The sequence below is a fragment of the Streptomyces sp. NPDC094143 genome (assembly GCF_040303825.1).
In the GTDB taxonomy this organism is placed as follows: Bacteria; Actinomycetota; Actinomycetes; order Streptomycetales; family Streptomycetaceae; genus Streptomyces.
The window spans coordinates 1-50,324 of sequence record NZ_JBEOTZ010000041.1 but is presented as its reverse complement, the minus strand read 5'-3'; the positions used below and the strand labels follow the sequence as shown (position 1 = coordinate 50,324).

41 protein-coding genes and 1 pseudogene are annotated in these 50,324 nt (G+C 71.3%); 13 read left to right on the top strand and 29 right to left on the bottom strand.

Annotated elements, in window-relative coordinates:
• Nucleotides 1-408: 408 nt before the first annotated feature.
• The 11 genes from ABTZ58_RS34400 to ABTZ58_RS34350 all read right to left on the bottom strand — a co-directional run bounded on the left by ABTZ58_RS34400 (nt 409) and on the right by ABTZ58_RS34350 (nt 9,948).
• Nucleotides 409-1,299, bottom strand: a complete 891-nt coding sequence (locus ABTZ58_RS34400) for a diacylglycerol kinase (RefSeq protein ID WP_351365581.1) — start codon at nt 1,297-1,299, stop codon at nt 409-411.
• Between the two features lie 31 nt (nt 1,300-1,330).
• A complete protein-coding gene (gene tatC, locus ABTZ58_RS34395; protein WP_351365578.1) occupies nt 1,331-2,293 on the bottom strand; it encodes a twin-arginine translocase subunit TatC in 963 nt (320 codons plus the stop codon).
• A gap of 47 nt (nt 2,294-2,340) precedes the next feature.
• Entirely contained in the window at nt 2,341-2,622 is a 282-nt protein-coding gene (gene tatA, locus ABTZ58_RS34390; RefSeq protein ID WP_351365575.1) for a Sec-independent protein translocase subunit TatA, read from the bottom strand.
• Between the two features lie 259 nt (nt 2,623-2,881).
• Nucleotides 2,882-3,076, bottom strand: a complete 195-nt coding sequence (locus tag ABTZ58_RS34385; RefSeq protein WP_351365572.1) for a hypothetical protein — start codon at nt 3,074-3,076, stop codon at nt 2,882-2,884.
• 45 nt (nt 3,077-3,121) lie between these two features.
• On the bottom strand, nt 3,122-3,415 hold the full coding sequence (locus ABTZ58_RS34380) for a CpXC domain-containing protein (protein WP_351365569.1): 294 nt from the start codon (nt 3,413-3,415) through the stop codon (nt 3,122-3,124).
• Nucleotides 3,416-3,502: 87 nt separating this feature from the next.
• Nucleotides 3,503-4,627: a helix-turn-helix transcriptional regulator gene (locus tag ABTZ58_RS34375; RefSeq protein WP_351365566.1), complete on the bottom strand. Its 1,125-nt coding sequence runs from the start codon at nt 4,625-4,627 to the stop codon at nt 3,503-3,505.
• Nucleotides 4,628-4,644: 17 nt separating this feature from the next.
• Nucleotides 4,645-5,622, bottom strand: coding sequence for a helix-turn-helix transcriptional regulator (locus tag ABTZ58_RS34370; protein WP_351365563.1), 978 nt, complete (start codon nt 5,620-5,622; stop codon nt 4,645-4,647).
• A gap of 128 nt (nt 5,623-5,750) precedes the next feature.
• A complete protein-coding gene (locus ABTZ58_RS34365) occupies nt 5,751-6,122 on the bottom strand; it encodes an FKBP-type peptidyl-prolyl cis-trans isomerase (RefSeq protein ID WP_019754140.1) in 372 nt (123 codons plus the stop codon).
• A 61-nt stretch (nt 6,123-6,183) separates the two neighbouring features.
• Nucleotides 6,184-7,185 (bottom strand): FKBP-type peptidyl-prolyl cis-trans isomerase, encoded by a 1,002-nt coding sequence (locus ABTZ58_RS34360; protein ID WP_351365560.1) that lies wholly within the window; start codon nt 7,183-7,185, stop codon nt 6,184-6,186.
• 132 nt (nt 7,186-7,317) lie between these two features.
• Nucleotides 7,318-8,679 carry a Pup--protein ligase gene (gene pafA, locus ABTZ58_RS34355; protein ID WP_351365557.1) on the bottom strand — a complete coding sequence of 454 codons (1,362 nt, stop codon included), beginning with the start codon at nt 8,677-8,679 and terminating at the stop codon, nt 7,318-7,320.
• Nucleotides 8,680-8,688: 9 nt separating this feature from the next.
• Nucleotides 8,689-9,948: an MFS transporter gene (locus tag ABTZ58_RS34350; RefSeq protein ID WP_351365555.1), complete on the bottom strand. Its 1,260-nt coding sequence runs from the start codon at nt 9,946-9,948 to the stop codon at nt 8,689-8,691.
• Between the two features lie 88 nt (nt 9,949-10,036).
• Between ABTZ58_RS34350 and ABTZ58_RS34345 the strand changes: the two genes are divergently transcribed.
• Entirely contained in the window at nt 10,037-11,047 is a 1,011-nt protein-coding gene (locus ABTZ58_RS34345; protein WP_351365552.1) for a LacI family DNA-binding transcriptional regulator, read from the top strand.
• Nucleotides 11,048-11,430: 383 nt separating this feature from the next.
• On the opposite strand, the gene prcA is transcribed toward ABTZ58_RS34345, so the two are convergent.
• The 5 genes from prcA to arc all read right to left on the bottom strand — a co-directional run bounded on the left by prcA (nt 11,431) and on the right by arc (nt 17,334).
• Nucleotides 11,431-12,174 (bottom strand): proteasome subunit alpha, encoded by a 744-nt coding sequence (gene prcA, locus ABTZ58_RS34340; RefSeq protein WP_351365549.1) that lies wholly within the window; start codon nt 12,172-12,174, stop codon nt 11,431-11,433.
• A 68-nt stretch (nt 12,175-12,242) separates the two neighbouring features.
• The gene (gene prcB / locus ABTZ58_RS34335; RefSeq protein WP_351365546.1) at nt 12,243-13,088 is read right to left on the bottom strand and encodes a proteasome subunit beta; all 846 of its coding nucleotides are present in this window, start codon (nt 13,086-13,088) and stop codon (nt 12,243-12,245) included.
• Nucleotides 13,089-13,424: 336 nt separating this feature from the next.
• Entirely contained in the window at nt 13,425-13,643 is a 219-nt protein-coding gene (locus tag ABTZ58_RS34330; protein ID WP_030244016.1) for a ubiquitin-like protein Pup, read from the bottom strand.
• A 178-nt stretch (nt 13,644-13,821) separates the two neighbouring features.
• The gene (dop, locus tag ABTZ58_RS34325) at nt 13,822-15,333 is read right to left on the bottom strand and encodes a depupylase/deamidase Dop (RefSeq protein ID WP_351365542.1); all 1,512 of its coding nucleotides are present in this window, start codon (nt 15,331-15,333) and stop codon (nt 13,822-13,824) included.
• A 234-nt stretch (nt 15,334-15,567) separates the two neighbouring features.
• Complete coding sequence (arc, locus tag ABTZ58_RS34320) at nt 15,568-17,334, bottom strand: proteasome ATPase (RefSeq protein WP_094055291.1); 1,767 nt, start codon at nt 17,332-17,334, stop codon at nt 15,568-15,570.
• 246 nt (nt 17,335-17,580) lie between these two features.
• Here arc and ABTZ58_RS34315 point away from each other — a divergent pair, with 246 nt between their 5' ends.
• Complete coding sequence (locus ABTZ58_RS34315; protein ID WP_351365538.1) at nt 17,581-17,886, top strand: ferredoxin; 306 nt, start codon at nt 17,581-17,583, stop codon at nt 17,884-17,886.
• 60 nt (nt 17,887-17,946) lie between these two features.
• Here the strand turns inward: ABTZ58_RS34315 and ABTZ58_RS34310 are convergent, their stop codons facing one another.
• The 3 genes from ABTZ58_RS34310 to ABTZ58_RS34300 all read right to left on the bottom strand — a co-directional run bounded on the left by ABTZ58_RS34310 (nt 17,947) and on the right by ABTZ58_RS34300 (nt 21,485).
• The gene (locus ABTZ58_RS34310) at nt 17,947-18,525 is read right to left on the bottom strand and encodes a hypothetical protein (protein WP_351365535.1); all 579 of its coding nucleotides are present in this window, start codon (nt 18,523-18,525) and stop codon (nt 17,947-17,949) included.
• Between the two features lie 319 nt (nt 18,526-18,844).
• Nucleotides 18,845-19,747, bottom strand: coding sequence for a tRNA (adenine-N1)-methyltransferase (locus tag ABTZ58_RS34305; RefSeq protein ID WP_031114607.1), 903 nt, complete (start codon nt 19,745-19,747; stop codon nt 18,845-18,847).
• 121 nt (nt 19,748-19,868) lie between these two features.
• On the bottom strand, nt 19,869-21,485 hold the full coding sequence (locus tag ABTZ58_RS34300) for a site-2 protease family protein (RefSeq protein WP_351365531.1): 1,617 nt from the start codon (nt 21,483-21,485) through the stop codon (nt 19,869-19,871).
• Between the two features lie 962 nt (nt 21,486-22,447).
• Here ABTZ58_RS34300 and ABTZ58_RS34295 point away from each other — a divergent pair.
• Complete coding sequence (locus ABTZ58_RS34295; RefSeq protein ID WP_351365528.1) at nt 22,448-23,437, top strand: RecB family exonuclease; 990 nt, start codon at nt 22,448-22,450, stop codon at nt 23,435-23,437.
• A 53-nt stretch (nt 23,438-23,490) separates the two neighbouring features.
• Nucleotides 23,491-24,162 carry a response regulator gene (locus tag ABTZ58_RS34290; RefSeq protein ID WP_030606450.1) on the top strand — a complete coding sequence of 224 codons (672 nt, stop codon included), beginning with the start codon at nt 23,491-23,493 and terminating at the stop codon, nt 24,160-24,162.
• Between the two features lie 62 nt (nt 24,163-24,224).
• Here the strand turns inward: ABTZ58_RS34290 and ABTZ58_RS34285 are convergent, their stop codons facing one another.
• The 4 genes from ABTZ58_RS34285 to metH form a co-directional block, all read right to left on the bottom strand.
• A complete protein-coding gene (locus tag ABTZ58_RS34285; protein WP_351365524.1) occupies nt 24,225-25,808 on the bottom strand; it encodes an ABC transporter substrate-binding protein in 1,584 nt (527 codons plus the stop codon).
• Nucleotides 25,809-25,918: 110 nt separating this feature from the next.
• Nucleotides 25,919-27,523: an ABC transporter substrate-binding protein gene (locus ABTZ58_RS34280; protein WP_351365522.1), complete on the bottom strand. Its 1,605-nt coding sequence runs from the start codon at nt 27,521-27,523 to the stop codon at nt 25,919-25,921.
• A 409-nt stretch (nt 27,524-27,932) separates the two neighbouring features.
• Nucleotides 27,933-28,634: an HAD family hydrolase gene (locus ABTZ58_RS34275; RefSeq protein ID WP_351365519.1), complete on the bottom strand. Its 702-nt coding sequence runs from the start codon at nt 28,632-28,634 to the stop codon at nt 27,933-27,935.
• Nucleotides 28,635-28,745: 111 nt separating this feature from the next.
• Nucleotides 28,746-32,261: a methionine synthase gene (gene metH, locus ABTZ58_RS34270; protein WP_351365516.1), complete on the bottom strand. Its 3,516-nt coding sequence runs from the start codon at nt 32,259-32,261 to the stop codon at nt 28,746-28,748.
• 316 nt (nt 32,262-32,577) lie between these two features.
• Here metH and ABTZ58_RS34265 point away from each other — a divergent pair, with 316 nt between their 5' ends.
• The 5 genes from ABTZ58_RS34265 to ABTZ58_RS34245 all read left to right on the top strand — a co-directional run bounded on the left by ABTZ58_RS34265 (nt 32,578) and on the right by ABTZ58_RS34245 (nt 38,908).
• Nucleotides 32,578-33,351, top strand: a complete 774-nt coding sequence (locus ABTZ58_RS34265) for an IclR family transcriptional regulator (RefSeq protein ID WP_351365513.1) — start codon at nt 32,578-32,580, stop codon at nt 33,349-33,351.
• Between the two features lie 271 nt (nt 33,352-33,622).
• The gene (locus tag ABTZ58_RS34260) at nt 33,623-34,417 is read left to right on the top strand and encodes an MIP/aquaporin family protein (protein WP_309095682.1); all 795 of its coding nucleotides are present in this window, start codon (nt 33,623-33,625) and stop codon (nt 34,415-34,417) included.
• An 84-nt stretch (nt 34,418-34,501) separates the two neighbouring features.
• Entirely contained in the window at nt 34,502-36,040 is a 1,539-nt protein-coding gene (gene glpK / locus ABTZ58_RS34255; protein WP_351365510.1) for a glycerol kinase GlpK, read from the top strand.
• Nucleotides 36,041-36,048: 8 nt separating this feature from the next.
• Entirely contained in the window at nt 36,049-37,665 is a 1,617-nt protein-coding gene (locus ABTZ58_RS34250; RefSeq protein ID WP_351365507.1) for a glycerol-3-phosphate dehydrogenase/oxidase, read from the top strand.
• 259 nt (nt 37,666-37,924) lie between these two features.
• On the top strand, nt 37,925-38,908 hold the full coding sequence (locus ABTZ58_RS34245; RefSeq protein ID WP_309095679.1) for a PAC2 family protein: 984 nt from the start codon (nt 37,925-37,927) through the stop codon (nt 38,906-38,908).
• 65 nt (nt 38,909-38,973) lie between these two features.
• Here the strand turns inward: ABTZ58_RS34245 and mshC are convergent, their stop codons facing one another.
• The 4 genes from mshC to ABTZ58_RS34225 form a co-directional block, all read right to left on the bottom strand.
• Complete coding sequence (mshC, locus tag ABTZ58_RS34240) at nt 38,974-40,203, bottom strand: cysteine--1-D-myo-inosityl 2-amino-2-deoxy-alpha-D-glucopyranoside ligase (RefSeq protein ID WP_351365503.1); 1,230 nt, start codon at nt 40,201-40,203, stop codon at nt 38,974-38,976.
• A gap of 95 nt (nt 40,204-40,298) precedes the next feature.
• A complete protein-coding gene (locus ABTZ58_RS34235) occupies nt 40,299-41,129 on the bottom strand; it encodes an SCO1664 family protein (protein ID WP_351365500.1) in 831 nt (276 codons plus the stop codon).
• Nucleotides 41,093-41,683, bottom strand: coding sequence for a DUF3090 domain-containing protein (locus ABTZ58_RS34230; RefSeq protein WP_309095676.1), 591 nt, complete (start codon nt 41,681-41,683; stop codon nt 41,093-41,095). Before ABTZ58_RS34230 ends, ABTZ58_RS34235 begins: the two co-directional genes overlap by 37 nt.
• Nucleotides 41,684-41,761: 78 nt before the next feature.
• Nucleotides 41,762-42,448 carry a histidine phosphatase family protein gene (locus tag ABTZ58_RS34225; protein WP_351365497.1) on the bottom strand — a complete coding sequence of 229 codons (687 nt, stop codon included), beginning with the start codon at nt 42,446-42,448 and terminating at the stop codon, nt 41,762-41,764.
• Between the two features lie 61 nt (nt 42,449-42,509).
• On the opposite strand from ABTZ58_RS34225, the gene corA reads away from it, so the two are divergent.
• Nucleotides 42,510-43,505: a magnesium/cobalt transporter CorA gene (corA, locus tag ABTZ58_RS34220; RefSeq protein ID WP_351365494.1), complete on the top strand. Its 996-nt coding sequence runs from the start codon at nt 42,510-42,512 to the stop codon at nt 43,503-43,505.
• Between the two features lie 15 nt (nt 43,506-43,520).
• On the opposite strand, the gene ABTZ58_RS34215 is transcribed toward corA, so the two are convergent.
• Together ABTZ58_RS34215 and ABTZ58_RS34210 are read right to left on the bottom strand one after the other, a co-directional pair.
• Complete coding sequence (locus ABTZ58_RS34215) at nt 43,521-44,309, bottom strand: ferritin-like domain-containing protein (RefSeq protein WP_351365491.1); 789 nt, start codon at nt 44,307-44,309, stop codon at nt 43,521-43,523.
• A 256-nt stretch (nt 44,310-44,565) separates the two neighbouring features.
• On the bottom strand, nt 44,566-45,621 hold the full coding sequence (locus tag ABTZ58_RS34210) for an LLM class F420-dependent oxidoreductase (protein ID WP_351365488.1): 1,056 nt from the start codon (nt 45,619-45,621) through the stop codon (nt 44,566-44,568).
• A gap of 209 nt (nt 45,622-45,830) precedes the next feature.
• On the opposite strand from ABTZ58_RS34210, the pseudogene ABTZ58_RS34205 reads away from it, so the two are divergent.
• The 3 genes and pseudogenes from ABTZ58_RS34205 to ABTZ58_RS34195 form a co-directional block, all read left to right on the top strand.
• Nucleotides 45,831-46,931: pseudogene (locus ABTZ58_RS34205) on the top strand (pectate lyase family protein); the annotation flags it as partial.
• Between the two features lie 112 nt (nt 46,932-47,043).
• Nucleotides 47,044-48,030 (top strand): aldo/keto reductase, encoded by a 987-nt coding sequence (locus ABTZ58_RS34200; protein ID WP_351365485.1) that lies wholly within the window; start codon nt 47,044-47,046, stop codon nt 48,028-48,030.
• Entirely contained in the window at nt 48,027-50,246 is a 2,220-nt protein-coding gene (locus tag ABTZ58_RS34195) for a helix-hairpin-helix domain-containing protein (protein ID WP_351365482.1), read from the top strand. Before ABTZ58_RS34200 ends, ABTZ58_RS34195 begins: the two co-directional genes overlap by 4 nt.
• Nucleotides 50,247-50,324: the final 78 nt, after the last annotated feature.

Sequence of the window (50,324 nt, the reverse complement as noted above, 5' to 3'; positions counted from 1 at the left end):
GTCCGGTGCCTCCGGCGTAGTCGAGGATGCGGTCGCCGCTGAGGGCGGTGATCTGTGCCGGGGGCCCGGGGGCCCGGGGGCCCGGGGGCCGGAGGGCCCGGGAGCCGGAGGGCCCGGGAGCCGGAGGGCCCGGGAGCCGGAGGGCCCGGGAGCCGGAGGGCCCGGGAGCCGGAGGGCCACAAATCCCAGAGACGCGCGGCTATGGGTCCAGGGGCCCGGGGGCGACAGGTCCCAGGGGACGCGCGGCGACGGGTTCAGGGGCCCGGGGCAACGAGTCCCAGGGACGGCGGGGCGACGGTCCAGGGGCCGCGAGGCGAAAGCCCCAGGGACCACGAGGCGACGGGCCCGGGGACCACGAGGCGACGGGCCCGAGGGCGACAGGTCCCAGGGACCGCGCGTCGGCGGGTCTCAGGGACCGACGACCCGCACGCCCCCGTGCACGCAGCGCGCGGTCAGCGGCAGCGGACCGAGGGGCTCCCCGTCGGCGTAGCCGGTGACGTCCTCGGCGGCGATCTCGACCCGGGCCGCCCGCAGCACCGTCACCGCGGGGTGGTCGACGTGCGTCCCCCGGTACACCCTCGGGAACACCCGCAGCAGCGTCGTGCGGCTGCAGTCCCCGACCACCGTGATGTCGAACAGCCCGTCGGTCAGGTCGGCGCCGGGACAGATCCGCATGCCTCCGCCGTAGGAGGAGCCGTTGCCGACGGCCACGAGGGTGGCCTCGACCTCGCGCACGTCGCCGTCGTCGAGCCGGATCCGGTACGGGACGGGCCGGAACGCGGCCAGTTCGGCGATCATCGCCAGGTCGTACTTGAGGCGCCCGGCGGGCCGGCGCATGCGGTTGCCGCGGTCGTTGACGCGGGAGTCGAAGCCGGAGGCGAGGACCGTGCCGAACCAGCGGTCGCCCACCCGGCCGAGGTCGACGTCCCGGATCCGGTCGCACTTGAGGGCGTCGGCGATCATGCGGCCCGCGGCGTCCGGCCGGCGCACGGGCAGCCCGAGGGCGCGGGCGAAGTCGTTGCCGGTGCCGACGGCGACCAGGCCGAGCGGGGTGCGCGTACCCGCGACCGCCCGCAGCGCGAGGTTGGCCATGCCGTCGCCGCCGACGGCGATCAGCGCCCCGGTGCCGCCCTCGACGGCGGCACGCGCGCGGACGAGGGCGTCGTCGGCGTCCTCACCGAGCACGGTGCGGACGGAGAACCCGGCCGCCCGCAACGCGGAAGCGGCCGGCTGCGCCGCGCGGGCGCCCCGGCCGCGTCCCGCGGTGGGGTTGACGAAGAGGGTGATCTCGCTGGTCACGACAGTGACCTTATGAGCTGCCCGCCGGTCCTCAGGTCACGTCGTCATAACCGTTGACGCGTTCCGTCCGGTCCGCGCTCGCCTGCTCGGGCAGGGCGGCCCTGCTGGTCGTCACGGGCTCGATCTCGCCGATGTCCTCGGGGGTGAGATCCAGCTCGGAGGCCTCGTCGTCGGCGGGACCGAGGGCCTCGCGGCGGCTGCGGCGACGGTCGTTGACCAGGGAGAAGGCGACGGCCGCGAAGTAGAGGATCCAGATCGGCGCCGCGAGCGCCAGCATGGTCAGCGGGTCCGTGCTGGGGGTGGCGACGGCTGCGAAGACCGTGATGCCCATGATCATGCCGCGCCACCAGCCGAGCATGCGCTTACCGCTGATCACCCCGGTGAGGTTGAGCATGACCAGCAGCAGCGGCAGCTCGAACGAGAGGCCGAAGACGAGCACCATCCGCATGACCAGGTCGAGCAGGTCGTCCAGCGGGAGGAGGTTGGACGTGCTGACCGGGGTGAATTCCAGCAGCACCTTCGCGGTGGTGGGAAGGACCGTGTACGCGAAGTAGGCGCCGATGACGAACAGCGGGGCGCCCGTGGCCACGAAGGCGTAGGCGTACTTCTTCTCGTGCCGGTGCAGTCCGGGCGCGACGAAGGCCCACAGCTGGTAGAGCCAGACCGGGGAGGCCAGGACGACGCCGGCCATGAGGGACACCTTCAGCGCCAGCGTGAAGGGAGTGAGCAGGCCGTTGATGGTGATCTGGGCACACGGCTCGGTGCCCACCTGCGACTTGGCCAGTTCCGCGAAGGTCTTGTCACAGCCGACCGAGTCGAGGATCGGCTCGGTGATCAAGTTGATGATGTCGTTGTAGAAGAAGGCGGCGAAGACCGTGACGACGACGATCGCCAAAATCGCCTTGGCGAGCCGGTTGCGAAGCTCGCGAAGGTGCTCCGCGAGGGGCATCCGCCCCTCGGGGTCCTTCTCCTTCTTGCGGGCAGACTTCAGCAACCCACGTTCCCATCTCGTGCGGCGGGCCGGAGGTCACCGGCCCTGCGTCAGCGCTTGGTCGTGTCCGTCGGCTCGTTGACCGGGCGCGAGCTGGTCACGTCGCCGGGGGCGGCCTGGATGGTGCGCTGCGCGGGCTCGTCGGTGTTGGGCGGACCGGCCGGGGTCGTGGACGACTTGTTCTCGTCCTTCATGGCCTTGGCCTCGCTCTTGAGGATCCGCGCGGACTTGCCGAGCGACCGAGCCATGTCCGGAAGCTTCTTCGCGCCGAACAGCAGGATGATGACGACGAGGATGAGAATGATCTCGGGGGCTCCGAGCCTTCCGAACATAAGTCTTTACCTTCTCACCGAGGCGGCTGTGGTGGGGTGCTGTCCGATCAGTCGGACACATGTCCGAACGATCGTCACGACAGCGATCGTAACGCCCGGGGGTGAACGTGAGGCAATCCCTCTGCAATCCCTGTGCGTACTCCCGTCCGCGACCAGTGCCTCGTTAACCGGGCCGCGACCAGCAGAGTACCTGCCCGAACCGGCAAGGTGACAGGGCGAAGTGGCCCAAAGCGTGACTCACAGCCGCCTGCCCGACGGCTCACAGGGCGTCCGCGGACCGGGCGGCGCTCTCCGCGGCCCGCTCCAGATCCTCGGCGGCGCGGCTGATCCGGCGCGCCGAGTCCGTGACCTGCCTGCCCAGGCGCTGTGCCTCCACGAACACCTGCACGGCGAGCACCCCCAGCACGGCGAGACCCACGAAACCCACAGCGATCGCGAACATCGGCCAGAACATGACGCCGAGCCTAGACCGTCCCGCGGGTCCGGACGCCGCGACCCTCTACACGGTGGAGTGCAGCCGCAGCGTCCGCACACCACCACCGGTGAGCAGCTCCACGATCCGCTCCCCCGCGGGCTTGCGGACGGACGCGCCGCACTCCGGGCAGGTGAAGGAGTAGAAGGTCGTACGGCTCGTGGCGCCGATGGCGAGGCGCAGGGCGCTCGCGGTGAGCTCGAAGCGCTCCCGGCAGTCCGGGCAGCCCGCCCGGAACATCACCGGAGGCACGCTTCTCATCCCGGCGAACGCGGACTCCACCGTCATCCCCCGCGCACCGGACGTCGCCGACTCGGTCACAGCCCTCGCTCCTCTTTCTGGGGTCGTTCGCCTCCGGGGCCGCACGCGGCGGCCTCCGCGGACCGCCCGTGCGGTGAGCGCCCGGACTCACCCGCGCCCGCCACCCGGCCCGTCCGGAACCGCCTGCGCCGCCGCGACCGCCTGTGCCCCGGGCCCCTCGGGCACCTCGGGCGCGACGGGCACCTCGGGCGCGACGGGCGCCCCGGGGGCGGAAGCCGCGCCCGCGGCCTCGACACCGTCGTACGCCGCCAGTGCCTCACGCGCCGCCTGCCGGGCGCTGTCGGCCAGCTCCGGCGGGGAGACGATCCGGCCGTCCCGTCCGAGCCGCAGCGCCAGGCGGCGCAGCGACGCCGGTTCGGGCGTCCGCAGAGTGATACGCAGCCCGCCGTCCGGCAGCTCATCCGCACTGTCGTGCGGGTAGTACTCGGCGACCCACCGGCCGCCGGGCCCGACCTCGATCACGACCTCCGGGTCCTCGGCCGCGGGCTGCACCAGTGCCTCGGACAGGTCGCGCAGCTCGATCTCGGGCGGGGCCGAGGGCTCGTCCAGGATCCTGATCTCGGCGACCCGGTCGAGCCGGAAGGTGCGGCGCGCCTCGGAGCGGCGACACCAGGCCTCGACGTAGGTGTGCCCGACGCTGACCAGGCGGATGGGGTCGATCTCCCGCTCGGTGACCTCGTCGCGGGCGGGCGAGTAGTAGCGGATCCACAGCCGGCGGCGCTCGGCGATCGCCCGGTCGACGTCCGCGAAGACGCCGCCCTCGGACTCGAAGGTCACCGACAGCCGTGAGCTGGCACCCGCGGCCTCGCCGGCCGCGGTCTCCACCTTGGCCGTCGCCCGCAACAGCGCCTGCCGGTCGCTCTCGCGCAGTCCCGGCAGGGTGGCCACGGCCCGGGCGGCGACGAGCAGCGCGGTGGCCTCGTCGGCGGCGAGTCTGAGCGGCTCGGCGGCCTCGGCGGCCAGGGCGGCCGGGTTGTGCCACCAGATGCGCTCGCCGTCGGTGTCGATGTCGAGGAGGTCGCCGCCGCGGAAGCTCGTGCCGCACATGGGCAGCACGTCGAGGTCGGAGACCAGCTCGTCCTCGGTGATGCCGAAGGCGCGCGCGACGTCCTCGACCCGGGCCCCGGGGCGCTCCCTGAGGTACGTCACCAGGGAGAGCATCCGCCGGGTCTGATCGATGGCGTTGACCGCCCTGACCGGTTTGCCTGCCACTGTCGCTCCGCTCCCCCTCAGCCCTTGGCCACGGCACGCAGCCGGTCCACCACGTCGGCCCGCAGCTCGGCGGGCTCCAGGACGACCACGTCGGGCCCGAACTCCACCAGCCAGGCGTCGAGACCGTGGCCGTACGGAATCTCCAACTCGTCCCAGCCATCGCCGAGTTCCCGGACCGAGGTGGCCTTCGCCCGAAGGGGGTACCCGGCGTCCGAGCGCAGCCGGATCCGGGCCGAGCGGTCGGCGATCTCCCCGGCCCAGCCCGCGACGGTCTCCCGGACCGTGACGACGTCCGGCACATCGGCGGTGTACCGGCCGCCGCGGGAGCGGACCTTGCCGGTGATCCGGGACAGCCGGAACACCCGCTCGGCGCCCCGGTCGCGGTCCCAGCCCGCCAGGTACCAGTGGCCCCGCCAGCACTCCAGTGCCCACGGCTCGACGTGCCGCTGCTCGGGGTGGGCGGCCGTGGCCTTGCGGTAGTCGAAGACGACGGGCCGCCGGTCCCGGCAGGCCAGCATCAGCGGCTCGAACGCCGCCTCGTGCACAGGGATCCGCGGCTCCAGCGCGCCGTGCGAGCCATACGGGTCGACGTCCTCGGGCAGCCCCGCCGCGCGCAGCTTCTGCAGGGCGCCGCTGGCCGCGCCGGCGAGCCGGGCCTGCTGCCACACCTTGGCGGCGAGCCCCAGCGCGGCGGCCTCCTCGGCGTCCAGGGTGATGGGCGGCAGGCGGTTGCTGTCACGGCGGGCCATGTAGCCGACCTCACCGTCGAGGCTCTCGACGGTCTCGATGACCAGCCCGAGTTCGCGCAGGTCGTCCTTGTCGCGCTCGAACATGCGGTTGAAGGAGTCGTCGCTGCCGCTCGGGCCGTTGCCCGGCCCGAAGGCCTCGACGTAGGCCTCGATGGAGTCACGCAGCTCGCGCTTGCTGAGCGGCCGGCGTGTCCCGAGCAGACACAGTGCCAGGTTCATCAGCCGCTCGGCCTTGGCAATGGCCATCGACGCGCTTCGCCTCCCTATGGTGCTTACGAGCGATGACCGTACCGCCACAGGGTGGTACGGCAAAAGCCGAGGGCCCATGCCCGAGCAGGCATGGGCCCCACATGATCGAGTCTGTCGGTCCTTGCTCAGACCCCGAGCAGGTCGACCACGAAGATCAGCGTCTCGCCGGGCTTGATCGCCGGGGTCGGGCTCTGGTTGCCGTAGGCGAGGTGGGCGGGGATGGTCAGCTGGCGGCGGCCGCCGACCTTCATGCCCTGCACGCCCTGGTCCCAGCCCTTGATGACCCGGCCGCCACCCAGGGGGAAGCGGAACGGAGTGCCGCGGTTCCAGCTGGCGTCGAACTCCTCACCCGTGCTGAAGGCGACACCCACGTAGTGCACGGTGACGGTCTGGCCGGCCTGCGCGACCGGGCCGTCGCCTTCCCAGATGTCCTTGATCTCGAGGTCCGCCGGGGGCTCGCCGCCCGGGAAGTCGATCTCGGGCTTGTCGATGCTCACGTCTGCTGCTCCTGCTTGTCTGCGGAAAGGCGAACACGCACAGTCTTACATCCCGCACGCCTCACAGCTTCGCGAGGATGTCCACCGAGAAGACCAGCGTGGAGTCCTTCTTGATGCCGCTGCCCTGCGGCGGGTTGTCGCCGTAGCCCAGCTCCGGCGGGATGACGATCAGGACCCGGCTGCCGACCTTCTTGCCGGTCAGGCCCTGCGCCCAGCCCTTGACGACCTGCTGCAGCGAGAACGACACGAGCTGCTTGTTGGCGTACGAGGAGTCGAACTCCTTGCCGTCGTCCCACAGCACGCCCTTGTACTGCACGAGGACGCTGTTCTCGGCGGCGACCTCCTCGCCGTCGCCCTCCAGGACGTACTCCGCGACGAGCTTCTTCGGCGCGGCCTTCTTGGGCACCTCGATGGAGGGGGCCTTGCCGTCGGTGTTGGTGCCGACCTTGGGCAGGTCCGCGTTCTGCTGCGGGACCTCCTTGCCCTTGGCGGAGCTGGTGGCGTTGAACGCGTCCTGGATGTCGACGACGAAGACCAGCGTGTCGGTGCCCTTGATGCCCGCCTGGGCGTTGCCCTGCTTGCCGTAGCCCCAGGTGGGCGGGACGGCCATCTCGACGCGGCTGCCGGCCTTCTTGCCCGCCAGCGCGTACCGCCAGCCGTCGATGATCTGGCCCTGGGTGAGCTGGATGGCCAGGCGGGCCTTGCGGTCGTAGGAGTTGTCGAAGACCTTGGCGGTGTTCCACACCTGGCCCAGGTAGTTCGCGACGACGAAGTCGTTCTCCGCGACGGTCTTGCCGCCGCCCGCGATGAGGGTCTTCACCGCGAGGTCCTTCGACGGCTCGCCACTGCCCTTCGCGACCGTGGGCTTCTCGTCGAACTTGGTGCCGGCCGTGACCGCGGGCAGCGGGCCTTCGACGATCTTCGGCGACGGAGCGGCGGACGGACCGGACGCCGAGGGCGACGGGCTGTCGCTGGCCTTGCTCGAGTCGGACTTGTCGTCGCCGCACGCGGCGAGCGTGGCCAGACCTGCGGGCACGGTGAGAAGAAGTGAGCGTCGGCGCACTGTGGGGGCCTCGTAATCGGTTGATCTCTTGGATGGAGTGCGCGCAACTCTACGGCGTGAGCAGGGCGCCGTACTGGGAACGTACGGCGCCCGTGTGGCGTTCCGGCGATTCTCCCGCGCCGGTGCGCCGGCTCACATTCCGGCGATCAGCTTCTCCACGCGGTCGTCCACCGACCGGAACGGGTCCTTGCACAACACGGTGCGCTGCGCCTGGTCGTTGAGCTTGAGGTGCACCCAGTCGACCGTGAAGTCGCGGCGCTGCTCCTGGGCCCGCCGGATGAAGTCGCCGCGCAGCCGGGCCCGAGTGGTCTGCGGCGGGACGGACTTGCCCTCGAAGATCTTCAGGTCGTTGCAGACGCGGGTCGCCTGCCCCTTCTTCTCGAGCAGGTAGTACAGGCCACGACGGCGGTGGATGTCGTGGTAGGCGAGGTCTATCTGGGCGACCCGCGGGTGCGACATCGTCATGTTGTGCTTGGCCCGGTAGCGCTCGATGAGCTTGTACTTCATGACCCAGTCGATCTCGGTGCCGATGCGGTCGAGGTCCTCGGACTCGATCGCGTCGAGCGTGCGGCCCCACAGCTCCAGGACCCGCTCCACGGTGCCGGTGCGGATGCCGCGGCGCTCGCAGAAGTCCAGGGCCTTCTCGTAGTACTCGCGCTGCACCTCCAGGGCGGAGGCCTCGCGGCCGCTGGCCAGGCGGACCTTGCGGCGGCCGGTGATGTCGTGGCTGACCTCCCGGATGGCCCGGATGGGGTTCTCCAGGGTCAGGTCCCGCATCACCGTGCCCGCCTCGATCATGCGCAGCACCAGGTCGGTGGCGCCGACCTTGAGCAGGTTGGTGGTCTCGGACATGTTCGAGTCGCCCACGATGACGTGCAGGCGGCGGTAGCGCTCGGCGTCCGCGTGCGGCTCGTCGCGCGTGTTGATGATCGGGCGGGAGCGGGTGGTCGCCGAGGAGACGCCCTCCCAGATGTGCTCGGCCCGCTGGCTGACGCAGTACACGGCACCGCGCGGTGTCTGCAGCACCTTGCCGGCGCCGCACAGCAACTGCCGTGTGACCAGGAACGGGATCAGAATGTCCGCGAGACGCGAGAACTCCCCGTGCCGCGCCACGAGATAGTTCTCATGGCATCCGTAGGAGTTGCCCGCCGAGTCGGTGTTGTTCTTGAAGAGGTAGACGTCGCCCGCGATTCCCTCCTCGTGCAGGCGTCGTTCGGCGTCCACCAGGAGTCCTTCGAGAATGCGCTCGCCGGCTTTGTCGTGGGTGACCAGTTCGATCACGTTGTCACATTCGGGTGTGGCGTATTCCGGATGCGATCCCACGTCGAGATAGAGGCGGGCGCCGTTTCGCAGAAAGACATTGCTGCTACGGCCCCATGACACGACACGGCGGAAGAGGTACCGCGCCACCTCGTCAGGAGACAGGCGGCGCTGTCCCCTGAACGTGCACGTGACGCCGTACTCGTTCTCCAGCCCGAAAATGCGGCGGTCCATGAGGGAACATTACGCCCGATCCCCTGAACTGAAACGGGGTTCGACGGCACGGTTCGGATCATTTTCCGAACCGGCCGCGACGACTGCTCCCCGGCCGGGAGCTGCGACTACCCGTCCTGTGGCGGCCAAAACCAGCAGGGACACGCCACCCGCGACGGCCGGCACGGCGAAGCCCCACTGCGCCCCGCCCGCCTCCACGACGGGCCCCGCGACGCCCGTTCCGACCGAGTGGCCCACGGTGAAGGTGGTCACCAGCCAGGAGAACGCCTCGGTGACCGTGCCGCGCGGGGCGTGCCGGTCGACCAGGACGAACGCGCAGGCGATGGCGGGCGCGAGGAAGACGCCGGCGAGCGCGGTCAGCGCCACCATGGGCACCGCGTCCGGCATGAGCATCAGCGGCAGGTGACACACCACCAGGAGGGCCACCAGCACCCGCAGTCGCCGCGCGGGCTCACCGGCCCACTGCCGGGCGCCGTAGACGGCACCGCCCACCAGCGCGCCGAAGCCCAGCGCCGCCATCAGCCACCCGTACACGGCGTCACCGCCGTGGTCGTCCGCGTAGGGCACGGAGGCGACCGTGATGGACCCCAGGGCCATCCCGATGAACAGGAACGCCGCGAGCAGGGCCAGCAGCCCCGAAGAGCGCAGCGCACCGAGCCAGTGGGCCTCGCGCGGCGCCGACCGCCAGGCCCGCGAGGGCGCCGACACGACCACGGACAGCGCCCCCAGCACTCCTATGACGTTCAGCACGAGCAGCGCGGCCTGCGCGGACCACAGGGACACGCACAGCGTCACCAGCAGCGGCCCGACGGTGAACATCACCTCCTGGGCCACGGCGTCCATGGCGTACGCCGTGTGCACCTGGTCCTCCCGGCGCAGCACGGAGGGCCACAGCGCCCGCAGCCCGCCCTCCAGGGGCGGCGTGAAGAGACCGGCGGCCGCGACGGCGAGGTACGCGAGCGGGAGCGGGCCGATGCCGAGGAAGGCGAATGCGGCCATCGCCAGTGCCGACAGCGCGGCGGCGGGCAGCTGCACCCGCGGCTGTCCGCGCAGATCCACGAGGCGTCCCAGCACCGGCTGGCCGACGGCGTTGGCGACGCCGTACACCGCCGCCAGCGCACCGGCCAGGCTGTACGTGCCGCCCTCCGCGCGCACGAAGAGCACGATCGCGATGGCGGCCGTGGCGTTGGGCAGCCGGCCGACCAGTGTGCCGACGAGCAGCCGGGCGGCGTGTCGCGCCCGAAGGATCTCCAGGTATCCCGTGGCCATGTCCCCGCCCTAGGTTTTACGTATAACGTCGAGTTCCATACGTACCATGTCGGCTGTTCACGCGTCCATACGAAAGAGCAGGCCCACGGTGGCACGAGGCAGCACCCGCCCCACGAGCCGGGACGTCGCCCAGGCCGCCGGCGTCTCCCAGGCGGCCGTGTCGCTGGTCCTGGGTGACAAGTGGCGCGGCCGCGTCTCGGAGGCGACCGCCGCACGGGTCCGCGAGGCCGCCCGCGACCTGGGCTACCGCCCGAACCTGGCCGCCCGCCACCTGCGTCTGGGCCGTACGCGCACGGTCCTGCTGGTGGTCCCGGCCCTCACCACGGAGTTCTTCGCGGGCGTCTACACGGGCGCGGCCCGGGTCGCCGCGGAGCACGGCTTCGGCGTGGTCCTCTACCCCTCCCCCGAGGGCATCGGCCCCGCCCGCGACCCGTTCGCCTCGGCGCAGGCGGCCCTGGACGGTGTCATCGCCTCGTCCATGGCGGCGGACGCGCTGACCGCGATCCGCGGCGAGGCGCTCCCCCTGGTCATGCTGGACAGCGACCCGGCGGGCAGCCTCGGCGCGGCGACGGTCAACCTGGACATCGCCGACGGTGTCCGCCAGGTCGCCGAGCACCTGCTGTCCCTGGGCCACCGCCGCTTCCTCCACCTCGCGGCGGACGTGCCGTCCTGGACCTTCGAGGTACGGTCCCGGGAACTGGCCTCCCGCCTCGCCGCCGTACCCGGCACCTCGGTCTCCACGGCCCGCTCCCCGATCTCCATCGAGGAGGCGGTACCGGCGGCGGAGGCCGCCCTGTCGGCCCCCGGACCCTGCCCCACGGCCGTGGTCTGCGACGACGACCTCCTGGCCGCGGGCGTGTACAAGGCCGCCCGCCGCCTGGGCCTGCGCATCCCGGACGACCTGTCGGTCACCGGCCTGGACGACCTGGCCCTGGCCACGGCCATCGACCCGGAGCTGACGACGGTCCGCCTGGACGCGGAACTGTTCGGCGAACGGGGCATGCGGGCCCTACTGGCCGTCCTGGAGGACCGCGAGCCCGAGAGCGGGGACATCCCGGTCCGGCTGGTGGAACGGGGCTCCACGGCACCACCGCGTTGACCGAGGCCGGGTGGGACCGCACCTCGGGAACGAGGTGCCTCTCCCAAGCTCTCGGCTTCGCTCGAGCAGGGGCGGTCCCCACGCCCGTCCGTGCCGCCCCAGCACGACTGCCCGCCAGCTAGGGCGGACGGCGGTAGCCGAGACGTGCCCGCACCCACGGGACGGCGCGAGGGGCCGTGCCGGGGGGTGTCCGCCCCCGCAGCGGTTGGCGCGTCAACGGACAGCCGGCCGGCGTCCGACCCCGTCGCGCCGTTCCGAGGACGGACACCCCCCGCGCGGCCCGACCCACCACCCGGCGTCAGGCGAAGACGCGCACCCCCACACGACCGCGCCCCGGCCGCCACAACCGCGACCGGGGCACGCCCCCAAAAAACTCGGTACGACTATTCGGTGTCCTTCGGCGCCGTCTGCGAATCGCCCGCCCCGGCCGCCTCCTCCAGCAACCGGGACAGCTGGCGCCCGCTGATCCGCCTGAACTTCCGCTTCTGCGGGCGCGTCCGGTCCAGCACCGCCACCTCCAGCCGCTCCGCTGGAATCTCCCGCTCGCTGCCGTTGGTGTCGCGCGACAGCGACTGCACCGCCAGCTTCAGCGCCTCCGCCAGCGTCATACCGTCCCGGTGGCGTTGGTCCAGGTAGCTGCTGATCTGCTCCGCGTTGCCGCCCACCGCGACCGAGCCGTGCTCGTCCACGATGGACCCGTCGTGCGGCAGCCGGTAGATCTGGTCGCCGTCGGGCGTCTCCCCGACCTCGGCCACCACCAGCTCCACCTCGTACGGCTTCTCGGCCGCGCTGGAGAAGATCGTGCCCAGCGTCTGCGCGTACACGTTCGCCAGGCCCCGGGCCGTCACATCGCCCCGGTCGTAGGTGTAACCCCGCAGGTCGGCGTAGCGCACGCCGCCGATCCGCAGGTTCTCGTACTCGTTGTACTTGCCGGCGGCCGCGAAGCCGATCCGGTCGTAGATCTCGCTGAACTTGTGCAGCGCACGGGACGGGTTCTCGCCGACGAACACGATGCCGTCGGCGTACTGCAGCACGACCAGGCTGCGACCACGGGCGATGCCCTTCCGGGCGTACTCCGCCCGGTCGGCCATGGCCTGCTGGGGTGAGACATAGAACGGCGTCGACACCGGTTATCCGTCCCTCTCTTCAGGATTCCGTCGATTCACTGGATCACCTCGTCAAGACAGCCCGCCGCTCACAGCAGCGCGGCCCGCGGACCGTCCGGCTGCTCCAGTCGCCGCTCCAGGATCGAGCGCGCGATCTGCGACGCCTCGTCCTCGGAGAGCCGGCGGAAGCCGTCCTCGGTGATCACGGTGACGATGGGATAGATCCGGCGGGCGACGTCGGGACCACCGGTCGCCGAGTCGTCGTCTGCCGCGTCGTAGAGCGCCTGGACCACGAGCGTCGTGGCCTCGGCCTCGGTCAGGTCCTCCCGGAAGAGCTTCTTCATCGCGCCCCGCGCGAAGATCGAGCCGGAACCGGTGGCCGCGTACCCCTGCTCCTCGGAACGCCCGCCCGTGACGTCGTAGGAGAAGATGCGGCCCTTCTCCCGGTCCACGTCGTACCCGGCGAACAGCGGGACGACGGCCAGTCCCTGCATGGCCATGCCCAGGTTCGAGCGGATCATCGTCGACAGCCGGTTCGCCTTGCCCTCCAGGGACAGCTGGGCGCCCTCGACCTTCTCGAAGTGCTCCAGCTCCAGCTGGAAGAGCTTCACCATCTCCACGGCCAGACCCGCCGTGCCGGCGATGCCCACCGCCGAGTACTCGTCGGCGGGGAAGACCTTCTCGATGTCCCGCTGCGCGATGACGTTGCCCATGGTGGCCCGGCGGTCACCGGCGAGGACGACGCCGCCGGGGAACGTCACGGCGACGATCGTGGTGCCGTGCGGTGCCTCGATCACGCCCTGGGTGGGGGGCAGTTGCCGGTTGCCCGGCAGCATCTCCGGCTGGTGCTCGGACAGGAAGTCCATGAAGGAGGAAGAGCCTGGCGTCAGGAAGGCAGCTGGTAGACGCCCGGTGCTACGAGTGTTGGCTTCCACGCGATTCCTTCCACGTATGCGACAGCCCGCCCTGTGACGTCGGGCCGATGCTTGGAACAACCCCGGTCCGGTTGCGACCGGGGGCACGGTATGCCACGGACCCTACCCGTCCTGCGGCGGTGATCCACATGCCCGGCGACCCCAACTCCGCCGGAGCGATGCCGCACTTGCCCGCCGCGCTCGGCCGGCGGGCCGCCGGGCTCCGGCGCCGTCGGACGCCCGGAGCGCCGCACACGAGGACAGCGCGTCACGCCCTGTCCCGCGCGCAGCGCTCCGCGCTCCGCTTGTCCGTCACCCGCGCACCCCATTCACCTTCGAAATGAAGGCACAGGCGCCTTACTGGCCACCCTTTTGCACGAAGGACCGCACGAAGTCCTCGGCGTTCTCCTCGAGGACGTCGTCGATCTCGTCGAGAACCGAGTCCACGTCGTCGCTCAGCTTCTCCTGACGCTCCTTGAGGTCCTCGGAAGCCTGCGCCTCTGCCGCCTGCTCCTCGACCTCCTCGGTGGACCGGGTGGCCTTCTGCTGTCCGCCGCCGGTGTCCTTGGTCGCCATATCCCTCACCCCGCTCGGTTCGCCCGACACAGTTGCTCGGTCAAGATCAGACCCTACTCGCCGGGTCTGACAACGGCCCCGCAGTTGCTCCAACGTACGGGGACCACCTCGATGATTCCCGGACCAGGGATTTTCCACCCTGCCCGGCGGGCCCGACCCGAGTACCCGCTGATCGCGTTCATCCTCCCGAAAGCACCCTGACCAGGTCTTCCGCGGTACGGCAGCGGTCCAGGAGCTCCTTGACGTGATTACGCGTTCCGCGAAGCGGTTCCAGGGTTGGGACGCGCTGCAGCGAGTCCCGGCCCGGCAGATCGAAGATCACCGAGTCCCAGGAGGCGGCCGCGACGTCGTCCGCGTACTGCTCCAGGCAGCGCCCGCGGAAGTACGCCCGGGTGTCCTCCGGCGGCGCCGTACGGGCCCGCTCGACGTCCTCGTCGGTCAGCAGCCGCTTCATGCGCCCCCGGGCCACCAGACGGTTGTACAGGCCCTTGTCGGGCCGCACGTCGGCGTACTGGAGGTCGACCAGGTGCAGCCGGGCCGCGTCCCAGTCGAGGTCGTCCCGGCGGCGGTAGCCCTCCATCAGCTCCCGCTTGGCGACCCAGTCCAGCTCCCCGGCCAGACTCATCGGGTCGTGCTCCAGACGGGTGAGGGTGTCCTCCCAGCGGGACAGGACGTCCTTGGTCTGCTCGTCGGCATCGGCGCCGAACCGCTCCTCGACGTACTTGCGCGCGAGCTCGTAGTACTCCATCTGCAGCTGGACCGCCGTGAGCGTACGGCCGCTGCGCAGCGTGACCAGGCGCTTCAGGGACGGGTCGTGCGAGACCTGGTGGAGGGTGCGGACGGGCTGGTCGACGGCCAGGTCGACGGCGATGAAGCCGTCCTCGATCATCGACAGGACCAGCGCGGTCGTGCCCAGCTTCAGATAGGTCGAGATCTCCGACAGGTTCGCGTCACCGATGATCACGTGCAGGCGCCGGTACTTCTCGGCGTCCGCGTGCGGCTCGTCACGGGTGTTGATGATGGGGCGCTTGAGCGTCGTCTCCAGGCCGACCTCGACCTCGAAGTAGTCGGCCCGCTGGCTGAGCTGGAAGCCGTGCTCGTGCCCGTCCTGGCCGATGCCGACGCGGCCCGCTCCGGCGAAGACCTGACGGGAGACGAAGAAGGGCGTCAGATGGCGCACGATGTCCGAGAAGGGTGTCTCCCGCTTCATCAGGTAGTTCTCGTGCGTGCCGTAGGACGCGCCCTTGTTGTCGGTGTTGTTCTTGTACAGGTGAATCGGCTGGGCACCGGGCAGCTGGGCGGCCCGGTCCGCGGCCTCCGCCATGATCCGCTCGCCGGCCTTGTCCCACAGGACCGCGTCCCGCGGATTGGTCACCTCGGGAGAGCTGTACTCGGGGTGGGCGTGGTCGACGTAGAGCCGCGCACCGTTGGTGAGGATCACGTTGGCCAGGCCGATGTCCTCGTCGGTGAGCTGGCTGGAGTCGGCGGCCTCACGGGCGAGGTCGAAGCCTCGCGCGTCCCGCAGCGGATTCTCCTCCTCGAAGTCCCAGCGGGCCCGGCGGGCCCGGTGCATCGCCGCCGCGTAGGCGTTCACGATCTGGGACGAGGTGAGCATGGCATTGGCGTTGGGGTGGCCGGGGACGGAGATCCCGTACTCCGTCTCGATGCCCATTACTCGCCGTACGGTCATGCGGCCCTCCTTGCCCGGCGGCACCCTCGGTCGTGGGCGCCACTCAGATACCGCTGGCGCTCGGTTGCGTGTGCGGTGCCCGTCCCCGCACTGCGCGACTCGGCGGTACGCAAGAGCCTAGAACGCCTTTGCGCTGGTGGGGAGATCATTTGCGTCATTGCGTTGCTCCAGCCGTGGCCTGAAAAACAGTCGGCTGCGGGTACCCGCGACGGGCACCCGCAGCCGCCCTGCCTTTTACAGGTACTGACCGGTGTTCGCCACCGTGTCGATGGAGCGTCCGGTGTCCGCGCCCTGCTTTCCGGTGATGAGCGTACGGATGTACACGATCCGCTCGCCCTTCTTTCCGGAGATGCGGGCCCAGTCGTCGGGGTTGGTGGTGTTGGGCAGGTCCTCGTTCTCCTTGAACTCGTCCACGCAGGCCTGGAGGAGGTGGGAGACGCGGAGGCCCTTCTGGTTCTTCTCGAGGAAGTCCTTGATCGCCATCTTCTTGGCACGGCCCACGATGTTCTCGATCATGGCGCCGGAATTGAAGTCCTTGAAATACAGGACTTCCTTGTCACCATTGGCGTAGGTGACCTCCAGGAAGCGGTTCTCCTCGGATTCGGCGTACATGTGCTCGACGGCGGTCTGGATCATGTTCTGGACCGTGGCACCCTTGTCGCCGCCGTGCTCGCCGAGGTCGTCGGAGTGCAGCGGGAGGCGCTCGGTGAGGTACTTGCCGAAGATGTCCTTGGCCGCCTCGGCGTCCGGACGCTCGATCTTGATCTTCACGTCCAGCCGGCCGGGACGCAGGATGGCCGGGTCGATCATGTCCTCGCGGTTGGAGGCGCCGATCACGACCACGTTCTGCAGACCCTCCACACCGTCGATCTCGGCGAGGAGCTGCGGGACGATGGTGTTCTCCACGTCCGAGCTGACACCGGAGCCGCGGGTGCGGAAGAGGGACTCCATCTCGTCGAAGAAGACGATGACGGGCGTGCCCTCGCTGGCCTTCTCACGGGCCCGCTGGAAGACGAGGCGGATCTGCCGCTCCGTCTCACCGACGTACTTGTTGAGCAGCTCGGGGCCCTTGATGTTCAGGAAGAAGCTCTTGCCGGCGGCCTGGCCGGTCACCTCGGCGACCTTCTTGGCCAGCGAGTTGGCCACGGCCTTGGCGATCAGTGTCTTACCGCATCCAGGGGGGCCGTACAGCAGCACGCCCTTGGGCGGCCGCAGTTCGTGCTCCTTGAACAGGTCCGGGTAGAGGTAGGGGAGCTCGACGGCGTCCCGGATGGCCTCGATCTGGCCGCCGAGACCACCGATCTGCTCGTAGCCGATGTCGGGGACCTCTTCGAGGACGAGCTCCTCGACCTCGCTCTTGGGGACGACCTCGTAGACGTATCCGGAGCGGGGCTCCAGGAGCAGGGCGTCGCCGGGGCGGATGGTGACGTCCAGCAGCGGCTCGGCGAGCCGCACCACCCGCTCCTCGTCGGTGTGCCCGAGCACGAGGGCCCGCTCGCCGTCCTCGAGGATCTCCTTGAGGGTGACGATGTCACCGACGCGCTCGAACTCCATGGCCTCGACCACGTTGAGCGCTTCGTTGAGCATGACTTCCTGGCCGCGCCGGAGCTCCTCGAGCTCGACGCTGGGGCTGACGTTCACCCTGAGCTTGCGGCCGCCGGTGAAGATGTCGGCGGTGCCGTCCTCGTTCGCCGTCAGGAAGACTCCGAAGCCGGCCGGCGGCTGCGCGAGCCGGTCGACTTCCTCCTTGAGGGCGACGATCTGGTCCCGTGCCTCACGGAGCGTGTTCGCGAGTCGCTCGTTCTGCGCGGACACGCCGGCCAGATTGGTCTGCAGCTCGACGATCCGCTCTTCGAGAATCCTCGTGTGTCGCGGAGAGTCGGCGAGCTTGCGTCGCAGGACGGCGATCTCCTGCTCAAGATAGGCGATCTGCCCGGCCGGGTCGTCGGACCCGCGTCCCGGGCGGATGCCGCGGTTCATGTCGTCGTCGTGGGCTGCCACGGTCCTCACCTCCTCCAAGGGGAGCTGGACGCTTCCAGACCCTACCTGGGCGGGTGTCGATTGAAACCCCTAGATCACAAAGACGGTCGGGGTGTGTCCGATCTTCACCCTTGCGCTCTCCCTCACGCCAGGGGAATACCCAGCGAACATGATTGGAACCCAGCCTCAGGTACGGTCGAAGCGTTCAACACCCGTCAGAGCTGGCCGGATTCCCGGTGCGGCTCGACGCATGAAACGGCAGGAGACATGAGCGTGCAGCAGGAGGCCGGGGTCGAGGGCGAGGCGCTGGAGGTCTGGATCGACCAGGACCTGTGTACCGGCGACGGCATCTGCGCCCAGTACGCGCCCGAGGTGTTCGAGCTGGACATCGACGGTCTGGCCTATGTGAAGAGCGCGGACGACGAGTTGCTCCAGGACAAGGGTGCGACAACGCCCGTTCCGCTGCCGCTGCTCACGGATGTGATCGACTCGGCGAAGGAGTGTCCGGGCGAGTGCATCCACGTACGGCGAGTTTCGGACAGGGCCGAAGTCTACGGTCCGGACGCGCAGTGACCGGTTCTCCACGTTCCGTGACTACTGTCTGATATCTCACACACCGCTGCCACAGGGGCTTCACACGCTGCGGGCGCCGGCCTGCGCGGAGCGGACGAACGCGCCGTCCTGCCAACGCCATTTCACGTCGCTCTTCTCGTCGGGGCAGCAACGCGGCACGTCCGGCGACGAGTAGCCGAGGAGCGTGGCCGTGACCGCGCCCGCGCGCACGGCGAAGTCGCCGACGGTGGTGCCGTCCTTGGGGTCGAGCAGGGTGGCCACCACGCGCGGCTTGCCGTCCACACCGCCGCGGGTGAGGACGTACACGCCGTCCGGCGGGGTGCCCATCGGGGAGTCGCAGTGGACCACGGCCACCGTCTCGGGGTTGCCGTCGCCGTCGAGGTCCCCGGACGCCTTCTTCTGCACGACGGCCTTCACGGGGCCGCACTCCAGGGGGAACTCCACCGCGGCCGGGTCGGGCGCGGCCAGGGGCGCCGGGGCGCTTTTGGTCTCGGGGGCGCCCGGCTGGGCGGCCGTCGCGGCACCGGGCTGCAGGACCGAGGAGAGGGCCACCACGCCGGCGAGCGCCGTGGCGGTGGCGAGCCAGTGGATGGGCCGGGTGTGGGTGTGGGCGAGCTCCGGGACGGCGGAAGGCTGCACTAGGAGTGTCTCCTGAGGGCTGTACCGGTGGGGTGGCCAAGATGGTGCCACACGTCACACCGCGAGGAAACGGCGGGGTGTGCGCCGGCCGCGCCGGGGAAGTCAGAAGGGTTCACGGTTCCTGCCGTCGTGTCAGCGAGCCGGTGCCCGCGCGGGCCGCTCCCGGCGCCCGGGACGGCTGCCGGCTTCCGCGGGGCAGGTCAACGGCGTCGCGCGGGTTCATCCCGGGCGGCAACGCAGAGGCGCCGTGGCGCAGTTCCCAAGTGGTGTCCGGGAACTGCGCCACGGCGCCTGTGCGTTGTGTGCGTGACGGGCCGTCTCAGCGGGCGGTGCCACCGTCGGCGTTGGGTCCCGCGTAGTCCTCGCCGTAGGCGCCCTTGGCGGGGCGGCGGCGGCGCATGGGCGGCTCGACGCCGTCGGCGAGGCGGCGGGCGGTGAGCAGGAAGCCGGTGTGGCCGATCATCCGGTGGTCCGGACGGACGGCCAGGCCCTCGATGTGCCAGTTGCGGATCATGGTCTCCCAGGAGGTCGGCTCGTTGAAGCAGCCGATCTCCCGGATGGACTCCACGGTCCGGGCGAGCTGGGTGGTGGTCGCGACGTAGCAGCACAGGATGCCGCCCGGGACCAGCGCCTTGGAGACGGCCTCCAGGCACTCCCAGGGGGCGAGCATGTCGAGGATGACGCGGTCGACGTCGGTGTCGGACAGGTTGTCCTGGAGGTCGCCGACGGTGAGCTGCCAGGCGGGGTGCGGGCCGCCGAAGTAGCGCTCGACGTTCGCCTGGGCGATCTCGGCGAAGTCGGCGCGGCGCTCGTAGCTGTGCAGCATGCCCTGGTCGCCGATGGCACGCAGCAGGAAGCTGCTGAGCGAGCCCGAGCCGACGCCGGCCTCCACGACGCGCGCGCCGGGGAAGATGTCGGCGAAGGCGAGGATCTGCCCCGCGTCCTTCGGGTACACGACGGCTGCCCCGCGGGGCATGGACAGGACGTAGTCGGGGAGCAGGGGGCGCAGCGCGAGGTAGGCGACGTTTCCGGTGGTGCGGACAACGCTGCCCTCGGGAGCACCGATCAGTTCGTCGTGCGGGAAGGAACCCTTGTGGGTGTGGAAGTTCTTCCCGGCCTCGAGCGTGAACGTGTAGTGGCGGCCCTTGGGGTCGGTCAGCTGAACCTGGTCCCCGACCTTGAAGGGCCCGCGCCTGCGGGCGGCACCGGTCGGTTCGGACATGTGACCAGCCTACCGGCCCCGGGGAGGGCCTCCGACCACCGGGACGGCCACCGGGACAGCCACCGGTGCGGCCGTCGGGGCCGCGACCCGGACCGCGACGGGCACAGCCGGCGGCCGGCCGCTAGGACGGCCGGGCCATCGCCTTGACGAAGGCGCGCTCCACGTCCGCCGCCGACAGAACGCCGTAGATCTCGCCGGTCTCCTCCACCACCAGGTACTCGGTCGCGGGGGTGGCGCGCAGCGCGTCGAGGAGTTCCTCGCCGGACAGCTCCGCCGAGACGCGCATGCCCTCCGTGAGCTCCTGGGCGAGGCCGCTGACCGCGACCCAGGGGCGGCGGTGTTCCGGCACGCCGACGATGGCTGCCTCGCGGACCAGGGAGAGGGGCTGACCGTCGGCGTCGACGACGACCAGGGCGCGGGCTCCGGCGGCGTTGGCGCGGCGCAGGGCCTCGGAGAGCGGGGTGTCGGACTCGACGGGGACCGCGCGGCGGGTGAGGGTACGGGCGCGCAGCTCCGGGAGGTGCTCGCGCAGGCGTGCCATGCGCAGGCTGTTGCCGGCGCCGGTCCAGATGATCGCGGCGAGGATGGCGGCGAGCAGGGCGTCCAGGACGGTGTCCATGCCGACGTTGTCCACGGCGTCGGAGCCGAGGGCGCCGGACTGGGTGAGCAGCGGCAGGCCGATGAGGACACAGACGGCGAGGGCCCGGCCGACCCAGGCGGCGGCGATGGTGCCGGTCATCGGCTTGCCGGTGAGCTTCCAGACGACCGCGCGCAGCATGCGGCCGCCGTCGAGGGGCAGGCCGGGCAGGAGGTTGAACGCGGCCACGATCAGGTTGGAGATCATCAGGCCGGCCAGCAGCACGCCCGGGACGGTGCCGGGGTCCACGGTCTGCAGGGCGGCGTAGAAGACGCCGGCCAGGACGAGGGAGAGCAGCGGGCCGACGAAGGCCAGCACGAACTCCCGGCCGGGGGTCTCGGCCTCCTTCTCGATCTCGGAGACGCCGCCGAAGAACTGGAGCTGGATGCGGCGGACCGGGAGCTTGAAGCGGAGGGCGGCGACCGTGTGGGCCAGTTCGTGGACGAGCACGGAGGCGTAGAAGGCCACGGCGAAGAAGAGGGAGACCAGGTAGCGGGCGGCGCCGAGCTCCGGCAGCACGCGCTCCAGCTGGCCGCCGAACACCCAGGTGATCAGGGCGGCGACCAGGAACCAGCTGGGCGCGACGTACACCGGCACGCCGAAGGGCCGCCCCATGAGCAGTCCGCCCCGGGGCTCCGGCCGCTGGGGCGCGGGGCCCTTGCCGTCGGCGGAGTGCGCGAGGGGGCGGGCGGTGGGGGTGTCGGTGTGGGTGGGTGCGGCGGCGGGAGGTTCGGGGAGGCGGCGGTCCGGGTCACCGGCTGCCGGGCGCGGCTGGTCCGTCTCGGGCCGGTGCCCGCCGGGGTGGGGGTGACGGCGGTCCGTCCCGGGCCCGCCGGCCGTGGAGCCGGGACCCGGGTCCGGATGACGGCGGTCCGTCTCGGGCCCGCCGGCCGTGGACCCCGTGCGGGGGTCGCCCGCGTAGGCGCGGTCGGGGTGGACGTCGCCGTCGGGGTGGACGTCGGGCTCGGGAGAACGACTCGCGTCGCCGGCGCGGCCTCCACCACGAGCGGGGCCCGCGCCGGGCTCGCCGTCGGCGGGTGCCGGGGAGGAGCCGGCGGTTGCGGGTTCGGGGCGTTCGCCGCGACCCTCCGGCGAGCGCACTCCGGCGGAGGCCTGGTGCGTCGGTGCCGTCGGCGCAGCGGGCCGGGGGGCGGGAGCACTGCCGGCCGACGGGGCGTCCGCCGCCGGCCCGGGCTCCGGCCTGTCCCCCGCCGACGCCGTCGGCGCAGCGGGCTCGGGCGTTGTGCCGCTCTTTCCCGCCGACGAGCCCGGCGCAGCGGGGCCGGGCGTCGCGGTCTCCGGCACAGCCGGTCCGGGCGTCGGGGCTTCCGCCGCAGCGGGGCGAGGAGCCCGGGGAATGTCGGCCACCAGAGCGTCAGCCGCTGCGGGGCCGGGCGTCTGCCTGGCGCCCGGCGACGTCTCCGCCGTGGCGGGCCCGGGCTGAGGACTGCCCTCCGGCGATTCCACCGCCGCGGCAGGCCCGGGCTCAGTTCTGCCCCGTGACGACGACCCCGTCAGGGCAGGCCCGGGCTCGGACTTGCCTTCCGGTGACGACCCCGCCGTGGCAGGCCCGGGCACCGGCCTGTCCCCCGCCGACGTCTCTGCCGTGGCGGGCCCGTGCTCAGGACTGCCCTCCGACGACGGCCCCGCCGTGGCAGGCCCGGGCAGGGGCTCGGTGTTCGACGAGGGCTCGGGCGTCTCAGGTTCGTTCGACGGGAGTTCGGACGCCTCAGGTCCGGGCCCGGGGGCGTGCTCGGGGGTGGGGTGTCCGTCGGGGGTGGCCGGGCCGGTGGGCCGGGCCGGGGGACCGGAGTGGTGCTCGGCCGACTCGTCGTTGCCGGACCGCGGCTGCCCGCGCCCGCCGCTCTCCTCCACCGGTGTCCCCTCGTTCGAAGCGTCTCCCGCGCCTGCCGGACGGGAGGGTCTCGAGTCGATGGTATGCGTCCGCCGAGGTGCGTTCCGCCCCGGCACCCCTGTGTTCCCCGTACGTCGACGGTCCCTCCCGGCTTCCCCCACGGAACGCGCTCGGGTCACTGTCAGTGGCGGGCCGTAAGGTCTGTGGCATGGAGACGAGCAGCGAGGGCACGGCGCGGCAGGGGATCAGCCCTGCCCCGGCGGTGGAGGCGGAGGAGACGGCCGCCCGGGCGGTGGCGGAGGCGGCGGCGGAGACGGCCGCCGTGAGCGACCTCGTGACGGGGCCCGCCGCCATACCGCCCGCCTCGCTGTCCCCCTCCCGGGCGAGCGACTTCATGCAGTGCCCGCTGCTGTACCGCTTCCGGGTCATCGACCGGCTCCCGGAGAAGCCCAGCGAGGCGGCCACCCGGGGCACGCTGGTGCACGCGGTCCTTGAGCGCCTGTTCGACGCCCCGGCGGCGGACCGTACGGCGCCCCGGGCGAAGTCGCTGATCCCCGGCCAGTGGGACCGGCTGCGCGAGACGCGGCCGGAGGTCGGGGAGCTGTTCGCCGACGACCCCGAGGGCGAGCGGCTGGCGCGGTGGCTGGGCGAGGCGGAGCAGCTCGTCGAGCGCTGGTTCACCCTGGAGGACCCCAGCCGGCTGGAACCGGCCGAGCGGGAGCTGTTCGTCGAGGCGGAGCTGGACTCGGGGCTGCGGCTGCGCGGGATCATCGACCGGGTCGACGTGGCCCCCACCGGCGAGGTCCGCATCGTCGACTACAAGACGGGCAAGGCGCCCCGGCCCGAGTACTCCGAGGGCGCCCTGTTCCAGATGAAGTTCTACGCCCTGGTCGTCTGGCGGCTGAAGAACGTGGTGCCGCGGCGGCTCCAGCTGGTCTATCTCGGCAGCGGTGAGGTGCTGACGTACGACCCGGTCCGCGCGGATCTGGAGCGGGTCGAGCGCAAGCTGCTGGCGCTGTGGGAGGCGATCCGGCTGGCGACCGAGACGGGTGACTGGCGGCCGCGTCCGACGAAGCTGTGCGGCTGGTGCGACCACCAGGCGCACTGCCCGGAGTTCGGCGGCACTCCCCCGCCGTATCCGCTGCCGGTGCGCACGGCGGGCCTGCCGGCGCAGCCCTCGGCGGTGGAGGGCGGCTGAGTCCGGCGGGCCCGGGCAGGGCAGAATGGGCCGGACGAGCGAAGGAGACTTACGTGGCCATCCGCGTCCTACTGGTCGACGACCAGCCACTGCTCCGCACGGGCTTCCGGATGATCCTGGAGGCCGAGCAGGACCTCGCGGTCGTCGGCGAGGCCGGAGACGGCCTACAGGCGCTCGACCAGGTGCGGGCCCTGCAGCCCGACGTGGTCCTGATGGACATCCGCATGCCGCGGATGGACGGTGTGGAGGCGACCCGGCAGATCACCGGCCCCGGGCGGGACGGCCCGGCGAAGGTTTTGGTGCTGACCACCTTCGACCTGGACGAGTACGTGGTGGAGGCCCTGCGCGCGGGCGCCAGCGGCTTCCTGCTGAAGGACGCCCCGGCCAACGAGCTGGTGCAGGCGATCCGGGTCGTGGCCGCGGGTGAGGCGATGCTCGCGCCGAGCATCACGCGCCGGCTGCTCGACAAGTACGCCACGCACCTGCCGTCGGGCGACGAGCCGGTGCCGGACACGCTGCACACGCTCACCGACCGCGAGGTCGAGGTGCTGAAGCTGGTCGCGCGCGGGCTGTCCAACGCGGAGATCGCCGCCGACCTGTTCGTCAGCGAGACGACCGTCAAGACGCACGTGGGGCACGTGCTCACCAAGCTGGGCCTGCGCGACCGCGTGCAGGCGGCGGTGTACGCGTACGAGAGCGGGCTGGTGCGCCCCGGGGCGCAGTAACCACCGGTACGACGACGAGGGCGCCCCCTGCCGAGCAGGAGGCGCCCTTCTCACACCGCGCGTCAGGCGTCCTTGCTCAGCTCCCAGAAGCGGAACACGGTCGACGCGTCGAGGCAGTACTCCAGGCCGTAGACGCCGTCGCGGACGACCGCGTACTGCTTGGCCTGCCACACCGGCAGGACGGGGAGTTCGTCGGCGACGATGTCCTGCAGCTCCCCGAACTCCTTGTCCGTGGCCGCCCGGTTGGTGAGCGAGGCGGTGCGCGGGATGAGCGAGCCGGTGATGGTGCTGTTGTCGTAGTTGTTGTTCAGCACGTTGCCCTTGCCGAAGAAGGGGGACGTGAAGTTGTCGGCGTCCGGGTAGTCGGGGACCCAGCCCTTGACATAGACGCCGTACTTGCCGGCCGCGATGTCCTTCTCGTACTGGCCGAAGGGCACGGACTTCACGTCGGCGTCGAACAGACCGCTGGCGTTGAGCTGGCCGGCGATGGCGGTCAGCTCCTGGTCGGTGGCGGGGCCGTAGCGCGAGGGGGTCGACCAGAGGGTCAGCTTCACCTTGCCGGTGATGCCGTCCTCGCGCAGCGCGTCCGCCGCCCTGGCCTTGGAGGGCCGGGCGCCGTAGGTGTCGAAGAAGGCGGTGTTGTGGCCCGCGATGCCGGCCGGGATGATCGAGTACAGCGGGGTCGCGGTGCCCTGGTAGACGTCCCGGATGAGGGCTTCGCGGTCGAGCAGGTAGGCGATGGCCTTGCGGACGCCGAGCTTTCCGGCGACCGGGTGGTCCATGTTGAACACCAGGTGCTGGACCTCGGCGCTGCTGCCCTCGACGACCTCGGCGCCGGTGCCGTCGTCGGCCTTCTCCATGTCGGCGATGTCGCTCGCGGTCAGACCGCGGTAGGCGATGTCGACTTCCTCGTTCTGGATGGCCTGCTTCAGGGCGGTCTGGTCGCCGTCGAAGAACTTGAGCGTCACGCCGGTGTTCTTCACCTCGGCGGTGCCCTTGTAGTTCTCGTTGACGGAGAAGACCGCGTGGCCCTTGTCGATCGAGTCGAGCTTGTAGGGGCCGGAGCCGACGGCCTGGCCGTCCTCGCGCAGCCCGTCCGCGTCGTACTCGCGGTGGTCGACGATGGACCCGGCGCCGGAGGCGATCTTGCTGGGGAAGGTGGCGTCGGCCGTGTTGAGCCGGAAGACGACCGTCTTCTCGTCCGGCGTCTCGACCTTCTCCAGCGTGGGGAACATGATCGCGGGCCCGTCGGGGTCGTTGATCTTCAGCATGCGGTCGAAGGAGAACTTGACGTCCTTCGAGGTGAGCGCGTCACCGTTGCTGAACTTCAGCCCGTCCTTGAGCGTGCACGTGTAGACCGTGGTCTGCGCGTCGGTGAAGGCGCAGCTCTCCGCCGCCTCGGGCTGGGGTTCCGTGGCGCCCTTGGGGAAGCTGAGCAGCGACTGGAAGACGTTGTTGAACAACAGCCAGGAGCCCGGGTCGTAGCCGGAGGCCGGGTCGGTGGCCAGGATGTCGTCGGACATCCCCACCACCACGTTGGAGCCGTCCCCCGCGGAGTCTCCGCTCTCCGTGCCACAGCCGGTCAGCAGTCCGGAGGCGAGTCCGGCCACGATGGGCAGGACCGGCCACTGGTTGCGTATGTTCACGTGTGTGCCTTGTCGTCGGTTCTCGAGAACGCCCGGAGCCTGTCCCCGGCTCCGGGGCACGGTTCCCCGGGGGGCCGCGGTCAGAGGCCCCCGGGGTTCCATCGGGTCCGTCAGCCGCTCACGCCTCGTCCGAGCTCCCACAGCTGGAGCGTCGAGGAGGAGTTGAGGGCGTAGGCGGTACCCGTGATGTCGTCGCGCGCGGCGACGTACTGCTTGCCCTGCCACAGCGGCAGCACCGGCACGTCCCTGGCGACGATGTCCTGAATGTCCGTCAAGCTGGTGGAAGCGGACAGCCGGTCCGCCTCCCGGCGGGACTCGGGGATCAGGGTGCTGCGGATGCGGCTGTTGGCGTAGGGCGAGCCGAGGGTGTTGTCCTTGTCCAGGAACGGCGCGAGGAAGTTGTCGGCGTCCGGGAAGTCCGGGAACCAGCCCATGCCGTAGACGTCGTACTCGCCCTTCTTCTCGGCCGGGCGGAACGTGTTCCACGGGGTGCCCTTGATGTCGACCTCGAACAGGCCGCTGGAGTTCAGCTGGTCGCGCAGGACCTCGAACTCCTTCTTGGTGGCGGGGCCGTAGTGGTCGGTCGTGTAGTGCAGCGTGAGCTTCACCGGGGTGGTGACGTTCGCCTGGGTCAGCAGCGAGCGGGCCTTGCCGACGTTCGGTTCGCCGTACTTGTTGAAGAACGAGTTGGAGTGGCCGGTGACGCTGGCCGGGACCAGCGAGTACAGCGGCTCGGCCTGGGAGCCGTAGACCTTGGCGACCAGGGCGCTGCGGTTGACGACCTGGGCCATCGCCTGGCGCACGGCCTTGGACTTCACGCTCGGGGCGTCGGTGTTGAAGCCCAGGTAGCGGATCTCCAGGCCGGGCATCTCGACGAGGTCGACCTCGTTGTCCGCGTCGCCGGAGAGCTTGCGGATCTGGTCCGGCGACATGGCGCGGGTCATCAGGTCGATGTCGCCCTTCTCCAGCGCCTCGCCCATGGCGTCGGCGCCCTTGAAGGAGACCATCTCGACCTTGTCGTTGTTCACCTTGAGGGTCCCCTTGTACTCGGGGTTCTTGGTGAACTCGGCCCGGACCATCTCGTCGTTCTCGACGACGGCCTTGAGGGTGTACGGACCCGAGCCCTCGAGGTCGAAGCCGTCGCGCAGCTTGTTCTTCGGGTAGTCGTCGGGGTCGACGATCCCGGCGACCGGGGTCGACAGCTTGTACGGGAAGGTCGCGTCGGCCGTCTTGAGGTGGAAGATGACCTCGCGGTCGCCCTGCGTCTCGACGGTGTCGATGGTGGACAGCAGGGCGAAGACGCCGCTGTCGGCCTTGAGGGAGAGGGCGCGGTCGATGGAGTACTTCACGTCGGCCGCGGTGACGGGGTCGCCGTTGGCGAACTTCAGACCGTCGCGCAGGGTGCAGGCGTAGCGCTCGTTGCCCGTGTCGGTGAAGCCGCAGCGCTCGGCCGCCTCGGGCACCGGCTCGCCCTCACCGCGCGGCTGGATCATCAGGGTCTGCACGGTCTGGCGCAGGACGTTCCAGGTGCCGACGTCGTAGGCGTACGCCGGGTCGAGGGGCGCGGGCGCGTCCTTCGAGGCGGTGAACCGGTCCGTGGTGCCGACGACGATCGCGTCGCTGTCGCCGCTGCCGCTCCCGGAACCGCCGCAGGCGGCGAGCACCGGCGCGAGCAGGCCGACCACGGCCGGCAGCACCAAAGTCTTGCGGTTCATGCTCGAGTTTCTCCAGAGCTGTCGACTCCGTGTACCCGGCATGCAGGGGTGGCGCAGCGGATCACGGGGGTGGGGCGATGTTCTCGCGACGAGATTAGTCCGGCCCGGCAGGAACCTTCGCAGCCACCGGAGTTGAGCACCCATCACGCTACGGAACCGGGCGTGGACACACCGAAAACCCGACAGTGGAAGCTTTGGGGCAGCCTTCCATCAATCGGGACACAAGGGCACGCCGACGGCCCCCCGGAGGGGGTGCGCAGCACACGCCGCATCTACTGTCGACCCCGGACCGCGTGGGGAACGTCACACGCGTAAACCGGTTCGAGGGTACGGGAATTCGGTCATCCGGAGAGGTTCGAATTCACCTGCGGAATTACCGCCCTATCCCCGCTGCACGCTGGGTGAACGGCTAGCGCATTTCCGTCATCAGACCGTGCAGAAATGTCAGGTCGACCTCTTCGAGCGAGCTGACGACCGTGCGCCGGAGGGCCGGCTGGATGGGGGCGACGGAGGGCACGGCCACGACCCGGCAACCGGCGGCCTCCGCCGCCGCGACGCCGGTGGCGGTGTCCTCGATGACGGCGCAGCGGGCCGGGTCCGCACCGAGCCCGGCGGCGGCGGCCAGATACGGGTCGGGGTGGGGCTTGGTGCGCGGGACCTCGTCGCCGGCCACCGTCAGCCGGAAGTGGTGCGCGCCGAGCGAGGCGAGCACCCGGTCGATGATGCGCCGGTGCGAGGCGGAGACGAGGGCCGTCGGGATCTCGTACTCGTACAGCTCGGCGAGCAGCCTGCCGGCGCCCGGCATCAGCGGCAGGGCGCGGCCGATGCGCTCCTCGAAGCCGTCGTTGAGCAGGACCGTGAGCTCGTCGAGGCTGATGTCGGCGCCGGTGGCCTCGATCAGGAAGCCCGCGCTGCGGGTCATGGGACCGCCGACCACGACATGGCGCCAGGACTCGTCGAGCATGTGGCCGAGGGAGGCGAAGACCTCGACCTCGACGTCCCACCAGAAGCCCTCCGTGTCCACCAGGGTGCCGTCCATGTCGAGGAGCACGGCTTGGAGGGCCGACCCTTCGGCCGTCCGGGTACCGAGCGCGGGGACCGTACTGGTCATCCACCTACCTCCTTGAGGGGACGATCAGGCCGGCTCCCACGAGGGGAGCCGGCCTGCAGTGGACCGACCAGTCTACGTCGTGTCCGGCTCAAGTGCCTCGTTCTGCCGGGCTCAGCGGGCGTTGAAGTACTTGGCCTCGGGGTGGTGGATCACGATGGCGTCCGTGGACTGCTCCGGGTGCAGCTGGAACTCCTCGGACAGGTGGACGCCGATACGCTCCGGCTGGAGCAGGTCGGCGATCTTGGCGCGGTCCTCCAGGTCGGGGCAGGCGCCGTAGCCGAGGGAGAAGCGGGCGCCCCGGTACTTGAGCTCGAACATGCCCTGCATCTCGTCCGGGTCCTCCCCGGCGAAGCCGAGTTCGGAGCGCACGCGCGCGTGCCAGTACTCGGCGAGGGCCTCGGCCAGCTGCACGGACAGGCCGTGCAGTTCGAGGTAGTCGCGGTAGGCGTTGGCCTCGAAGAGCCGCGCGGTCTCCTCGCCGATGCGCGAGCCGACGGTGACGACCTGCAGGCCGACGACGTCGATCTCGCCGGACTCCTCCGGGCGGAAGAAGTCGGCCAGGCACAGGCGCCGGCCGCGGCGCTGGCGCGGGAAGGTGAAGCGGGTGCGCTCGTTGCCCGCCTCGTCCAGGATGATCAGGTCGTCGTCCTTGGAGACGCAGGGGAAGTAGCCGTAGACCACGGCCGCCTCCAGCAGGTTCTCCGTCTGGAGCCGGTCGAGCAGGCCGCGCAGCCGGGGGCGGCCCTCGCTCTCGACGAGTTCCTCGTAGGTCGGGCCCTCGCCGGTGCGGGCCTGCTTCAGGCCCCACTGGCCCTTGAACAGGGCGCCCTCGTCGAGCCAGCTCGCGTACTCCTTGAGCTGGATGCCCTTGACGACCCGGGTGCCGCGGAAGGGCGGGGTGGGCACGGGGTTGTCGGTGGCGACGTCGGAGCGGACGTGGCCCTCCTCGGGGCGCTCGTCCACGGCGGCCGGGGCGGCGGCCCGGACCCGGCGCTGCTTGAGCTCGGGCAGCTTGGCCCCTGGCACGCCCCGCTTGACGCCGATGAGGGCGTCCATCAGGCGCAGGCCCTCGAAGGCGTCGCGGGCGTAGCGGACCTCGCCCTCGTAGAGCTCGTGCAGGTCCTGCTCGACGTAGGCGCGGGTGAGGGCGGCGCCGCCGAGGATGACCGGGAAGCGGGCGGCCAGGCCGCGGGTGTTCAGCTCCTCCAGGTTCTCCTTCATGATCACGGTGGACTTGACCAGGAGACCGGACATGCCGATGACGTCGGCCCGGTGCTCCTCGGCGGCTTCCAGGATCGCGGAGACCGGCTGCTTGATGCCGAGGTTGACGACGTTGTAGCCGTTGTTGGTCAGGATGATGTCGACGAGGTTCTTGCCGATGTCGTGCACGTCGCCGCGCACGGTGGCGAGCACGATGGTGCCCTTGCCGTCCTCGTCGGTCTTCTCCATGTGCGGTTCGAGGTGGGCGACGGCCGCCTTCATCACCTCGGCGGACTGCAGGACGAACGGCAGCTGCATCTGGCCGGAGCCGAACAGCTCGCCGACGACCTTCATGCCCTCCAGCAGCGTCTGGTTGACGATGTCGAGCGCGGGCCGCTCCTGGAGTGCCTGGTCGAGGTCGGCTTCGAGGCCGTTGCGCTCGCCGTCGATGATGCGGCGCTGCAGGCGCTCGTCCAGCGGCAGGGCGGCCAGCTCCTCGGCCTTGCCGGCCTTGAGGGACTTGGCGGTGGCGCCCTCGAACAGCTGCATGAGCTTCTGCAGCGGGTCGTAGCCCTCGGCGCGGCGGTCGTAGATGAGGTCCAGAGCCGTCTGGACCTCCTCCTCGCTGAAGCGTGCGATCGGCAGGATCTTCGACGCGTGCACGATCGCCGAGTCCAGGCCCGCCTTGACGCACTCGTCGAGGAAGACGGAGTTCAGCAGGATGCGGGCGGCCGGGTTGAGGCCGAAGGAGATGTTGGACAGGCCGAGGGTCGTCTGCACCTTCGGGTGGCGCCGCTTCAGTTCGCGGATGCCCTCGATGGTGGCGATGCCGTCCTTGCGGGACTCCTCCTGGCCGGTGCAGATGGTGAAGGTCAGGCAGTCGACGAGGATGTCCTCCTCGTGGATGCCCCAGTTGCCGGTGAGGTCGTCGATGAGCCGTTCGGCGATCTCGACCTTCTTCTCGGCGGTGCGGGCCTGGCCCTCCTCGTCGATGGTGAGCGCGATGAGGGCGGCGCCGTGCTCCTTGGCGAGCTGGGTGACCTTCGCGAAGCGGGAGTCGGGGCCGTCACCGTCCTCGTAGTTCACCGAGTTGATCACCGCGCGGCCGCCGAGCTTCTCCAGGCCGGCCCGGATGACGTCGACCTCGGTGGAGTCCAGCACGATCGGCAGGGTGGAGGCGGTGGCGAAGCGGCCGGCCAGTTCCTCCATGTCGGCGACGCCGTCGCGGCCGACGTAGTCCACGCACAGGTCGAGCATGTGCGCGCCCTCGCGGATCTGCTCGCGGGCCATCTCCACGCAGTCGTCCCAGCGGCCCTCCAGCATGGCCTCGCGGAACTTCTTCGAGCCGTTGGCGTTGGTGCGCTCGCCGATGGCCAGGTAGGAGGTGTCCTGCCGGAACGGCACCGACTGGTACAGGGAGGCGGCGCCCGGCTCGGGCCGCGGGTCGCGCTCGGGCGGGGTGACGTCCCGGACCCGCTCGACCAGCTGCCGCAGGTGCTCGGGGGTGGTGCCGCAGCAGCCGCCGACGAGGGAGAGGCCGTAGTCACGGACGAAGTTCTGCTGGGCGTCGGCCAGGCCTTCGGGGTCGAGCGGGAAGTGCGCGCCGTCCTTGGTGAGGATCGGCAGGCCGGCGTTGGGCATGCACAACAACGGGATGCGCGAGTGGCGCGTGAGGTAGCGCAGGTGCTCGCTCATCTCGGCGGGGCCGGTGGAGCAGTTCAGGCCGATCATGTCGATGCCGAGGGGCTCCAGCGCGGTCAGGGCCGCGCCGATCTCGGAGCCGAGCAGCATGGTGCCGGTGGTCTCGAAGGCCATCGAACACAGCAGGGGCACCTCGACGCCGGTGGCCTCCATGGCCCGGCGGGCGCCCAGGACGGACGCCTTGGTCTGCAGGAGGTCCTGTGTGGTCTCCACGATCAGCGCGTCCGCGCCGCCGGCGAGCAGGCCCTCGGCGTTGGCCTGGTAGCCGTCGCGGATGGTGCCGTAGGTGATGTGGCCGAGCGTGGGCAGCTTGGTGCCGGGGCCGACGGAGCCCAGGACCCACCGGGTCCGCCCGTCCCGGGCGGCGTACTCGTCGGCCACCTCGCGGGCGATGCGGGCGCCGGCCTCGGACAGTTCGTGGATCCGCTCGGAGATCTCGTACTCGGCCATGGCCGAGTGGTTGGCGCCGAAGGTGTTGGTCTCGACGCAGTCGACGCCGACGGCGAAGTAGGCGTCGTGGACGGAGCGGACGATGTCCGGGCGGGTCACGTTGAGGATCTCGTTGCAGCCCTCGAGATTCTCGAAGTCCTCCAGCGTGGGGTCCTGCGCCTGGAGCATGGTGCCCATGGCACCGTCGGCCACGACCACACGGGTGGCCAGTGCCTCTCGGAGGGCGGACACGCGGGTCCGGCTGTCTGCGGAAGGGGTCGGCGGCAACGAGGCCATGAAAAGGGCTCCCTCGGATGCGACGGCTGTCGGCTATGCGGCTTCCCGGACGTCCGGCAGGGCATCCGGGGACGGGCGCACGGCGCCAGCGTAACCGGGAGTCGGCTTGGATGGGCAGCGCGTCCACGGGGCGGACGCGGCGGCGCCGCCCCGGCGACTCCGGGCGCGGGTGCGGTGACGGTTCGGCCGGAACACGCAACAAATGGTGACCGGGCATTAGCGAGAGGTCGGCAACGACCGGTAGTGTTCGACATTGCCGAACGAGGGCTGTGGGCCCCGCATGTCGGCGGTCGAAGGGGACGGAGGCAGTACGGCGATGGCACGGAACATCCAGTCGCTCGAGCGAGCGGCCGCGATGCTGCGGCTGCTGGCGGGCGGCGAGCGGCGGCTCGGCCTGTCGGACATCGCCTCGTCGCTGGGCCTGGCCAAGGGCACCGCCCACGGCATCCTGCGCACCCTCCAGCAGGAGGGCTTCGTGGAGCAGGACGACGCGTCCGGGCGCTATCAGCTGGGCGCGGAGCTGCTGCGCCTGGGCACCACCTACCTGGACGTGCACGAGTTGCGGGCACGCGCCCTGGTGTGGACCGACGACCTGGCCCGTTCCAGCGGCGAGAGCGTGTACCTGGGCGTCCTGCACCAGCAGGGCGTGCTGATCGTGCACCACGTGTTCCGGCCCGACGACAGCCGGCAGGTCCTGGAGGTAGGGGCCATGCAGCCGCTGCACTCCACGGCCCTGGGCAAGGTGCTGTCCGCCTACGACCCGGTGGCGCACAGCGAGGCCCTGGAGGCCGACCGCAAGGCGTTCACGGACCGGACGGTGTGCGAGCCGGAGGAGTTCGAGCACCTCCTCGACGTCACGCGCGCGCGGGGTTACGCGGCGGACGTGGAGGAGACCTGGGAGGGCGTCGCCTCGCTCGCCGCCCCCATCCACGACCGGCGGCGGATGCCGGTCGGCGCGGTCGGCATCACGGGCGCCGTGGAGCGGCTGTGCCGGCCCGACGAGGAGCGGGCGCTGCGCCCCGAGCTCATCGCGGCCGTCCGGGACTGCGCCCGCGCGGTCTCCCGGGACCTGGGTGCCGGGCGGTTCTGACGCCACACGAGTCCGGGACGCCCGACGGCGTCCCGGACTTCGGCATGCCCCGGCTCACCCCCCGTGCCCACCTGCACGAAGATCCACGGACACACGGCGATCAGTAACGATCGTGTTTTCGACTACACAGCTCTTGACGTGCTCGTAACGCCGAAGCAAGACTCCCGTCCATCGGTCGACATTGTCGAACAGCTACCGGCAATACGCGCTAGAGTGTGACAACGCCAGGCCGGTATCGAACTTCCCTGGACGTAGGACAAAGGAGTCGCGGGTGTCCAGCTCCGACATCTTCATCGGCGAGACCATCGGTACCGCCATACTCATCCTCCTCGGCGGCGGCGTCTGCGCCGCCGTCACGCTGAAGGCTTCCAAGGCACGTAACGCCGGCTGGCTCGCCATCACCTTCGGGTGGGGCTTCGCGGTGCTCACGGCGGTCTACACCACGGCGCCGCTCTCCGGCGCCCACCTGAACCCGGCCGTCACCCTCGCCCTCGCGATCAAGGACGGCGACTGGAAGAACGTCCCGGTGTACTGGGCCGGACAGATTCTCGGCGCCATGATCGGCGCGGCTCTGGTCTGGATCGCCTACTACGGTCAGTTCCACGCCCACCTCACCGACCGCGAGATCGTCGGCGGTCCGGGTGCGCAGGACACGGCGGCCAAGGCCGTCGAGGCCCAGGAGGCGGGCGCCGGCCCGGTGCTGGGTGTCTTCTCCACCGGCCCCGAGGTCCGGGTCGCCTGGCAGAACGTCGCCACGGAGGTCATCGGCACGATCGTGCTGGTCCTCGCCGTGCTCACCCAGGGCCTGAACGACAAGGGCAACGGCCTGGGCACCCTGGGGGCCCTGATCACCGCGCTCGTGGTGGTCTCCATCGGCCTCTCGCTCGGCGGCCCGACGGGGTACGCGATCAACCCGGCCCGTGACCTCGGTCCGCGCATCGTGCACGCCCTGCTGCCGCTGCCCAACAAGGGCGGCTCCGACTGGGGCTACGCCTGGGTCCCCGTGGTGGGTCCGCTCATCGGCGGCGCCATCGCGGCAGGCATCTACAACGTCGCGTTCGCTTAGGAGCCCCGACTTCGCGCTCGCGCGAAACTTCCAGCAAGCGCCGTACGTAAAGCCCCCTGAACCCGGAATGACCAGGAGCACACAGTGACCGACGCGCACACCGCCGGCCCCTTCATCGCCGCCATCGACCAGGGCACCACCTCGTCCCGCTGCATCGTCTTCGACCGGGACGGCCGGATCGTCTCCGTCGACCAGAAGGAGCACGAGCAGATCTTCCCGAAGCCGGGCTGGGTCGAGCACAACGCCACGGAGATCTGGACCAACGTCCAGGAGGTCGTCGCCGGGGCCATCGAGAAGGCCGGCATCACCCGCGACGACATCAAGGCCATCGGCATCACCAACCAGCGCGAGACGACCGTGCTGTGGGACAGGAACACCGGCGAGCCCGTCCACAACGCCATCGTCTGGCAGGACACCCGCACCGACGCCCTCTGCCGCGAGCTCGGCCGCAACGTCGGCCAGGACCGCTTCCGCCGCGAGACCGGCCTCCCCCTCGCCTCCTACTTCGCCGGTCCGAAGGCCCGCTGGCTGCTCGACAACGTCGACGGGCTGAAGGAGCGCGCGGAAGCGGGCGACATCCTCTTCGGCACGATGGACACTTGGGTCATCTGGAACCTGACCGGTGGTGTCGACGGCGGCAAGCACGTCACCGACGTCACCAACGCCTCGCGCACGATGCTGATGAACCTGCACACCATGCAGTGGGACGCCAAGATCTGCGAGTCGATCGGCGTCCCGAAGCAGATCCTGCCCGAAATCCGCTCCTCCGCCGAGGTCTACGGCGAGATCACCGGCGGCAAGCTGGGCGACCTGCTCGGCGGCATCCCGGTCGCCTCCGCGCTCGGCGACCAGCAGGCCGCCCTGTTCGGCCAGACCTGCTTCGCCGAGGGCGAGACCAAGTCGACCTACGGCACCGGCACCTTCATGGTGATGAACACCGGCGACAAGATCATCAACTCCTACAGCGGCCTGCTGACCACCGTCGGTTACAAGATCGGCGACCAGGACACGGTCTACGCCCTGGAGGGCTCGATCGCCGTCACCGGTTCGCTGGTGCAGTGGATGCGCGACCAGATGGGCCTGATCTCCACCGCCGCGGAGATCGAGACCCTCGCCCTGTCCGTCGAGGACAACGGCGGCGCCTACTTCGTGCCGGCCTTCTCCGGCCTGTTCGCCCCGTACTGGCGCTCCGACGCCCGCGGTGTGATCGCCGGCCTGACCCGGTACGTCACCAAGGCGCACCTGGCGCGTGCCGTCCTGGAGGCCACCGCCTGGCAGACGCGGGAGATCGCCGACGCCATGACGAAGGACTCCGGCGTCGAGCTGGCCGCCCTGAAGGTCGACGGCGGCATGACCTCCAACAACCTGCTGATGCAGACCCTCGCCGACTTCGTGGACGCCCCCGTGGTGCGCCCGATGGTCGCCGAGACCACCTGCCTCGGCGCCGCCTACGCCGCCGGTCTCGCCGTCGGCTTCTGGAACAGCACCGACGACCTGCGCGCCAACTGGCGGCGGGCCGCCGAGTGGACCCCCCGCATGGACGCGGAGACCCGCGCCCGTGAGTACAAGAACTGGCTCAAGGCCGTCGAGCGGACCATGGGCTGGCTCGAGGACGAGGAGTAAGGAACAGCATGACCACCAAGTCCACCCTGCAGTCCGTGCCTGCCCTGGGGACGCACCCGGCCTCCGGCTCCAACCCGAGCCGGGCCGAGACCAGGGAGCAGCTCGCCAAGGCGTCGTACGACCTTCTCGTGATCGGCGGCGGCATCCTGGGCATCTCCACCGCCTGGCACGCCGCGCAGTCCGGCCTCAGGGTGGCTCTGGTGGACGCCGGCGACTTCGCCGGCGCCACGTCCTCCGCCTCCTCCAAGCTGCTCCACGGCGGCCTGCGCTACCTGCAGACCGGCGCGGTGAAGCTGGTGGCGGAGAACCACTTCGAGCGCCGTGCGGTCTCCCGCCAGGTGGCCCCCCACCTCGCGAACCCGCTCACCTTCTACCTGCCCGTGTACAAGGGCGGGCCGCACGGCGCGGCGAAGCTGGGCGCGGGCGTCTTCGCCTACTCCGCGCTCTCCGCCTTCGGCGACGGCGTCGGGCACCTGCTCTCGCCGGCCAAGGCCGCGCAGGACGTGCCCGAGCTGCGCACCGAGAACCTCAAGGCCGTGGCCGTCTACGGCGACGACCAGATGAACGACGCCCGCATGGCCCTGATGACGGTCCGCGCGGCCGTCGAGGCCGGGGCGGTCGTCCTCAACCACGCCGAGGTCACCGGCCTGCGCTTCACCCAGGGCCGGGTCACGGGCGCCGAGCTGAAGGACCGCCTGTCCGGCGACGAGTTCGGCGTCAACGCCCGCCTGGTGCTGAACGCGACCGGTCCGTGGGTCGACCACCTGCGCAAGATGGAGAACCCGAACGCGGCGCCGTCCATCCGCCTGTCGAAGGGCGCGCACCTGGTCCTGAAGCGCACCTCCGTCTGGAAGGCCGCGCTCGCCACCCCGATCGACAAGTACCGCATCACCTTCGCCCTCCCCTGGGAGGACATGCTGCTGCTCGGCACCACCGACGAGGTGTTCGAGGGCGATCCGGCGGACGTCTCGGTCACCGAGCAGGACATAGCCCAGATCCTCGACGAGGCCGCCTTCTCGGTCCGCGACCAGCAGCTCAGCCGCGACCTCATCACCTACTCGTTCGCCGGCCTGCGCGTGCTGCCGGGCGGCCCCGGCGACACGGCCAAGGCCAAGCGCGAGACGGTCGTCACCGAGGGCCGGGGCGGCATGCTGTCCGTCGCGGGCGGCAAGTGGACCACCTTCCGCCACATCGGCCGGACGATCATGAAGAAGCTGGAGTCGCTGCCGGGCCACCCGCTCGGTGACGACTTCGAGCCGATCAGCGCGCTGCCGAAGAGGCTCCCGCTGCCCGGCATCGCCAACCCGCGCGCCGTCGCCCACCGGCTGCTGACCGACCGCCCGGCGCCGGGCCCGCGCATGGCGGCCGACACCGCCCGGCACCTGGCCACGCACTACGGCTCGCTGGCCTTCGACATCGCCCGGCTGGCCAACGAGAACCCGGAGCTCGCCGAGCGCGTCCACCCCGACGCCCCGGAGATCTGGGCGCAGGTCGTCTGGGCCCGGGACCACGAGTGGGCCGAGACGCAGGACGACGTGCTGCGCCGCCGGACCACGCTGACCATCCGCGGCCTGGCCACCGACGAGGTCCGCGCCAAGGTGCAGGACGTGCTCGACAAGAAGTAGGCACCACCCGGGGAAAACGCGTTCCCGCCAGGGGCGGCTCCACGCCGACGGAGCCGCCCCTTCCGCGCCCCTGCGCGAGTACCGGGCGCTCCACGCTGTGACCGGGGCCCCACGGACCGCTCGGATGAATCCGGTGTGTTCCGGCGTGGATCACGGGGCAGTGATGGGGTCACTCCCCCTGCCAGGGGGCTGCGGGCGCCCCCTTGGCACGCCGTAAAGTTGTGGGGTCAAGCGAGGGCACGTCGGAAGGAGGCACTGGGTGATCGAGCTCGAGGGGGTTCCCGAGCTGATCGACCCGGTCATGGTGGCCGCGTTCGAGGGCTGGAACGATGCCGGCGACGCCGCCTCCACCGCGGTCGCGCACCTGGACAGGGAGTGGAAGGGCGAGGTCTTCGCGGCGCTGGACGCCGAGGACTACTACGACTTCCAGGTCAACCGCCCCACGGTCTTCATGGAAGCGGGCGTCCGCAAGATCACATGGCCGACGACAAGGTTGTCGGTGGTGCGGGTCGGCGGTGAGAAGCCACGCGATCTGGTGCTGGTCCGGGGGATCGAGCCGTCCATGCGATGGCGTTCGTTCTGCAACGAGCTGCTCGGCTTCGCACACGAACTCGGCGTGGAGCTGGTGGTCGTCCTGGGCGCTCTGCTCGGCGACACCCCGCACACCCGCCCGGTTCCGATCAGCGGGACGACGTCCGACCCGGACCTGGCCCGGCGCATGGACCTGGAGGAGACCAAGTACGAGGGCCCCACGGGCATCGTCGGCGTCCTCCAGGAGGCGTGCACGCACGCGGGTGTCCCGGCGGTCTCGCTCTGGGCCGCCGTCCCGCACTACGTCTCGCAGCCGCCCAACCCGAAGGCCACGCTGGCCCTGCTGAACCGGCTGGAGGACCTGATCGACGTGCGCATCCCGCTGGGCGAGCTGCCCGAGGACGCGCGCGCCTGGCAGGTCGGCGTGGACCAGCTGGCCGCGGAGGACAGCGAGGTCGCCGAGTACGTCCAGTCGCTGGAGGAGGCCCGGGACACCGCCGAGCTGCCGGAGGCGTCGGGCGAGGCGATCGCCCGCGAGTTCGAGCGCTATCTGCGGCGCCGGGACGGCGGCGGTCCGCCCGCCGCCGGTGGGCACGCGACCGCGGACGGCGGCGACAGCACGCCGTACCTGCGGGACAACCCCGGTGGCCGCACGCGCCCGCCGAAACCGCCGAAGCCGGGCGCGGACGACGAGGATTCGTCGGAGGACTGAGGACGGCACAAGGGGCGTCTCCCGGCCGGGAGACGCCCCTTCGCGTCAGGGCCACAAGGGCGCGGCTACAGCGCCACGCCCAGCAGCGCGTCCACCGCGCGGGAGACCACCCCGGGCGCGCCGGTGTCCGTGCCGCCGTCGCGTTCCTGGCCGGCGACCCAGCGGTCGACCGCGGCGAGCGCGGCCGGGGCGTTCAAGTCGTCGGCGAGGGCCGCGCGGATCTCCTCCACGAGCGCCTCCGCCGGCGGGCCGTCCGGCCGGGACACCGCGGCCCGCCAGCGGCCGAGCCGCGCCACGGCGTCCGCCAGGACCTGGTCGGTCCACTCCCAGTCGGCGCGGTAGTGGTGGGCGAGCAGCGCCAGCCGGATGGCGGCCGGGTCGACGCCGTCGCGCCGGAGCTCGGAGACGAAGACCAGGTTGCCCTTGGACTTGGACATCTTCTCGCCGTCCAGGGCGACCATGCCGGCGTGCACGTACGCCTTGGCCATGGGGAACTCGCCGGTGAGGGTCTGGGCGTGCGAGGCGCCCATCTCGTGGTGCGGGAAGGCCAGGTCGGAGCCGCCGCCCTGGATGTCGAAGCCCATGCCGAGGTGGTCCAGGGCGATGGCCACGCACTCGATGTGCCAGCCGGGCCGTCCGCGCCCGAGCGATCCTCCGTCCCAGCTGGGCTCGCCCTCGCGGGCGGCCATCCAGAGCATGGGGTCGAGCGGGTTCTTCTTGCCCGGCCGGTCCGGGTCGCCGCCGCGCTCGGCGGACAGCAGCCGCATCGCCGCGGCGTCCAGGTTCGAGACCTTGCCGAAGTGCGGGTCGGACTCGACGGAGAAGTACACGTCCCCTTCGAGCTCGTAGGCCGCGCCCATGTCCCGCAGCCGCTCGACGAGCGGGACGATCCCGGGTATGGCCTCGACGGCACCTATGTACTGCCGCGGCGGCAGCATCCGCAGGGCCGTCATGTCCTCACGGAAGAGGGCCGTCTCCCGCTCGGCGAGCGCGGCCCAGTCCAGGCCGTCGCGCTGGGCCCGCTCCAGGAGCGGATCGTCGACGTCGGTGACGTTCTGGACGTAGTGAACCTGCCGCTTGGTGTCGAGCCACACGCGCTGCACGAGGTCGAACGCGTTGTAGGTCGCCGCGTGTCCCATGTGTGTGGCGTCGTACGGGGTGATGCCGCAGACGTAGATACGGGCGACGGGACCGGGGTCGAGGGTGACGAGGCCGCCGGTCGCGGTGTCGTGGATCCTCAGGTCGCGGCCCTGACCAGGCAGGGCGGGGACCTCGGAAGCGGGCCAGGCATGCATGCCCTGAGCCTAACCGGACTGGAGTTCCAGATACGAACGGGAGCGGACCGGACGGCCGAGAAGGCGCTCTTGCGGCGAACCCACCCGTTGTGCTGCTACACGGGTGGCCAGGGGATCGCCGGCCATTCCCCGCTCGGCTCGGGGTGGGTCCGGGAGGCGAGCAGCGCGCCGACCCGCGCGCGGGTGGCGTCGAGCTCGGCGCCGGTGATGAGCGGGGCGAGCCGGGCGGCGAGCGCCCCGCCGTCCGCCAGGTCCTTGCGGAGGCCTTCGAGGACGTCCACGGCCTCCTGCGTGAGGGGCTCCCCCGCCCAGCCCCACAGCAGGGTGCGCAGCTTGTTCTCGACGTTGAAGGTCACGCCGTGGTCGATGCCGTACAGCCGCCCCTCGCCGGTGGGCAGCAGGTGCCCGCCCTTGCGGTCGGCGTTGTTGAGGACGGCGTCCAGGACCGCGAGGCGCCGCAGCCGTTCGTCGTCGGCGTGCACGAGCAGCGCGGTGCGTCCCTCGCCGACCTCGGCGAAGCCGATCGCCTTCCAGCCCGGCTCCGGCTCCTGCGCGTCGACCAGCGCGAGCAGCTCCGCGTCGGCCGCCGCCTCGATCCACAGCTGGCACATGCCCTCGCCGTAGGGGCCGTCGCGCAGCACGGTGGGCGGCACCAGGCCCCAGCCGGTCGCCTCGGAGACCTCCCACGCCGCGACCTCGCGCTGGGCGAGCGTGCCGTCGGGGAAGTCCCACAGGGGGCGCTCCCCGGCGACGGGTTTGTAGACGCAGGCCGCCTCCCGGCCGTCGTACGACACCGTGCAGTACAGGGCCGCGTTGGACGCCTCCCGGATGCGTCCGCGGACGGTCAGTTCGCCGCGGGCGAGCAGCTCGGCGGCGTCCTCGGGAGGCGTCACGCTCCGCGGCGGTATCCGTTCTGGCGCGGACATACGTGTCCTTCCGGGTCGAGCGGGAGGCTGCACAGCGGGCACGGCGGCCGCCCGGCGTTGACGACGTCGAGGGCGCGCTTGGCGAAGGCCCTGGCCTGCGCGCCGGTGAGCCGGACCCGCAGCATCGGGGGCCCGTTCTCCTCGTCCTGGAGCAGCCGTTCCTCGGCCTCGGCGAGGTCCTCCTCGGACTCGGCGTCGAGTTCGACGAGCGCCTGCGCCTCGACGATCATGAGCTGCTCCTCGCCGTCCCAGGCGAGTGCCATGGTGCCGACCCGGAACTCCTCCTCGATGGGGGTTTCCAGCGGGGCGGTGTCGGTGATCTCCGAGGGGGCGACGGCGGGGACCGAGGCGCTGCCGCCGCTACGGCGTACGACTTCGTCGAGCAGTTCGTCCATGCGCTCGGCGAGCGCGGCGACCTGGGTCTTCTCCAGGGCCACGCTGGTCACCCGGGAGCCGGCGGAGGCCTGGAGGAAGAACGAACGGCGCCCGGGCAGTCCGACCGTACCGGCCACGAAACGCTCCGGATGGTCGTAGAGGAACACCTGACGGGACACGTCCTGTCTCCATTGGAATCGTGGGAACCGTGGGACCACGGCACTGCTGCGACCGCTTCACCCTACTGCGGCCGACGATCACGGTGCGCCCGCACCACCCCCGACGGGGGCCTCGTCGCCCGGCGGTTCCTCGCGCGGCACCAGGGACGTGAAGTCACCCGTGTCGCCGAGGCGGACGAGGAACGGTCGCAGTCGTGTGTAGCGGATCGCGGTGATGGAACAGGGTTCGACGGAGATCCGCTGGAAGAGGTCCAGGTGAAGTCCGAGTGCGTCCGCGACGAGGGACTTGATGATGTCGCCGTGCGAGCACATCAGGTAGACGGCCTCGGCGCCGTGGTCGCGCTCCACGCGCGCGTTCCACTCGCGGACGGCCTCGGCGGCGCGCGTCTGCATGGCCCGCATCGACTCCCCGCCGGGGAACGCCGCCGCGGACGGGTGCGCCTGCACCACCTCCATCAGCGGCTCGTCCTTGAGCTCGGCGAGCTTGCGCCCGGACCAGTCGCCGTAGTGGCACTCGCCGATGCGCTCGTCGGTGTGCGGGCTCAGGTCCGGCCGTGCCTGGAGCAGGGGGCGGATCGTCTCCTGGCAGCGCTGGAGCGGGCTGGTGACGATTTCGGCGAGGGGCAGTTCGGCCAGACGTCCGGGCAGCGCGGCGGCCTGCGCGGCGCCGCGCTCGTCGAGGGCGACACCGGGCGTCCAGCCGGCGAGCAGTCCCTCGGTGTTGGCTGTGGAGCGTCCGTGCCTGACCAGGATCAGCGTGGGCATGCGCTCCAGCGTAGGCGCACGCGCGCGTGCGGTGTCGTTCGAGTGACGGGAGACTCGCTTCGTGATCGTCGACTGTGCCATCTACCGCGACGGACATCGGACGGACGGGCCGGAGGACTTCTCCGACGCCCTGGGGGAGGCGCGTGCGGCGGGCGGTTTCGTCTGGATCGGGCTGCACGAGCCGACGGAGCGCGAGTTCGAGCACGTCACCGAGGAGTTCGGCCTGCATCCACTGGCCGTGGAAGACGCCCTCAAGGCCCACCAGCGGCCCAAGCTGGAGATCTACGACGACTCGCTCTTCGTGGTCCTCAAGCCGGTGGTCTACGAGCCGCGGAGCGACAAGGTCTCCGCGGGCGAGATCATGATCTTCCTCGGTGACGGCTTCGTGGTGACCGTCCGGCACGGCGAGGGCGCCCCGCTCAAGGCGGTCAGGCACCGGCTGGAGCACGAGCCGGAGCTGCTGGGCAACGGCCCCACAGCGGTGCTGTACGCGGTCGCGGACGCCGCGGTCGACCACTATCTGGAGGTCGCGATGGAGCTGCAGGCCGACCTGGAGGGGCTGGAGGCGGAGGTTTTCTCCCCCGACGGCGGCGGCTCGCGGAACACCGCCTCCCGGATCTACGACTTCAAGCGGCAGGTGCTGGAGTTCCGCCGGGCCACCGGACCGCTGTCCCTGCCGATGAGCCGGCTGGCGGGCACCGCACCGTACGGCGTGGCGGTGCCGTTCGTGGACGACCGGGCCCGGCCGTTCTTCCGGGACGTCAGCGACCACCTCACGCGCGTGAACGAGTCGGTGGAGAACCTCGACCGGCTGGTGTCCGACATCCTCTCGGCCCATCTGGCGCAGATGAGCGTCCGGCAGAACGACGACATGCGGAAGATCTCCGCGTGGGCGGCCATGGCCGCGATCCCCACGATGATCGCGGGGATCTACGGCATGAACTTCGAGCACATGCCCGAACTGCGCTGGGTCTGGTCCTACCCGGCGCTGATCGCCCTGATGGCCGTGCTGGAGGTCATGGTGTTCCGGCTGTTCAAGCGCCGCGGGTGGCTGTAGGGCGGGCGGGCCTGTTCAGGCGAACTCGGGTTCGGCGGAGGCCGGGCCGCCGAGGGCGTTGTGGCGCTCCGGCGGTCGCAGCGACACCATCCTGCGCCAGCCGCCGAGCCGTTCGTAGGCGTACACCGCGTGGATGCCGGCCCGCAGCACCGCCGATCTGGCCCGGGACCAGCCGAGGATGCGGCCCATGTGCGCCATGACGGCGAGGCTGACGTCCCGGTAGATCCGGATCTCGGCGTGCGCGCACGCGCGCAGGGTCCGCTGGATGACCCGGCCGTGGCCCGCGCGGGCGAAGCGCAGCAGTTCCTCGTGGCAGTAGGCGAGGTGGTTGTCCTCGTCGTCGGAGATCTGCCTGACCGCGCGGCCGATGTCGGGGTGGTCGGCGAAGTGCCTGCGCAGCAGGTCCATCTGCTCGGAGGCGCGCTGCTCGGTGACCCTGCTGTGGGAGAGGTAGCTGACGATGTCCTGGACGGTGAGCCGCTCGTCGCGCTTGAGCTGCTCGTGGGCGAGGCCGATGCCGTTCTTCTCCAGGATCATCGTGTAGTCGGTCTCCGGCGGGACCGGGACGGGATCGAGGCCGCGCTTCTTCATCAGGGCGTTGAAGATCCGGCCGTGCTTGTCCTCGTCGGCGCCGTGCCGGGAGATCTTGGGCGCGAGTTCGCGTTCGCTGTCGGGGACGAGGGCGGCGATGCGGGCGTTCTCCCAGCCGCCCTGGGACTCGCCGCTGGCGGCGATGGAACAGAACAGGGCGAAGGACTCGTCGTCGTCGAGGATCTCCTGGAACAGGGTCTTGGCCGAAAGCATCGTGGGCACCTCTTCCCGCGCGCGTGCGCGTGCTGCAGGATCCGCAGGTCTCCGCGAAGAACGAGTCAAGTGCGGGGTGCGGGGCGCTGCAACAGGTGTGCCGGGCATCTCCGCCGAACGGGGGACGTGCGCGGAGACGTCCCGGACCGCCCGACGGGGCGGTGGCGTAACCGGCGGCGGTCCGCCGCGTTGTTCCGCCTGACGGCCGTGGCGGGGAAGACCCCCGAGCCCCCACCACGGCCGCGGAACTTCGGGATCAGGCGAGGCCGGCCCGCTCCAGGGCCTCGGTGCCCGCCCGCAGCGACGCGAGCCGCTCGTCGAGCGTGAAGCCCGCCGGGGCGAGGGTGAGGGTGGTGACACCGGCCTCCGCGTAGGCCTTCATCCGCTCGGCGATGCGGTCCACGGAACCGATCAGGGTCGTCTTGTCGATCAGGTCGTGCGGCACGGCGGCCGCGGCGCCCTGCTTGTCTCCGGAGAGGTACTTGTCCTGGATCTCGGCGGCTTCCTTCTCGTACCCCATGCGCTGGGCGAGCTGGTTGTAGAAGTTCTGCTTGCGGCTGCCCATGCCGCCCACGTACAGCGCGGTGTAGGGGCGGAAGGTGTCGGCCAGTGCCGCGACGTCCTTGTCGTCGCCCACGGCGAGCGGCAGCGTCGGGCAGACGTCGAAGCCGTCGAGGGTCTTGCCGGCCTTCTCCCGGCCCGCGCGCAGGTGCTTGATCGCCGTGTCCTCCAGATGGTCGGCGGAGGGGAAGATCAGCAGGGCGCCGTCGGCGATCTCGCCGGTCTGTTCGAGGTTCTTCGGGCCGATGGCGGCGATGTACAGCGGGATGTGCTCGCGCTGCGGGTGCACGGTCAGCTTGATCGGCTTGCCCGGGCCGCCGGGCAGGGGCAGCGTCCAGTGCTGCCCCTCGTACGACAGGCGCTCGCGGGTCATGGCCTTGCGGACGATCTCGACGTACTCGCGGGTGCGGGCCAGCGGCTTGTCGAACTTCACGCCGTACCAGCCCTCGGAGACCTGCGGGCCGGAGACGCCGAGGCCGAGCCGGAAGCGGCCGCCGGAGAGGGAGTCGAGGGTGGCGGCGGTCATGGCGGTCATCGCGGGCTGGCGCGCCGGGATCTGGAAGATGGCGGAGCCGACGTCGATGCGCTCGGTCTGGGCGGCGACCCAGGTCAGTACGGTGGCCGCGTCGGAGCCGTAGGCCTCGGCGGCCCAGCAGACGGCGTAGCCGAGCCGGTCGGCCTCCTGGGCGACGGCCAGGTTGTCCGCGTCCATTCCGGCACCCCAGTAGCCGAGGTTGATACCGAGCTGCATGCCGCATCCCCTTACTGATCAGTAACGTGCCTTGTGCGCAGACCTTAGCGCGAGGCCCCGGCGCGGGACAGCGCCACGACCGCGGTCTTTCAGATGGGTGAACAAGAATCAAGTACACGACCATTGACGTGTGCACGGCACACCCCTACGGTCGCGGGAAAGCGCTTTCTAACCCACCCGCACTCCGCACACTGAACGGAGAGGTACGGATGAAGCGAGCAGCCTCAGTGCGACTCGGCGCGACCGTGGCCACCCTGGCCCTGGCCGCCACCACCGGAACGCTGGTCTCGACGCCCGAGGCGTCGGCGGCGACGGGCACCGCGACCGGGTACGCGACCCAGAACGGCGGCACCACCGGCGGGGCCGGGGGGCAGACGGTCCGGGCGACGACCGGGACCGCGATCCACGCCGCCCTCTGCGGCCGGGCGAGCAGCAGCACCCCCCTCACCATCGAGGTCACGGGGACCATCACCCACGCCAACACCAAGAAGGTCTCCGGCAGCAGCTGCGACACCGCCGACGGCGTGATCGAGCTCAAGAAGATCAGCAACGTGACCCTGGTCGGGGTCGGCGGTGGTGCCGTCTTCGACCAAGTGGGCATCCACATCCGCGAATCGAAGAACATCATCATCCAGAACGTGACCGTGCGGAACGTCAAGAAGTCCGGCTCCCCCACGTCCAACGGCGGTGACGCCATCGGCATGGAGAGCAACGTCCGCAACGTCTGGGTCGACCACACCACCCTGGAGGCCTCGGGCGGCGAGTCGGAGGGCTACGACGGGCTGTTCGACATGAAGAACAACACCCAGTACGTGACCCTGTCCTACAGCGTGCTGCGCAACTCCGGCCGCGGCGGCCTGGTCGGCAGCAGCGAGAGCGACCGCTCGAACGGGTTCATCACCTACCACCACAACCGCTACGAGAACATCGACTCCCGCGCCCCGCTGCTGCGCGGCGGCATCGCGCACATGTACAACAACCACTACGTGCGCCTCAACGAGTCCGGCATCAACTCCCGGGCCGGCGCCCGCGCGAAGGTGGACAACAACTACTTCGAGGACTCCAAGGACGTCCTCGGCACCTTCTACACCGACGAGGCCGGTTACTGGCAGGTCGCCGGCAACGTCTTCGACAACGTGACGTGGTCCCAGCCGGGCAGCGAGAACCATCCGGCTGGACCCGACCCGAAGTCGAACACCACGGTCTCCATCCCCTACTCCTTCCGTCTGGACACGGCCGGCTGCGTCCCGGCGGTCGTGAACCGGACGGCGGGCGCGAACAAGGGACTGCAGGTGTCGGACGGCAGCTGCTGACCTCGGGCGCCAGGCTGTGGCGACCGCGGGGGAACGCACCGTCCGCCCCCGGAAATCGGTCGTCCACAGCCACCCACACGACAGGTTCTGGCCAGTAATCTCGGCGTTCATGGAGCAGAGGCATCTCGGCCGCACCGGCCTGCGTGTGTCACGGATCGGGCTCGGCACCCTGACCTGGGGACGGGACACCGACGAACACGACGCGGCGGACCTGATGAAGACGTTCTGGGAAGCCGGCGGGACCCTCGTCGACACCGCCGACGTGTACGGCGACGGAGAGGCCGAGTACCTGCTCGGCAGGCTGATGGACGGCTTCGTGCCCCGGCGGGACCTGATCATCTCGACCAAGGCCGGCAGCGTGCCCGACCCCGACCGCCGGGTCGACGGCTCCCGCGGCCATCTGCTCGCCGCCCTGGACGCCTCGCTCGCCCGGCTCGGCACCGACCACGTCGACGTCTGGCACGTGCACGCCTACGACCCGTACACCCCGCTGGAGGAGACCCTCCAGGCCCTCGACCTCGCGGTCGCGAGCGGCCGTGCCCGTTACGCCGGCGTCTCCAACTTCTGCGGCTGGCAACTGGCCAAGGCCGCCACCTGGCAGCTGGCGGCCCCGGGCACCCGGACCCGCCTGGCGGCCACACAGCTGGAGTACTCGCTCCTGCAGCGCGGCGTCGAACGCGAAGTGCTGCCGGCCGCGCTGGACCTCGGCATAGGGCTGCTCCCGTCCTCGCCGCTCGGGCGCGGGGTGCTGACGGGCAAGTACCGGGGCGACACCACACCGCCGGACTCCCGCGGTGCCTCGGACCATCTGGCGCCCTTCGTCGCGCCGTACCTCGACGACACCGCGAGCCGCATCGTCGACGCCGTGGCGACCGCGGCCGACGGGCTCGCGGTGACGCCGCTCCAGGTGGCCCTGGCGTGGATCCGGGACCGGCCCGGGGTGACCGCGCCCATCGTCGGCGCGCGCAGCGCGCAGCAGCTCACGGCGGCATTGTCAGTGGAGACCCTTAGTCTTCCTGACGAGATCTGCCGGGCGCTCGACGATGTGTCGGCGCCCGTGCACCGCTATCCCGATCACGACTGGAGCACGCTGTGAGCACGGAGCCCGAGACCACGGAGGACGCCGAGCCGGGGACGCCGGGCACCGCGGGGGCCACCCCGGCGGAGGGTGACGCGGCGGCCGAGGAGGGCGCGGCCGACCGGCCCGCCGAGGACGCGGCGGCCGGGGAAGGCGCCGCCGACCGGCCCGCCGAGGGCGCGGCGACGGAGGAGGGGCAGGCCGGCCGGCTCTCCGAGGCCGAGGCCGAGTTGCTGGCCCAAAGCGCCGAGCGGGAGCGCATCGAGCAGCGCAAGGCCGAGAAGAAGGCGCCCATCGAGGCCGGTGCCAAGCTGAGCGGCAAGGCCGCCGATCTGCTCGCCGCCGTCCGGGCCGTGGAGAGCGGCGAGAAGCCGGCGGCCACGGTGTTCGAGGAGCCCGCGCCCGCTCCCCGCCGCTCCGCCCCCGAGCCGGTGCGCCGGCCGCAGCCGGTGGCGGCCGGGACCGCCGCCGCGCCGGCCGCTCCCGCCCCCGAGGCGGTGCTGGGCGTGCGGCGGGTGCTCGGCGAGGGCGGCGCCCCGGAGACGCTCGCACCGCAGGTGGCCGCGGTGCTCGGCGAGGGTGCGGACGAGCTGCTGCGTGCCGACCCGTGGCAGTTGCTGCGGGTCGCGGGGGTGCGGCCCGAGCAGGCCGACGGGTTCGCGCGGGCGCTGCTGGGCGCGGAGTGCGCCCCGGACGACGAGCGCCGCGGCCGGGCCGTCACGGTCTGGCTCCTGGAACAGGCGGCGCTGGCGGGGCACACCGCCCTGGAGATGCCGGCGCTCCTCGCGGCCCTGGCCCAGCGGGGCGTGCCGGAGCCGGAGAGCGCCGTGCAGGACAGCATCGCGGAGGGCGAGGCGCTGGTCTTCCAGGACGCCCTGGAGGAGCCCGGGGCCCCGGCGGCGGAAGCGGAGGGCTCGGAGGAGGAGCCGGAGCGCCCGGTCCGTGTCCTGGTCGGCCTGGAGCGGTACGCGCTGGCGGAGGAGAGCCTGGCCGACGGCCTGGCCCGGCTGGTCAACTCCGCTCCCAAGCAGGACGGTCCGGCCGAGGAGTGGGAGCGGCTCGCCGCCGGGGCCGGGGGGTCCACGGGCGAGCTGATCCGTGCGACCGCCGGGCACGGCCTGGTGCTGCACACCGGCGGGGAGGCGTCCCTGGCCGAGCCTGCGGCGCTGCTGCACGCCGCGCGCTCCCTCGGCCTGCGCGCCTGGGCCGCCGCCCACGGCCCCATCGGCCGCGACCGCTTCGCCGCCCTGCTGCGCCGGGCCGGGGAGGACGTCGGTGCCGACTCGCCCGTCGCGACCGTCCCCGGGCTCCTCTCCGGCCTCGAAGGGCCCGGCCGGGATGCGGACGGAGCTCTGGATCTGGATCTGCTGATCGTGCTCGACGCGCCGCAGCTCGACGTCGAGACGGCGGCGCTGCTGACCGAGTCGCTGCCGGACGGGGCGCGGCTGGTGCTGGCCGGGGATCCGGCGGTGCTGTGGTCCGTGGGGCCGGGGCGGGTGTTCGCGGATCTCCTCGCGGCGCGGATCTGCCCGCAGGTCGCCTCGCGGCTGCCCGACCCGGGGCCGCTGGGCGAGCTGGTCTCCGGCATCGGCATCGGCGAGCTGAACCAGGTCGAGGCACCCGGCAAGGAGCTCGTGATCGTGCCGGTGCGGGACGCGGGTGAGGCCGTGCATCGCACGGTGCAGCTCGTCGTGGACTCGGTGCCGCGGGCCATCGGCGTCCCGGCCGAGGAGACCCAGGTGATCACACCGGGGCACGGCGGTGCGGTGGGCACGCGCGCGCTCAACGCGGCTCTGAAGGAGCGGCTCAATCCAGGCCCCGGCCGCTTCGGCGGCTTCGACCCCGGTGACCGGATCGTCCACTCCCCCGCGCCGGGGAGGGCGGTGCCGGGCCGGGTGGTGACGGCGGACGCCGAGGGGCTGCACCTGTCGTGCGCGGGCGAGTCCGTCGTCGTACCGAAGGAGCGGGTGGAGCGGTCCGTGCGGCACGGGTGGGCGATGACCGCGCACCAGGCCGTCGGGAGCCGCTGGCCCGCCGTCGTCGTGGTGCTGCCCGGCGACGCGGCGCAGGCGCTGAGCCGGCCGTGGGTGTACACGGCGTTCGGGCGGGCCGACCGGCATCTGTCCGTGGTGCACGGCGTGGAGCAGGCGCTGCCGAAGGCCGTGGCCGAGGTCGTGGCGAAGCCCCGGACGACCCGGCTTCCCGTGCTGCTCGCTCCGCAGATCGGCCGCTGACGAGCGACGGCGGTGGTCACGGGCCGACACCTGGTGGCGCACCGCCCTCGTCACCCCCGGCCGCACGGAGGGAGACAC

What these genes read in the sequence shown, in the direction of transcription:
- ABTZ58_RS34385 (WP_351365572.1), bottom strand. Translation starts at nt 3,076, where the DNA reads ATGTTCTGGCCGATGTTCGCGATCGCTGTGGGTTTCGTGGGTCTCGCC.
- ABTZ58_RS34350 (WP_351365555.1), bottom strand. Translation starts at nt 9,948, where the DNA reads ATGGCCACGGGATACCTGGAGATCCTTCGGGCGCGACACGCCGCCCGG.
- pafA (WP_351365557.1), bottom strand. Translation starts at nt 8,679, where the DNA reads ATGGACCGCCGCATTTTCGGGCTGGAGAACGAGTACGGCGTCACGTGC.
- dop (WP_351365542.1), bottom strand. Translation starts at nt 15,333, where the DNA reads ATGACCGTACGGCGAGTAATGGGCATCGAGACGGAGTACGGGATCTCC.
- ABTZ58_RS34370 (WP_351365563.1), bottom strand. Translation starts at nt 5,622, where the DNA reads ATGGCCATTGCCAAGGCCGAGCGGCTGATGAACCTGGCACTGTGTCTG.
- ABTZ58_RS34210 (WP_351365488.1), bottom strand. Translation starts at nt 45,621, where the DNA reads ATGCAGCTCGGTATCAACCTCGGCTACTGGGGTGCCGGAATGGACGCG.
- ABTZ58_RS34305 (WP_031114607.1), bottom strand. Translation starts at nt 19,747, where the DNA reads ATGTCCGAACCGACCGGTGCCGCCCGCAGGCGCGGGCCCTTCAAGGTC.
- ABTZ58_RS34275 (WP_351365519.1), bottom strand. Translation starts at nt 28,634, where the DNA reads ATGACCAGTACGGTCCCCGCGCTCGGTACCCGGACGGCCGAAGGGTCG.
- ABTZ58_RS34215 (WP_351365491.1), bottom strand. Translation starts at nt 44,309, where the DNA reads ATGCTTTCGGCCAAGACCCTGTTCCAGGAGATCCTCGACGACGACGAG.
- ABTZ58_RS34235 (WP_351365500.1), bottom strand. Translation starts at nt 41,129, where the DNA reads ATGTCCGCGCCAGAACGGATACCGCCGCGGAGCGTGACGCCTCCCGAG.
- ABTZ58_RS34280 (WP_351365522.1), bottom strand. Translation starts at nt 27,523, where the DNA reads ATGAACCGCAAGACTTTGGTGCTGCCGGCCGTGGTCGGCCTGCTCGCG.
- ABTZ58_RS34225 (WP_351365497.1), bottom strand. Translation starts at nt 42,448, where the DNA reads ATGCCCACGCTGATCCTGGTCAGGCACGGACGCTCCACAGCCAACACC.
- ABTZ58_RS34315 (WP_351365538.1), top strand. Translation starts at nt 17,581, where the DNA reads ATGAGCGTGCAGCAGGAGGCCGGGGTCGAGGGCGAGGCGCTGGAGGTC.
- metH (WP_351365516.1), bottom strand. Translation starts at nt 32,261, where the DNA reads ATGGCCTCGTTGCCGCCGACCCCTTCCGCAGACAGCCGGACCCGCGTG.
- ABTZ58_RS34200 (WP_351365485.1), top strand. Translation starts at nt 47,044, where the DNA reads ATGGAGCAGAGGCATCTCGGCCGCACCGGCCTGCGTGTGTCACGGATC.
- ABTZ58_RS34265 (WP_351365513.1), top strand. Translation starts at nt 32,578, where the DNA reads ATGGCACGGAACATCCAGTCGCTCGAGCGAGCGGCCGCGATGCTGCGG.
- ABTZ58_RS34250 (WP_351365507.1), top strand. Translation starts at nt 36,049, where the DNA reads ATGACCACCAAGTCCACCCTGCAGTCCGTGCCTGCCCTGGGGACGCAC.
- ABTZ58_RS34295 (WP_351365528.1), top strand. Translation starts at nt 22,448, where the DNA reads ATGGAGACGAGCAGCGAGGGCACGGCGCGGCAGGGGATCAGCCCTGCC.
- mshC (WP_351365503.1), bottom strand. Translation starts at nt 40,203, where the DNA reads ATGCATGCCTGGCCCGCTTCCGAGGTCCCCGCCCTGCCTGGTCAGGGC.
- ABTZ58_RS34330 (WP_030244016.1), bottom strand. Translation starts at nt 13,643, where the DNA reads ATGGCGACCAAGGACACCGGCGGCGGACAGCAGAAGGCCACCCGGTCC.
- tatA (WP_351365575.1), bottom strand. Translation starts at nt 2,622, where the DNA reads ATGTTCGGAAGGCTCGGAGCCCCCGAGATCATTCTCATCCTCGTCGTC.